Below are 42481 nucleotides of genomic sequence, written 5' to 3' on the forward strand. Positions count from 1 at the left end.
TGGTAGAAACCTTCAAGGGTAATGTTGTCAGTAATGCCAAGCGATGCCCAAAGCATGCCTACAGGTATGAATGCTTCTTTAAGCTCAGCACCTGGCGCTTTCAATCGGTCAATATCAACTGGGTTTACGTTAATACCATGAGATAAAAGTGTACTCTCACCCCAGTTAACTACTTGTTGACCTAAACGGACAGATAAAGGGTTATTACCATCATTTAAATCAAAATCAGCCCACACAAACGCATCTAATAAACGAATATCTGCACAGCTTTGCGCTTTAGTGTCTTTATCATCACACGGATCAACCCCCTGCCCTGATGTAGGATTTGAATATGCATGATAGCCATCCATCAACGCAAAGTCATAAAAATACATGAAGCGAGTGAACAAACCGTAGTTATCTTTATTTATTGAAAGGTCGTGTGTTCCCTTCAAAAGTTTTGAAAATGAGTCACCACTGTCAAAATTTAAATTACCAGCATCACCATTATTTGAATAAGAGCCAGGTTGAGCCCATACATCTTGAGATGAGTAAATAGTGTTGTTTAGCGCAGGGTTGTAACCTGTCCAATCAAATGCCGGATTGTTACTTTTACCAATTAGGCTAAAGTCTCTGTCTTCTACGCGAACACTTTGCCCATATGAAAAGGTTGAATCGAAGGTAATGTCAAAACCTCCAGCTTCAAATGTTACAGCTTGTGTACTTGCTGCAGATAAACCTAAGCTAGCGGCTGCTATACCTATAGCGATTCTATTTTTAACAAAAAGCGATCTTCTTATCATTTTGGTTCCCCCCTGTCGCGGGTCATTTTGTGTGATCAAGTTATTGTTTTTAGTGTAATCATAACGATAGAAGCGAATCAGTGAAATTACAAATACTCGCTCTAATCTTCCGTATACTTTATATTTTGGTTGACGCTTACGTATTGGTAAGACGTCGTACCAGATAATTTATACACGTAATTTAACAATAGGACAAATTGAAATTAACAAAAATACAATATTTTTATGTATATATAACATAAAAACCGAGTGTCAGGCCACTCGCTCTAGGCGGATAAACTTGTTTTCGGGGGTTAATAAGAGTCTAAAACGGCCACGTACACCTAAACTTGAAATGAAGGGCCTCAAATGTGTAGCAGCAAAACGAATCGTTTTACCGCCATCTTCTACAACTTGTAAAGAGCTAAAACGGCCATGGTAGTAATCCATGCACTCGTTATAGCTCAATCTTAAGGTAAAATAATACTCAATCATTTATGCGAGCGCTTTTTCAACCTTTTCATACAAATCAGCACTTAGCCCATCTAGATTAGCTAAGCGTTGTAATTGCAGTTTCATTGCTTGAGAGCGAACATCATCGTAACGCTTCCATGACATGAACGGTGTTAGCATACGAGACGCATTTTGTGGATTAATTGCATTAAGTTTTATTAACAAGTCACCTAATAACGTATAGCCTTGGGCATCTGAGCGATGAAATTGTGCTGTATTAAAGTGACTAAAGCTTCCTACAAGTGCACGTACACGGTTCGGGTTTGAAAAATCAAAACACGGATGTTCGTAAAGTGCCTTAATATTATCTATAGCTTTATTGCCTGACTGCATAGCTTGCAGTGCAAACCACTTATCCATCACTAAAACATCATGGCGCCATTGACTATCAAAATGATTCAAAAGCTCTTCTTGTATAGGGTGGGATGCTTTTACCACTGCGCTTAGTGCACCAAGTACATTGGTCATATTAGTCGAACTTGCGGCTTCTTTAATAAAGCTTACAGCCTCTGGCTTTTGAGTTTTAGCCAAATAATGCAAGCATATTTGTTTTAAAGCGCGTTTAGCAACGGAGCTTGCACTTATACTGCCATCATCTTCAAGAGATTCGTAACAAGCAAGCAGTTCATCAGCAAGTTCGTCAGCAATTTGTTGCTCAAACTTTTCTGTTATTTCAATAATCTCATCAACAGGTATTACTTCAAATTCAGCGGCTAATGTATCAAAACTTGGCAGTTTAAACAGCTCTGCAATTAAGGCTAAATCACCCTCTTTGGTGTTTATAAGTACACGTAGCGCATTTATAGTTTCGCTGCTTAACATGCTATTAGTTGTGTCGGTAATCTGAGACTTAATCGCTTTAATAAATAGCTGCTGTTGTGCATCCCAACGTGAAAAATCACTGCGTGCAAAACGCATAATATGCAATAGTTCGGGCTCTGTTGTTTGCTGATTTAAAATACAAGGTGCAGAAAAATCTTCGAGTAAAACCGCAACAGGCTTTTCTAAGATATTATCAAAGCTAAATGTTTGAGTCGTACTTGTTACATCAAGCACATGATCTAGTTTTTTACCTTTACATTGCAGAGCAATACTTTCCCCATTCGCATCAAGTAGTTCAATAGCAAAAGGTATATGAAGTGGTTTATTGTCTGGCTGATTGTCCGGTGCTGCTTGTTCTATTGTTAATGTATACGTATTTGAACTGCTATCAAAATGTTGTATTGCATTTAAGCGCGGGGTACCCGATTGACTATACCACAGCTTAAATTGCTCTAAATTTACACCTGATGCATCGCTCATTGCACTGACAAAGTCATCACATGTTACTGCTTGTCCATCGTGGCGCTCAAAGTAAAGTGCCATCCCTTTTTGAAAATTAGTTTCACCTAGTAACGTGTGCATCATACGGATAACTTCAGCACCTTTATCGTATACTGTTACAGTATAAAAGTTATTCATTTCAATAACTTTTTCAGGACGAATTGGATGCGCCATAGGGCCTGCATCTTCGCTAAACTGATGCGTACGCATTACTTTAACTGCATCAATTCGGTTAAGTGCACGAGAGCCTAAATCACTACTAAACTCTTGGTCTCTAAATACGGTTAACCCTTCTTTTAGCGATAACTGAAACCAATCTCTACAAGTAACTCGGTTACCTGTCCAGTTATGAAAATATTCGTGCCCTACAATGGATTCAATCGTATGGTAGTCTTTGTCTGTCGCTGTTTCTTGATTGGCTAATACACATTTACTATTAAAAACGTTTAGCCCTTTATTTTCCATCGCGCCCATGTTGAAAAAATCGACGGCTACAATCATATAAATATCAAGGTCATACTCTAAATTAAAGCGTTCTTCATCCCATTGCATTGCTTTTTTAAGTGAAGCAATAGCATGAGGTGTTTTAGATAAATTACCCTTATCAACAAATAATGCTAACTCTACGTCTTTGCCGCTTTTAGTCGTGTACGTATCTTTCAAAACATCAAAATCGCCCGCTACAAGTGCAAATAAATAGCTCGGCTTTTTAAATGGGTCTTGCCATTTCACAAAATGACGACCATCTGATGTTTCACCGCTATCTACTTGATTACCATTAGAAAGAAGTTGTAGATACTTTTTATCCGCAATAATAGTTACATCAAACGTGGCAAGTACGTCAGGGCGATCCATGTAATAGGTGATTTTTCTAAACCCCTGCGCTTCGCACTGTGTGCAATACGCACCGCCCGATAAATATAAACCTTCTAAAGAAGTATTCGTCTCAGGTGATATCTCGGTCACAATACTTAATTGGCAACTATCCGGTAGGTTATTAATTATTAGCTGCTCACCAACAATTTCATAATCCGTTATATCAACTGTATCAACAGATAAAGACAATAAACGCAAATCAATACCATCAAGCACTAAAGGTGCTTTTTTATCACCAACTCGGGTAAGTGTTAGTAAAGAGCTTACTTTGGTTGATAAAGGCTGTAAGTCAAATGTTAGCTCTGTGTGGTCAATTAGAAAGTCAGGAGCTTTATAGTCTTTAAGATATTGTGCTTTAGGTTTACTTGATTCAGTCATAGATACTCCAAAGCAGCTCCTTTTAAGTTAAAAGGAGCTGCTTAAAATTAGGCAGATTGTTTTGGCTTAATACGTAAAATTTTAATGCCTAAGTAGGCATAAACAACCGCTAAAACAGGGTTAATTAAGTTAAAGAAAGCGTAGAGTGCATAATCAAAAGGGTTTATAAGTAAAACGCTTTGCATGTATGCGCCACACGTATTCCATGGAATTAGTGGGCTAGTAATTGTACCGCCATCTTCCAATGTACGAGATAAGTTAACAGGCTTCAAACCACGTTTTTCGTATTCATCTTTAAACATACGTCCCGGTACAACAATCGCTATATATTGATCGGCCGCTATTACGTTAGTTCCTATACACGTAGCTATTGTCGCCGCAATTAACGACCCCGTGCTTTTAGCTATTTTAAGTATACTTTTTACGAAAATATCCAAAAGACCTGTTTTTTCCATAATGGCACCAAACATCAGTGCAGTCATAATCAGCCATGTAGTTGTAAGCATACCAGCCATACCGCCACCGCTGAGTAAGGAATCCATCTTATCATCGCCGGTACTTATGCTAAAACCATCAAAGAAAGTAGTCCAAACAAGTTTGAAGTAGCCAACTAGCTGTCCTTGAGAAACATCAATTTGGCTAGCAATTAGATCAGACTGAAACAACATAGCCCAAACAGCGCCCACAACAGCACCAATTGAGATAGCAGGAAATGCTGGCATTTTTTTAATAGCTAAAACTAAAAGTACGATTAACGGGATCAGCATTTCAAAACCAATATTAAAGTTTTGCTGTAAAATAGCCGTTATTTCATCAATGCGCCCTGCTTCGCTTGAAGCTGTTGCATTAAAGCCCATGAATATAAATATAATCAGTGCAATTACAAAACTTGGTACTGTCGTCCACAGCATATGTTGAATATGCTCAAACAAATCAGCGCCAACAACTGCTGGTGCTAGATTGGTTGTTTCTGACAGCGGGCTTAGCTTATCACCAAAGTACGCGCCAGATATAACTGCACCTGCGGTTACTGTTTGCTCAAGTCCAAGACCCGTAGCAACACCCAATAAAGCAACACCTATCGTAGCAGCCGTGGTCCAAGAACTACCAATACTCATTGCTACAATGCCACAAATTAAACAACTCGCTGCATAAAACCAACTTGGATTTATAACTTGTAAGCCATAATAAATTAGAGTTGGTACAGTCCCAGAAAGTAGCCAAGTACCAATTAATGCACCTACCATAAGTAAAATTAAAATAGCACCAAGTGAAAGCGTTATGCCTTCTATCATAGCTTGTTCTAATTTTTTCCATGTGTAACCGTTTTTAAGACCAATTAAAGCCGCTGCAAAAGTGGCAAATAAAAGTGCTATTTGGTTAGGACCGGATGAAGAGTTGTCACCGAATAAGTATACAGCCGCGCCAAGTAAACAGATTAATACAGAGATAGGAATTAATGCATCAAAAAACGAGGCAGGCTTGATTGGTTTATCTTCCAATGGCTTCAAAATAGAGACTCCTACACACACTTGCTGTGTGTTTAATTATTATTTTTAGCACGTAAAGCGCATTAATTGAGCGTCATTAATCCAGCTCAACTTTATGTAATCGAAGATTATAACAATTTAGTAAATTTTAGGTAGTAAAAAAGGCGCCAATGCGCCTTTTTTACAGAGGTAAAACCAGTTATTACTTTTTAGCTATACGACCATAATTAATATAATCTTGAGTAATTAATGCAGCCTCTTCCAAAAATGGGTCAAGCTCTTCAATTACTTCTGGTATATCGTCTAAGTTTTCTACCGGATCTTTACCTAAACGCTTAAGACGTTCGTTAGTACGTACAAGTGCACGTGCTTCACCTTCGTCTTTTTCTTTAATACGGTCTGCTTCAACTAAAGAGATAGTTTTACGGTCTTTCTCTTCGTTGTATAAGGTAATGTCATTAAATACATAACCAAATTCTGGCTCTGATTTAATTCGTACTTCGTGTTGTTTTTCAAGGTACGTAATAATAGGGGTTAAATTACCTAGTTTTTTATATTTCGCTTTAACAATGCTGTCCCAAGGAAGTGCATTATCTTGCTTACTTTCGCCCCACTGTGCAGGATCAATTGCTGATGGAAACGAAATATCAGGGATAACACCTTTATGTTGCGTGCTACCACCGTTAATACGATAAAACTTAGCAATAGTATACTGTACACTACCTAACGCATTATCGTATAGGTCATAAGCACGGCCTAAGCCTTTGTGCTGCTGTACAGTACCCTTACCAAATGTTTGCTCACCAATAATTACAGCGCGACCGTAATCTTGCATTGCTGCTGCGAATATTTCAGAAGCAGATGCACTGTAACGATCAACTAACACAGTTAAAGGGCCGTCATAGTAAGTTATACCATCACGATCTTTTTGCTCTTCTATACGGTTATTTAAGGTATGAATTTGAACAACTGGGCCTTGGTCAAAAAATAAACCTGACAATTGTGTTGCTTCATATAATGAACCACCACCATTTTGGCGCAAGTCGATAATAATACCATCAACCTTTTCTTCTTTAAGCTTAGCAAGTTCTACTTTTACATCTTTCGAAAGATTATTGTAAAAGCCAGGAATTTCAATCACCCCAATTTTACTTGTTAAATCAGAATATTTTGCTTCAAATACTTCTGATTTAGCCGCTCTATCTTCAAGTCGAATTTTATCGCGAGTGATTTCTACAACTTTCGGAGCGCCATGAGCATCAACACCTTTTAAATACTGTAAACGTACTTTAGTCCCTTTAGGACCTTTAATTAAATCAACTACGTCATCTAAACGCCAGCCAATTACATCTACAAACTCTTCGCCATCTTGAGCAACACCAATAATGCGATCATCAGCTTTAATTTGATCTGTTTTATCTGCAGGGCCTCCCGGCACTAAGCTGCGAATAACGGTGTAATCTTCATCAGGGCTTAATACGGCACCAATGCCCTCAAGCTCTAAGTCCATATCCATTTTGAATTGCTCTGCACGACGTGGCGATAAATAAGACGTATGCGCCTCAATACTGCGTGCTAGCGAATTCATAACAATTTGAAAAGCATCTTCTGAATTTGATTGTACTAAACGTTTTTCTGCATTTTTGTAGCGTTTGGTCAGCACCTCTTTAATGCCTTCCCAATCTTTACCCGTCATTTTTAAACGCAGTGCGTCGTACTTTACACGCTCACGCCAAATTTCATCAAGCTCAGCTTGTGACGCAGGCCATGCTGAATCTTCACGGTCAAAAAAGTATTCATCTTCTTTATCAAACGTCATCTCTTTTTCAAGCAGAGTAAGTGAATACTCGTAACGTTCAAAACGGCGTTTAAGACTTAAGTTAAAAATATCAAACGTAAAGTCTAATTTACCGGTAGTAATAGCGTTATCAAAGTCATCACGATATTGCTCAAATGAGGCGATATCGCTGGCTAAGAAAACGCTTTTATTAAAATCAAGGGATTCGATATAACGATCGTACACTTTACTAGAAAGCTCATCGTTAAATCGAACCGGTGTATAGTGTGAACGAGCAAATAAGCTAGCCACTCGTTTGCTAGCAGTACCATGTTGACTCTCTTGCTTGAGCTGGGGTAAATCGTCAATAGTGACGGCTTCTACAGCAGCAAATAATGAACCTGAAAACAGGGCAGCAACTAACGGAATGAGCGTAAACTTTTTACTCATACACAACTCCTTAATTTATTTACAACTTAAACAATGTATAAGCTGTCAGCTTTGGTTTTAACTTGCATACCTGTTACTAACTCAACATGAACATCATCTTTGTTCACTTCAGTTATTACTGCATTTACAAGTGCTTGGCCAAGTTTAACCTTAACCTTATTATTAACCTTGACCTCAGTTGCTGGCAAAGGTTCAATTTTTCCTGAACGCTTAGCCGGCGCTGCTTTAGCAGGTTTGTTAGCTGCAGGAGCGTTTTTATCGCCTGGTTTGCTAGCATGAGCTGGTTTTTTCTTGAAAGATTTAGAATCAGAATCTTGGCGAGGACGCTGTTGTTTTTTGCGTTTAGCCATTTTAGCGCGGCTTTCTTCCAATGCTTTTTGTGCATGGTCGATATGCTCTTGCTCAACTTTTTCACCTTGATTACCATCAAGATCAATACGAAACTCTGACTTAGTCACAGCTTCTAAATAACGCCAGTTAGACGTGTATTTTCTAAGCGCTTGACGAACTTGAGTCTTACTTACTTTTTCAGACCCTTCAATACGCTCAGCAATATCTTTAAAAATACCTACTTTAAGCGGCTTGATGCCATCTTTTTGTTTAAAACATTGTGGGAATTCTTGATATAAAAATTCCAACACTTCATTAATATCTTTTAGCTTGTTTGTGGTTTCCATTTTAGAACCTATTTTTCACATCTTTTCATCAAGGGACGAATCGACGTAGTGTGTTACCCAGTCGACCAACTCTTCGAAATCGGCTTCTATAACAGCCATATCACCTCGAAGGTGTTCCCAAATACCATTAATTGTTTCATCAATAAATTCACATTCTGAATCATCTGGAAGACGATCCCATGCAATATGAATCAAATCATTGAGCGTTTCCGCTACATGTTCTTCTTCGCCTTCCCAATCGCCGACATCTTGTACAGCAAATAGGTAGTCTTGAACATTTAGCAAATCTTTCATTACAAGCTCGCCTCTAAGCATTTTACTAATGCTTCTAGACCGGCTTTATCGTCAGCATCAAATCGACCAATACTCGGACTATCAATGTCTAGTACAGCAAATACTTTACCATGTTTCATGATAGGTACAACTACTTCAGAATTAGACGCTGCATCACAGGCTATGTGGCCGTCAAAAGCGTGAACATCTTCAATTAATTGTGTTTCTACGGTTGCCGCAGCAGTTCCGCATACACCTTTTCCTACTGGAATACGAATGCATGCAGGGTTACCTTGAAACGGACCAAGTACTAATTCAGTAGGAGAATCCATAAAGTAAAAGCCCGCCCAATTTACATCCTCTAAAGAGGTAAATAACAGCGCGCTTATGTTTGCCATATTGGCAATTACATTGGATTCACCAGCTATCAGCGATTCAGTTTGCTTAACTAATGACTGGTAAAAATCGTGCTTTTGCATACCAAACTACTTCTTATTAAACATACAGTAGCTAAAGGTACTCTTTGTCGTGAAAAATTGGAACCTTTTGGAGGTAAAAAAAAGGAAATCACACCGTTTATCAGTGCGCTTGGTTAATAATGCTGCGATTATTTTTTTGCCGTTTTACGAAGACCAAACAAAAACAGCCCAGCAGCGAATGCTGACATTACACTATTGATCAAAAATATCTCCCCTGTTGTGGCACTTAATAAGTAACTAAATATCGCTCCGCCTAGTAGTCCAAGAGTTAATACCCCTGAATAATTAACTTTAGAATACTTAAACATGAGTAAATACCCAGGCACAACAAAAGCAGCCATTGTTAAGCCTACTATGTGTGCATTTGATATAGCAGTCATTAATAAGGTAAGAAATATTGATACAAACTCGCCTTCAAGCGTAAGTGAGTAATAAACACCAAGTAAACTGCCTACAATAACAGGCGATAATAACGAAAGCCCTACGCTTTTTGCTAGCTGATGTTTCATTTAAAATCCTTAATACACAAATCTAAATTCTATGTATAAAGCATGCACCAAGATCTAAAGGTTAGAAACAGAGACTATGGTCGTAATTTATGATTAAAAATAAACCTTATTGCAGTATGAGCCTATTACTTTATTAATAGGCTCATAAGTTTGGGTCACACTTATCAAAATGCTTATAACTTAGCTATTTTATTTGATAACTCAAAGTGGCGAGATGTTACTATTTCCTCAAGCACTGCCACCCTTTTGCTCAACATCGCTGTTTGTTCCTCTAATTTTGTTATCTTGTTATTATTATTTAGTCCTTTAAATTTTGCGTGCGCTGCCATTATTGTAGTTTTATAGGTGAAATAACGTTTAGTAATAGTAAGAATCAAAAAGGGTGAGCTAAATATAATTATTACAATAAATAATTCTAGCATGGTCGTTTCCCACTCAGTTTAAGTTAGCTTGTTGCGTGTAAAGGCCATTTTTAGTGCATTGAAATAATTTTGATAATGTAACTTCGCGCTGCTTTCCTCGTCGAATTAGCATCTCAACATACACAATACTTAACACAATGGCTGTTGCTTTAAATAAGTTACCTTGTAGATCACCTACTGCGCCACCCGACATACCAAATATTCCGTAAGCTGCATTCATAAAAATATGCATCCACATAGGAAACCAAATACGATAACCACATTCACAATATAGCCACGCAAACCATGTACCTGCTACAGTAGTGATTGCAACCGCCATCAAAGCAGAAATCGCATCATTGCCTTGATAAATATGGCCCAGACCAAATATTACTGAACTAATTAATGCCGCAGGCACAAAGCCCCATCTACAATATTTAAATAAAACACCAAACAATGCAGCCCTAAAAATTAGCTCTTCAAAAAAACCCGCATAAACTGAGCCAGTTATTATTGCTGGTATTGATAGGTTAAGTTCATCACTCAAAAATCCATAACCTATTGCCATAGGAGTACAACAAATAATTGCTGCAAGTGCATAGTTAATAAAACCAGAGGAATTGAGCCCTATAGTTTCAAAAGGCTCACTTTGTTTAAACAAAATAATAGCCGCAATAACTAACGGTCCATATAAAAAAGTATATTTAGCGGGGGTAAATAAAATGCCAGTCAGATTATCAAGTTCAGACAACCAGCTAGACCAACCTTCTCCCCAAAACTGCCTCATTACATAGTGGCAAAATACAAATATAGAAATTATTACAAATGCCTTGATAGCGTATTTCATATCTACTTTTCTCGTTAAGTTGTAAATTTCAACTTAATCTTGGCAATAGTAAAAATACAAAGCGACCTATTAGGTCTCAATTACAAGACGAGGTATAAAGCCCATGTTTTAGGGGGGATTAACATGTTTTTGGGATTAATGACAAAGCATCTTTTATTACTTTTACATAAGAACGAGACACAGGAATTTTAATATCAATTGTATGTAGCGATAATTGCAACCCTCCAGCATTACCACTGTAGTGTTGAATGTTTTGCAGGTTGACCGCATAAGAACGGTGGCATCGTAATATAATTGTTTTTTCTGGAAGCTGCTTTAATAAACCGCTAAGAGATACACGTATTAGTTTACGTGAAGTTGAAGCTCCTTCTTGTATTGTTATTTCACAATAATTGTCTGAAGATTTAATAAATAAAATATGGTGAGGAGCCGTATTAATTTCGTCGTTTTTGTTATCGCCTTTGAGAGTAATTGTCTTTAACTCAACTTCTCTCAACTGCTCTTGAGCAACGCTAACTGTACTTGGCTTAGTTAAATCTATTACATGCCTATTTACCACAAGTAAAAAAATAAGAGGAAATACACCAATACAAAAAATATACCCTACAAAAAGTAATTGATTCTGCCAATGCCAAGATCCAAGTACAGCAACCACAAAATACCCATGATTGAATATCGCAGTAATTAAAATATATATGATAGGAATAATAATTAAACGGTTTAATTTACTTAGCTTAAACTTAAGTAACACTATTTCTATGAAACCTGACAATAGCAAAGCACAAAAGGTTACTAACCCATAGCCAAAAAGCCGCAGAAACTTGTAAGACTCGGTATCGCTTGAAGTGCCAAAAGGTTGAAATACAAAAAGTACAAAAAGCGTTATAAACGAAAACATGACGGCACGATATACAACTAACTTTCTCGAATCTAGATCATCTTTGAGCCACAACATCCTATTTTGCATACCTTTAATCCACCAATATTTAAAAATAACACACATTAATATGTGCATTCCAACTCATTTAAAGTTTTTTGTGATGGTCGTTTTATTAAAAACAAAAATAGGAAGAGAACATCAACGTTTTTTAACATCAGAAGATGATGTGTGAGCAACTCTATCTGCTTTTAAGGTTTTACTAATAAGAGATAAGAGATGTAATACCAATTCGCTTAATTAAGTGATCTATTTAGAGGGCGGAAAAACGTGTTTACAGCTAGGCAATAAATTCGCTATTTAGTTGTTCAAAATGAGAATTTTTTAACGCAGGGAGCGACACGTTTAGCCCCGCAAAATGATTAAGTATTATTGCGGGTTGGTATAAGTGTACTGATTTTGTTCCAAACACAAAAAAGCCCGCTAAATTAGCGGGCTATTCTGTTATATGGTGGAGAGATAGGGATTTGAACCCTAGATGGGCTATAAACCCATGCCGGTTTTCAAGACCGGTGCATTCGACCACTCTGCCATCTCTCCGATACTGCTAAGTTAAAAGTAAGAGTGTACTAATAACTATTTAAATGAATGATATTTTAATTACCACACACTTATTAAATAAGTGGTGGAGAGATAGGGATTTGAACCCTAGATGGGCTATAAACCCATGCCGGTTTTCAAGACCGGTGCATTCGACCACTCTGCCATCTCTCCGCACGGCCTGCATAATAGGGAAACCCATCCCTTTTGTGAAGCTTTTTTTTAAATTAATTGTTTAAGTGCCTAAAAAACAATTAATTTGTTTAAAGTTAAAACAAAATGTTTTTAATTTAGCCGTCAATATACTTTTATTTAAATATTTAACTCTATTGATCTACAAAGGTTTGCCCAAACATATAAGAGTTGGTAATCTAATTTTAGTTAAATTATCGAAACACACACGTTTCACTTAAAGGAGCTCTACAATGGCGTTTAATCAATCGTACAATACCGCGAAACCGGTAATGTCTACCATTGAAACAAACAAGGTACTTAAAAACACCTACTTTTTACTAGCTATGACACTTGCATTTAGTGCAGTTACAGCCGGTATTTCAATGGCACTACAATTACCTTACTTTATGGGAATTGTGTTTACACTCGTTTCGTTCGGTTTATTATTTGTTGTAAATAAAAAAGCAGATACAGCATCTGGTGTATTTTGGGTGTTTGCTTTCACAGGTTTAATGGGGGCAGGCTTAGGTCCATTGCTTAACCATTATGCTGCATTACCTAATGGCCCAATGCTTATTATGCAAGCCTTAGGTTCTACAGCGCTTATCTTTTTTGGTTTATCTGCTTATGCACTAAATACTAAAAAAGATTTCTCATTCATGGGTGGCTTTTTAACTGTTGGCTTAATCGTTGTGATTGTAGCAAGCATCGTTAATATTTTTATTGGCAGTTCATTGATGTTTATGGTGCTTAATGCAGCAGTTGTACTGATTATGTCTGGTTTGATTTTATTTGATACAAGCCGAATCATAAACGGTGGTGAAACTAACTACATTCGCGCAACTGTGTCTTTATACCTAAGCGTATATAACTTATTTACTTCTTTGCTTGCTCTACTTGGCGCAAGTGATGACTAATTAAATAGTTCTGTTAAAATAGCCCCTTTATTGGGGCTTTTTTATTGGAATTGTTTTGGCACGCTTTGTTCTTTCATTACATACACCACCATCCGATCACGATACCACGCAACGCATAGTTAAATTTGCGAATGCATGTTTAGCCCAAGGGCACACCATTGATGCTATTTTTTTATACCAGCAAGGTATTTATCATGCATCTACCCACTTTGATTTATCCTCAGACGAACTTCAAATTTCAGCACTTTGGCAGCAACTCGCTGATCAAAATTTAATGCTGTGTGTTACCGCCGCGCAAAAGCGCGGGTTAGATATTAAAAACACAGGTGTATTTAAAGTCGCAGGGTTAGCTGAATTTGCAATGCTTGCAAGCGACGCAGATAAATGGGTGCAATTTAAATGATAAACGTATTAGTAATGAGTCAGTGCAGCCCATTTGACGATTTAAATATTCGTGATGCACTAGATATGACATTGATATTTGCTGCTGTTGATCAAAATGTAAGTTGGTTGTTTAGCGGCCCCGCCGTTTTAGCTTTAAAAAAGCATCAGCAACCAAACAATATTGGCTTAAAAGACCTTTTTAAAAATATTAAAACACTCGAAATTTATGATGTTGAAAACATTTTCGTGTGTGAAAAATCATTGCTTGATTATGGTTTAAATAAACATGATTTACTCATAGAGGCAAAAGCTCTTAACTTTAGTCAACAACAAACACTAATTAAAGCGCAGCAACATGTGGTGAACCTATGAGTACGTTACATATTTTTTCAAAGCCGCTTAACTATTACTCGGCAAATCAGCTTGAGAATTTAATTTTATCAGGCGATAAGGTACTACTTGTTGGTGATGCCTGCTTTGCAAAAAAACAATTTAGGCAATTTGCAGATACACTGTTAATACTTGAACAAGACGCGCAAGTACGTGCAATAAAATTAGCAGATAACGATAAAGCAATTAGCTATGAAGACTTTGTGGCACTCACTTTATCAACTAATCAATCAATTACGTGGTAACTCATGCTTGAATTTAACAACCAACAGATTGAAACCGACAAACAAGGCTACTTGCTCGACCATACTTTATGGTCAAAGGAGCTGGCGCCTGTAATTGCTACTCAAGAAAACATCATACTTAGTGAGCAACACTGGGAAGTCATTAATTTTGTTCGTGATTTTTACATTGAATATAACACCAGCCCAGCAATTAGAATGCTTGTAAAAGCAATGGCTAAAGCACTCGGTGAAGATAAAGGAAATAGCCTTTATTTATATAAATTATTTCCTAAAGGCCCAGCCAAGCAAGCAACAAAAATTGCCGGATTACCAAAACCAGCTAGGTGCATATAATGAGAGCTAAATCAGGCAATAATCAAGCAACACAAGCCAAGCCAAAAAGAAGTACTGGGCGTACTTATTCACGCAGTGCACTTAACAAAACGCCATCTGGTAAAAGAGAAATAAAGCCGCAGATAGCATCTAAAGACAGAAAAATTGTGTTATTCAACAAGCCGTTTGATGTGCTATGTCAATTTACGGATGACGCAGACAGAAAAACGCTTGCAGAGTTTATACCTATTAAAGAAGTTTACGCAGCAGGAAGGTTAGACAGAGACAGTGAGGGTTTATTGCTTTTAACAAACTGTGGGAAACTACAAAACACCTTAACTGCTCCTGATAAAAAAACGAATAAAACCTACTGGGCACAAGTTGAGGGTGAACCAACGAGTGAATCAATTAATGATTTATGTAATGGCGTAGAACTTAAAGACGGGCTTACACTCCCCGCTAACGTTAAAATAATTGATGAGCCAACAATTTGGGCGCGTAATCCCCCTGTACGCGAGCGAAAAGCAATCCCTACCACTTGGCTAAGTATTACCATTAATGAAGGTAGAAACAGACAAGTTCGTCGAATGACCGCGCATATTGGACACCCTACACTTCGCCTCATCCGCTATAGCATTGGCAACTATACGTTGGATGATATTAATTGTGGTGAATACAAAGTAATTAAGGGCGTAGTTGATGCATAAACCGCATGTCACGGTTGCAGCAATAGTAAAAAAGCAAAATGAGTTTTTACTTGTAAAAGAGCGCGATAAATTTACAAAGCAAATTTGTTACAATCAACCTGCGGGTCATTTAGAGCAAAATGAGACACTTGCACAAGCTGCAAGCAGAGAGCTACTAGAAGAAACAGGCTTAGCGCTTGCGCCTATTGGTTTTTTAGGTGTTTATAATTTGCATGCCGATAACGCAGTGCACTATTTGCGATTCTGCTTTTTATTTGAAGCACCTAATAATATAAAAGCACCAACACCAATAGATTCTGACATTATCAGCGCTAACTGGCATACATTAGAGCAAATAAAATCATTACCGCTTAGGAGCCCTTTAGTGCTCAAGTGTGTTGAAGATAGCTTAAGCAAAAAGGCTTTGAGATTAGATACAATTTACGACGACTAAATTATAGTTTCCTCCACTAATCCCTAGTTTATGTTTTTGAGGAATTTGAAAGTATCGATTTTTCATCAAAAAATCGATAAATAAATTTATATAATACTTCGTAAGGTTACTTTGCTATTTGTTATACAAATAAAATAGTGACAAATTATGTCCTTTGCCGCCCTACGCTCTTTAAGCACAAACAAAATACATGCTATAATCGCGGCCTTTCCAAGTTAACAGCAATCTGTATAAGCGAAATTATTCATGAGCGAAAATAGTCACATTAAAGTCATTGTTGGCATGTCCGGCGGTGTTGATTCTTCTGTATCTGCATATTTATTACAACAACAGGGCTACCAAGTAGAAGGCCTGTTTATGAAGAACTGGGAAGAAGACGACAATGATGAATACTGTGCCGCCGCTGATGACTTAAAAGATGCACAAGCCGTGTGCGACAAATTAGGCATTGAGCTTCACACAGTAAACTTTGCTGCTGAATACTGGGATAATGTATTTGAGTACTTTTTAGCAGAGTACAAAGCGGGTCGTACGCCAAACCCAGATATAATGTGTAATAAAGAAATTAAATTTAAAGCCTTTTTAGAATTTGCGGCTCAAGCACTCGGTGCTGACTTTATTGCAACCGGACACTACGTTCGCCGTGAACTTCGCGATGACAAATACGTAATGTGTCGCGGACTTGATAACAATAAAGATCAAAGCTACTTCTTATATACCCTAAGCCATGAACATATTGGCCAAACGTTATTCCCTGTAGGCGATATCGAAAAACCAGAAGTGCGCCGCATAGCAGAAGAACAAGACCTAATCACTCACGATAAAAAAGACAGCACCGGAATTTGCTTTATCGGTGAGCGTAAATTTAAAGACTTTTTACAAAAGTTCTTACCAGCGCAACCTGGCGTTATCGAAGACACTGACGGTAATAACGTAGGCGAGCACGAAGGCTTAATGTACCACACACTTGGACAACGCAAAGGCTTGTTAATTGGTGGTATGAAGGAAGGTTCTGGCGAACCATGGTACGTAGTTGATAAAGATTTAGAACGTAACGTACTTGTTGTTGGCCAAGGCAAAGATCACCCTCGCCTATACAGTAATGGTCTTAATGCAAACCAATTACATTGGGTAGACCGCGTTGGCCCTAAAGGTACCACTCGCTGCACAGTTAAAACACGTTACCGCCAAGAAGACTTAAGCTGTACCCTACTTGTAGGTGAAGACGGCATGGCTCGTGTATTATTTGATGAACCACAAAAAGCAGTTACGCCAGGTCAATCTGCTGTATTTTATGCAGAAGATGTGTGTTTAGGTGGTGGTATTATTGACTCGGTGATTAAGTAATGAATGAACACCAAGTCATGGCGCTTGCCGCCATGTGCCAGGTTGCTAAGCAAGTTCAAAAAATTGCCCAGTACGGCAGTAATAATGAGCACGACTTAGAAGTATTACTTTCAAGCATTATTCAAACATCACCGGCATCGCCAGAAGATGTTTACCAAGGTACTGACAACTTACGTGATGGCTATAAAACATTAATGGCGCAGCTAACTGCTGGCGCTCAAAAAGATGTTGAAATAGTAAAATACGTAGGTGGTTTGATGCAGCTTGAGCGAGCACTAAGTGCAAACGACAAAAGCTTAAACGAATTAGGCAAACGAATTGATGATATTCATCGTCGTTTAGATCATTTTGCTATTACCGACGAGAGCGTTGTTGCCGGTTTAGCAGATATATACTCGTCGGTGCTGAGCCCCCTTGGGCACCGAATACAGGTTTATGGTAAACCCGAGTTATTAAAACAGCAGCTCACTCAAAATAAACTCCGTGCGTTATTATTAGCCGGCATTAGAAGTGCAGTATTATGGCGACAAATGGGCGGTAAACGCCGTCACTTTTTCTTTGCAAAAAGAAAAATACTCGCCATTGCTAAAACAAAAATTTAACTATCGTTCAAACTAAAATTTAGGAGTTATTATGGAGCTTTCAGCGTTAACGGCTATCTCTCCAGTGGATGGTCGCTACGGCAGCAAAACCACTGAACTACGCAGTATTTTCAGCGAATTTGGCTTAATTAAATACCGCGTAATTGTTGAAGTGCGTTGGTTGCAAGCGTTAGCTGCAGCAAGCGATATAAAAGAAGTACCTGCATTTAGCGAAGAAGCTAATGCACTTCTAAACGCCATTGTAGATAACTTCAGCGAAGCTGATGCACAGCGCGTTAAAGATATTGAACGCACTACAAACCACGATGTTAAAGCGGTTGAATACTTATTAAAAGAAAAAGTAGCCGATAACAGTGAGCTTCATGCAATCAATGAATTTATTCACTTCGCTTGTACTTCAGAAGATATTAACAATCTATCTCATGGTTTAATGCTTAGCGAAGCACGTAACAAGGTTTTGCTTCCTTATTGCGATGAGCTTTTAAGCGCAATTAAAGAAAAAGCGATTGAGTACAAAGCAATCCCAATGATGACTCGTACGCACGGGCAACCAGCTACACCATCAACGATGGGTAAAGAGTTTGCTAACGTATACATGCGTTTAAAGCGTCAACGAGACCAAATTGCTCAAGTAGAAATGCTAGGTAAAGTTAACGGTGCTGTTGGTAACTACAACGCTCACCTTAGTGCATACCCAGATTACGACTGGCATACTCACGCAGATAAATTTGTATCAAGCTTAGGTTTAACACTTAACCCATTTACTACACAAATTGAACCGCATGACTATATTGCAGAGTTGTTTGACGCAATTGCACGTTTTAATACTATTTTGCTCGATTTTGACCGTGACATGTGGGGTTACATCGCACTTAATCACTTTAAGCAAAAAACAATTGCGGGCGAAATTGGCTCATCTACAATGCCGCATAAAGTTAACCCAATTGATTTTGAAAACTCAGAAGGTAACTTAGGTTTAGCAAACGCTATTTTTGCTCATCTTGCACAAAAATTACCAGTTTCTCGCTGGCAGCGTGACCTTACCGATTCAACGGTATTACGTAACTTAGGTGTAGGTATGGGTTATGCGATCATTGCATACCAATCAACACTTAAAGGTGTAAGCAAGCTTGAAGTAAACGAGCAACGTTTAGCTGACGAGCTTGATCAAAACTGGGAATTGCTAGCCGAGCCGATTCAAACAGTTATGCGTAAATATGGTATTGAAAAGCCATACGAAAAACTTAAAGATTTAACACGCGGCAAACGTGTAAATCAAGAAATAATGGCTGACTTTATCGATGGTCTTGACCTTCCAGAGCACGCTAAAGTAGAAATGAAAAAACTAACACCTGCTAATTACATTGGTCGTGCTGTTGAGTTTATTGATGATTTAGTTTAAAAACTAAATTGCTCTTTTAAAAAGCGAAAGGATCATCCTTTCGCTTTTTTTGTTTTAACCCCATTGCACTAACTAGTAGGCATAATGTATGTATCATTTAAAAATAAATAATTTGTCTGAGCAAGAGTTTTTAAGCCATTTTTGGCAAAAAAAGCCGCTTTTAATCAAACAAGGTTTTGCTGATTTTCAAGACCCACTTGATGCTAATGAACTTGCCGGTCTCGCAATGGAAGAAAGCATAGAGTCACGTATTATCACCAATCATAAAAATGATTGGCAAACGCACCAAGGTCCATTTGAAGACTTTGAAAAGTTAACAGACGTAAATGCCACCTTATTAGTGCAAGCTGTTGATCATTGGCATCCTGAAGCTGCACAACTACTAGAGCCATTTAGGTTTATTCCAAACTGGCGCATAGATGATTTAATGATTAGCTATTCAACGCCTAATGGTGGTGTTGGCCCACATTTAGACCAATATGACGTATTTATTATTCAAGGCGAAGGTAAACGTCATTGGCGCGTAGGCCTGCCCGATCCAACACTTAAGCAGTTTGCTCAAAACAAAAAATTACTGCAAGTAGAAGCATTTGAAGCCGTAATCGATTGCATATTAGAGCCTGGCGATATTTTATATATTCCACCAGGGTGCCCTCACGAAGGTTACGCTGTAGAAAATGCACTAAATTATTCAGTTGGTTTTAGAGCGCCAAACCAACAAGATTTATTGTCGAGCTTTGCCGATCATATTATTGATACCGAAAGCGGACAAAAACGTTATACCGATCACAACATCACATTAAGAAAATCAAAGGGTGAACTTACAAACCTTGAAGTTGATAAAGTTAAAACATTGATGGCGGCACTTTTAGAAAATGACGATTTATTTAAACAATGGCTAGGCTCAACGCTTAGTCAGCCCAAACATGAAATGGATTTAGCGCCAGTAGAGCCTCCATTTACGTCAGAGCAAATAAGCGATGATTTAAGTAATGAAGAAGCAGTGTTTGAACGCTTAGGTGGCACACGCGCTATTTATCAGCAACTCGATACAGAAGTTTTACTAAGTGTAAATGGCGAAAATTACGCTATGCCGTTAACCGACTTAGCGGCGGTAAAACTACTTACCGATAATACTGAGTTTGAAAGTTCAGCATTAAATTTAACAAAGCCAAGTTTAGTTTTTACTCAAACTTTTACTACACTTGTTAATGAGGGGATCTGGTTTAATATAAACCACGAGTAATAATACCAATTATATTAATAATGATGAGCATTTTACAGCGTAAGATATTATGTATACAGGTCAGTTAAAATTTTTAATTTTCATCTAATATTGGCTTAAATAATTTTGCTGTGATTGCTTACTCATTCTAATTTGGTATCAATAGGAGTTTGCAATGGGCTATCTGGTTGATAAGGTTGAATGGGATATAAAAAAAGATATGCTACAAAAAATTCGAGAGCGGGTTTTTGTTTACGAGTTACATATCCCCAAGCATATCGAATTTGATAGCCTAGATAAAATTGCATTACATGTACTTGTTACAGACGATGCAAACTGCCCAATAGCAACAGGTAGATTATGTAAAGATGGCTTAATCGGCAGAATAGCTGTATTACCTGAGCACCGTAATCGCAAAGTATATAAATCGCTTCTCAACTTTATTGTAGAATTAGCGTCAAACCAAGGTATTGAAGAAGTAAGCATTAATTGTATTTTAAATGAAGTAGAGCGTTTTAAGCGCAATGGCTTTATTCAGCAAGGGAATGTATTTATGGAGGCGGGAATTCCTAGGCAACGTATGCAATGCCCTGTTTCGGCGTTTAATACTACTCCCTTCACACTTGTCCATTAGATAAAGAAAAGGGCGATAAATAAGCTATCACCCTCTCTTTTTTACTTAACCCAAACCGTCGTTACTTTGCCTCATTTGCCCACAGCGGCTCATTATCATACATTTCGTACAAGCCATGTGCTCTATTGATAAGTAAGTTAGCAAAGTCTACCTGTGTTTTATCACGCGCGCCTGTACTCATAATCTGATCCGCTTTTAATTGCCACTGCAAAGAAAAGTAACGCATTGCATCACGAGCATCTGTAGCTGCACTTACTTCAGCATGATCTGTAGGTAACCGCCCTGTTACTACCCAATATGTTTTACCGTTCTGTGCTTTAAATTTCCACATTGCACAAAGTGGTGCTAAAAATCGACTGTCTTTATCAACTACTGATTTTGGCATAATGCCCTTTTCGGCTAAATGCTTTTGCGCTGTTTGAAAACATTCGCGTTGCCACTGCATTCTTTGCTCATCAGTTATAACTTGTTCTTTTGCTGTTAACGGCTTTTTTTCTTGTTGCTGCATTTTTATTAACCTTTTACTTCTTTTTTAACACTCTAAGGGCTTAGTAAATAAGGTGCAAGTATAAAACGGTCATTTGCACCTTAAAGCGCTCTGTTTGCTGTGTTTTTAGCCAAACTATTATTTTATATTGTGATCAAACGAACCCACATCACCCGGAAATACTACTGGCGACTCAACACCGTCTTTACTGACAGAGGCTACACCAAAGTAATAATTATCAATCACTACGTTTTTAAGTGTGTACTGTGAAACCTTACCAACGTATTTACTAAACTGCCATTGCGGCTCGCTCGTGTAACGCCAATAAATTTTATAGCCAGCAATATTTTCATCACTGCTTTGTTGCCATGAAAACGACGTATCAGCTGTAACAGCTCCCTTTATTTTAACTTCTTTTGGTGGTGCGGGCGCCCACGCCATAGATGCCATCGTTACCGCATTAAGTGAAGTTAACTTAGCTGTATAATCAAAATCAACGCCTTCAATAGTATCGCCATACTCAACGCCATTTTCAGTGCGTAAATCTTGATGCTGACGATCGTAGTGCTCGTTAGTTTCCATAATACGCACTGCTGCAAAACCTGCATCATTAAATGGACGATGATGCCCACCACGGCCAAATCTATCTAATCGATATACAAGCATTGTATCTAGGTTAGGAATGTATCTGTCAGCAATAGTATCTATGTAGCGCGCTAAATTTCGACTCGCCGAATCAACTTCACCACCCGTAAAGCGGCGAGTATGAGCTTGCTCTTTTGTTTCTACAACACGGGTACCTTCTGAAAATATACGCGCAGTTGTATTATCAGTTACCCCATTAATACCGGTAATATTGCCAATCATATCGTTGTTTAAAACGCCATGAACTTGCCAGTCATGCTTTTGCGCATAAGCCGTTAATATTTTTCCACCAAACAAACCCTGCTCTTCGCCCGAAAGCGCCGCGTAAACTACCGAACCATTAAATTTGTATTTACTTAAAACACGAGCAGCTTCAATTACTCCCGCTACACCTGATGCGTTATCATTTGCCCCAGGTGAATCACTCGTAAAGTCCATAACATCACTTACACGAGAATCTATATCACCCGACATAATCACCATGCGATTAGGTTCGCTTGACCCTCGTTGAATAGCCACAATGTTAACCACTTCAACAGGATTAGGAATGCGTTTTTCGCCCGATATAGTGTCCTTTACTTCAATGATTTCCAAACAACCGCCACACTGCGCGGATATTTTTTCAAATTCATTTTTTATCCAGCGCCTAGCCGCACCAATGCCTCGAGTATCCGATTTAGTTTCTGAAAGCGTATGGCGAGTACCGAAATCCACCAGCGTTTGAATGTCACTACCAATACGTTCGGCTGATACTTGAGCTGCTATATCATGTAATTTTTGCTGTTCTGTGTATTGAAGTTGTGTTTTCCCATGTGCTGATAATGCAAGTGTGCAGGCGCCTGCAATTGCAGTAAATTTAAGTAACGTTGTTGTGATTTTCAAAGGTGTTTTAAGCATCTATTAGCTCCTAATTATTATAGTGTAACCATTACTTAACTAAGATTTTATGGCAATACATTTGAGGTAGATGCAGAAAGGATCACGCTAAAGCGCATTTACAAGAGGTTATTAGGATAGTAAAAAGCCCACTACCTTTTATAGGTACTGGGCCAAAATTTATTATGCATACTTTTAATGAGTGGTTTTAATATCAAATTCTTTCAAAAAGGCCTCATGTCCTCCTAAGCTTGCAAGCACACCAGCAGAAAACATAAATATTAATACAAATGCTAAACAGCTCAAAAACTCCGAACTATTTTCAGGCTTAATATAGTAGTTAAGTAAAAAACCACTCAACACACCTATAAAAGCTATTTTGCTAAATAAAAAGTAACTTGGGATCTCAAATGCCCAAACTGAGGTATTGTTTACAAACTGCCTATATCCATACGTCATAAAAGCCAACATACCAACAATACTAATTGCAAAAGTAGACACTGTGGTTAATACGCTCATATTTTTATAAATAAGCACATACCCTAATCGTAAAGAATAGATAAATACCGCAAACCACGCTAAAACAGCAGGCCCTAAAATTAATCCCATTTCCAATCCTTGAATAACGTCTAAGTGGTTAATTGCAAATACAATATTATATTTAGAGGTTAAATTACAAACCTTGTTACACAATAATCTACAAAAAAATGTGATTTTCGTGGCACACTGTAATTGTGTATACATTAATAGTTTAAGTTATGCGTCAGCTAAAAGAAGATACAATTAAAAGTAACCTTATTGAGTCGCAGCAAAGTGCATACGGCCCCGTATGCGTGTATCAAAATAAAGAATACCGTTGGTTAACGCTTGCACAAAAAACCAATGAAGACATAACAATTCAAGGCGTTATGAACCTTACGCACCCAGAGCAAGTAATAGTACCTGTAAACCAATGTATGATGTTATTTTTACTTAAACCGGTAGATACACCAAATATATTAAATTTAGGTTTAGGCACTGCAGGGTTTGAGCGAATTATGTATCACTTGCAAAGTAGTACGCCTTACATAAACACCATCAATACATTTAACACGGTAGAAATAAACCCAAACATTGCCTTAATTGCTGCACAGCACTTTAAGTTACCAATTAAGCACAGCAGCTATTTACAATGCGCCGAACAATATATTAGCCAATGCCCTGATCACTTTAACGTAATCACTATCGATATTTTTAGTGGTGAATATCATCAGCCTTTTTTAACCAGCGATAGCTTTTGGCAAAATATAAATCGCTGCAGTGAGCAAAATACGCAAGTAATCATTAATTTAAACCCACAAACTGGCCAAGAGCTGCAAATGCTTTTAGTACTTTTAAGGCAACATTTTAAGTGCTTAGCGATAATAGAGTTTAACGAATACAAAAATATAGTAATCATACTAAGCCAGCAAACATTAATGCACATAAACGTTGATGAAATACAAAACTCACCTGTGTTTATAAATTTTGCGCCAAACCTTTATAAAAGTATTAACAGCATTTACCACATTGAATAAAATGCGTTACCGCCCAGGTTCATGTTTTTCATAGCACGGTAAGCTTGTTTCTAGCTGCTCCCAGTTAGCTTTAGACGTAACAAAATTATGCGATAATACCAGCTCAGTAATATCGTTATCGAATATTCCTAAACGAATTCGTATTCTGCTTTTGTCATCATTGTTGCTACTGTAAACCGGCGAGCCGCAACACTTACAAAAGTAACGAGTGCGCCCTGGTTTAAAACTAAATTCACTCAGCTGCTCTTGTCCTTTAGTTATTATAAAGTCCTCAGTATTTACAAAGCCATTGGTTGCAAATGCAGTCCCGCTGTTTTTTCTGCACAGTGAACAATGACAATGGATTATGCTGGTTATACAACCCGACACTTCAACGCTTACCTCACCGCACAAACACGAACCCGTATACATATAACATCCTAACTATTAAATTATTTTAAACTCAGCTGAAATTTGCTGAGTTGATTTAATGGATAAGTTTACTGGTTAATTTTTTGAATGGAATAATAATTTTTATATCTTCGCAGTTCCCACGCCATTACGTATTGCTTTAATGATTGACATAAAAACATTAAATTGGTTACATAACATTTACTTTAAAGTTATAGCCAAAACGATAATTGGTTAACCAAAAACACCTAAACTTACTGAGATCCGATTATGCATTTTAAACACACGTTACTTTTATGTTTGTTAAGCACGCTAGCGGCGTGTTCAACCATTTCTGAAAACACGTCGAGCGATTGGCTACTTATTGATGATTTTGAAAATTCACTTAGCAAGTGGCAGAGTGTCGATACGCAAAATGAAACTAAACCACAGGTTAAAAACCCACAAATAACGGTTATACAATCAGAACAAGCAACTGTATCTGCAACTACATCCACAAATCATTATTTACTAAAAAAGCCTGCACGCGATGGTATTATCGGCAATCGCAAAGCGCTTTCTTATACAAAGCTTCCACAAGCGGTTGAAGTTGGTCAAACCTACACATTTTATATACGTATAAACGTGGCTGCTTTCCCTAATAACCATGCTTTTGGATTAAGCAACCTCACGCCAGAGCTAATAAATAAACATGCGTACGATGCGTTTGAGCCAACACTTCGCGTAACCGATAAAACAGAATCAAACGGGTTTGTAAACGATGGCGCTTTAATGGTTAAAACCGACAGCGGATATAGCAACATTCAAAACTACACTACAAAACAGTCAGCTAAACCTCTGCAAACAAATACTTGGTACGACGTATGGTACGTTGTTAATAACGCAGCAGCCACAGAGCAAGGTCAGCAATATGATGTTTACGTAAAAGGTGGTGAGTTTAACAGTCAAACGCTGGTATATAAAAATGCACAATTTAGAATGAAGCGCGAACAACCTCTTATATACTTTTTAGCAAACTGTAATACAGGCCCAATTAAAAAGCCTTACGGAAATGGTGGTCTCAGATATGACGATTTATACATGAGCGAAGGAATAAACCTAAGTAACCCAACGCAATAAATAAGAATAATAGTCATAATTAGTGCCCTACAAACCTGCATTTAAAAATACTTAAATGGTATGATACTCGTCATTATTTGCCATTTAAGTTTTTAAAATGTATCGATTATTTGAAAAAATGACAAAAGCATTTCCTGAGGACCAACCCACTCAGCCGCCTTCTACTTTATTTGCTTTTTGTCGCCACTACACCAAAGGAATGGAACTGTCGTTGCTGCTTATGTCAATCAGTGCCGCCATGCTCGCTATTTTAGAGGTTTCTTTATTTAGCTACATGGGCCAACTTGTCGATTGGTTAACCGCCTACACGCCCGAAACTTTGTTTATAGAGCAAAAGTCTGAACTTATTAAAATGGCTGTCATGCTGTTATTAGTATTGCCCATTGTTGTCTTTTTCCATTCTGCTATTTTGCACCAAGCATTGCTTGGCAATTATCCTATGTCAATTCGTTGGTTAGCACATCGTTATTTACTGCGCCAAAGTGTTAGCTTTTATCAAAATGAATTTGCAGGAAGAATAGCCACTAAAGTACTGCAAACTTCTTTAGCCGTTCGCGAAACAGTGACCAAACTACTCGATGTATTAATGTATATCGTGGTTTATTTTGGCTCAATGGTATTTTTAGTTGCCGAAGCTGATTGGCGCTTAATGATCCCTTTATTAGTTTGGTTGGTTTTATACATTTGCGTGCAACTTTACTTTGTACCGCGCCTTAAAAAAATTGCCAGCTCACAAGCCGATGCGCGCTCAGAAATGACTGGTCGTATTGTTGATAGTTACACTAACATTTCAACTATTAAATTGTTTTCGTATACCCAGCGTGAAGAGCAATACGCAAAACAAAGCATGGATGTATTTTTACAGCCTGTGTACAAGCAAATGCGCTTAGTAACCAGTTTAAACTTTGTTATTCAAAGCTTAAATTACCTATTAGTATTTTCGGTTGCCGCTGTATCACTTTATTTATGGTCGCTTAGCGTAATTAGCGCCGGAGCTATTGCTGTTGCTGTTAGCTTAGCGCTTAGATTAAACGGTATGGCGCAGTGGATCATGTGGGAAATAAGCAGCTTGTTCGAAAACATTGGCACCGTAGCCGATGGTATGAAAACACTGTCGAACCCTATCGAAGTTGCCGATAAACCAAATGCTGATACGCTTAACGTAAGCCAAGGTGCTATTGAGTTTAACAACGTACACTTTAACTACGGCAAAGCTGCAAAAGAGACTAATCGCAGCCCTGTAATGAACGGTTTAAACTTAAATATTAAACCTGGCGAAAAAATTGGTTTAGTCGGTCGCTCTGGCGCGGGTAAATCAACACTTGTTAACTTATTACTGCGCTTTTACGATACCGACTCTGGAACAATAAAAATTGATGGGCAAAACATCACAGACGTTAGCCAAGAAAGCCTACGCCGCTACATAGCAATGGTAACGCAAGATACCTCCTTGCTTCATCGCTCAGTAAAAGACAATATTTTGTACGGTCGCCCCGATGCAACCCACGATGAGATGATCAACGCGACCAAACAAGCTAAGGCGCTTGAGTTTATAAACGACTTGGTCGACAGCAAAGGCAATAAAGGCTTTGATGCACAAGTGGGCGAACGCGGTGTTACGCTTTCAGGCGGTCAACGCCAACGTATTGCTATTGCACGTGTACTACTTAAAAATGCACCCATACTTATACTCGACGAAGCCACCAGCGCACTCGACTCAGAAGTAGAAGCCGCAATTCAGGCAAGTCTTGATGATTTAATGACAGGTAAAACAGTTATTGCCATAGCGCACAGGCTATCAACCATTGCACAAATGGATAGATTAATTGTACTTGATGACGGCGGCGTAGTTGAGCAAGGCACTCATGAACAATTAATCGCTAAGGGTGGAATATACGCAGCCCTATGGACACACCAAACAGGCGGGTTTATAGGCGTCGATTAGCCATTAATATTACATTACGGTAGAGGTAGTTTTATTCTGCTTCTACTTTAAACAAAAAAGCGAAGATGCCTTAAAGGCTCTTCGCTTTTTTTATCGTTATAAATAAATTTTATAACTTTTTTATAAATTAAGAGATTAGCCTTAACCCTATCATTATCAGCATAACCACATTAGCAAGTACGCCGATTAAAAAAAAGTAACTACGTGGGCTTGGGTTTTTCTCCGTTGCTATAGCGTAGTACAGCGCCATGTGAATTAAACGCGCAATTAAATATACCCAAATACACATTGCAAAAATCGGGCTTTGATAATTAATTACAAACGCAAATAACACCGTACCTATAAATAATGCACTGTTTTCAAGCGTATTATGAAACGTACGATGTGCTCTAAATATAAAGCTGTCGTGCGATAAATCCTCGTCAATTTTACCTGGTACAGCATTTGGTTCTTTAGCTTTGCTAAAAGTAGCCACAGCCCACTGTACAAGCAACATAATTAAATAGAGGTAAAATGCCAAATAGGCCGAAAGTGCAACTTCAGTCATTATTAAATCCCTTGTTTTGTTTTTAACTTAGTATTGATTGCAATTTTGAAGCCTAAGCTAACACACTGATATTCAAAGGGTTAATCTAATAAACCTAATTACATATGTAAGTAACGCACAGCATTGTATAAAATTTACTTGTTATAATTTTAAAAAATAACATCAAAACTAAACTGTATACTGCTGTATTTACTCCGATCTATAAAGTTTAAACTCTTCAAGCGAAGCATCCCATAACGCTACCTGATTACGCCCCAAGGACTTAGCCTCATAAAGAGCTAAATCAGCCTGTTCAATCAACTCAGAAGGTGTTCTGGCTTTAAATTTAATAGACGTAACCCCAAAGCTACACGTAACAGGAATATCATCAAATGTCGCTTTTTCAACTTTAATACGAATAGCCTCAGCTATACGTATTGCTTGCTCTTGAGTTGTGTTGGGCAAAATAATACAAAATTCTTCGCCACCAAAACGGGCCACGCTATCACTTTTACGTATATTAGCTTGTAAAAGTTCGGCTACGCCACAAAGTACTGTGTCACCAATGCTATGCCCATAGGTGTCGTTAACGCTTTTAAAATGATCAATATCGACCATTAAAATACAGTACTCTTCAATCTGAGGTAAATCCAAAAAGTCGCGATTCATAACCTCAAATAAAATACGACGGTTATAACAATTGGTTAAAGGGTCTCTTGCTGCCAAATAGTCTAACTCTTCATTACGTTTTTTAGAGGCAATAAAACTTCTATAAACCAGTAATACAATAGCTAAACAAGCGGCTAATAAAAATGCTAGCGCAATACTGGCGTATTTATTCTTTGAAAGCTCTAGCTCTGATATAACTCTAGCTTGGGCGGCGATTTCAATTTGATTATTTTTCTTTTCAAGCTCAAGCTGATGGCGTTTTTCTTTTTCTCTTAACGTCTCAAGCTCTATTTCCATTTTGTACGAATGCAAATGTGCTTTTTCAAGCGCCAATTTATCTTCATTTCTTTCATTTTGAATAATATCGGTTAGGGCTATTTCTTCTTCTGCATAACGAAGTGACTCTTCTATACGACCACGCAATTTTTCTGCTATTCGAATTTCACGATAGGCATATAGCATATGTAATTTATCATCTATTTCGGTTGATAAAGCGAGTGACCTTTTCAGTAAAGAAATCGCCTCATTTGTATCAATACCAATTAAAATGCCCGCAAGCGCAGTAAGCGACTTTATCTCATAAAGTTTACCACCTGCTTCTCTGGCAAACGACAATGACTCTTTGTAATACTCTATAGCCTTGTTGTTATTTCCTTGGGCACGATAAATATTACCAATAATACGTGCTGTTGTAGAAATGTACGATGTAAGGTTTTTGTTTTTATAAGTGATATAAGCTTTTTTAGCATATTGCATTGCTGATGCTAAGTCGCCAGATTCGAGGTTAATAACAGCCATTTCTCTTAAAGCTGAAGCGAGCGTTTTTTCCTCGACCATACCTTTTGGCAAATCGATAGTTATTTGATAGAAAAATTCGGCCTGATCAAACTGCCTTAATCGTGTATATACCAGTCCCATTTGATTTGATGTTTTAGCAATCCCAAGCATGTTATTTACTTTTTTATAATATAAATATGCCTCATTTATATGTTCAAGTGATTTTTCATAAAGGTTAATATGACGATAAATAATACCCGCCCCTAGTAATGCCTTAGCAAAGCCAACAGGATCGTCAATGTCTTTATATATTTCTAATGCGCGAGTGGAGTAATCAAGGGCTAAAACTAAGTTATCTAAATAACGGTGTGCTTCTGCTAGTGTATTTAAAGTACGCGCCATTAGCTTTAAATCACCTAAACTTGTGTATATTTCTAAAGTTTTTGTATAAAAGTGAGCCGTTTGCTCTCTATTTTTGAGGCGTTTATATGACTGAGCTAATTTTTTATACGTTTCACCTAACTGTCTTTGTATTAATTCGTCTTCGTCAACAAGGTATTTTAAAGCAGATGTGTATTGCGCGTTCGCGTTATTGTACTTTTTTTGTTCATAAAACGAATCCCCCTTAGTAAGGAGCACTTGCGCTATAAAAAAGTCATCGCCATACACAAGGGTTGTTGGTAATAAAGTTTCAATGCGGGTAGTAAGTTCGTCATAACGTTTTTCTTCTAATAATATATTTATATAATTAATAGATGCCTTTATTTGGTTTCGTGAATCATTTAATTTGCTGTAGTAAACAGAGGATTGTAAAAAGTGCTCGAGTGATTCATTAATATTGTTATTTTTTTTATTCGCCCTACCTAGCAAGTTATGTAGCTTTGCGCTGAGTAACGTGTCATCAGCACTTTGCGCTTGTGACAACAACGACTTACTTAGTTCAATACTTGTTATAACGTCAGTATCTATAAGTAATTCAGCTCTTTTTAGCAGCCCTGCATTAGATTCATTAGTTAAATTGTATGAGGTGGTTTCTTGTGCGTAAGCGCTGTTTAAGCTAACAAACAAAGCAAAAAGCAAAGCTTTCACTAAAAATGTAAAATTATAAATTCGCTTTACAATGAAACTATGTATTTGCGAAGGTAAATCCATATTTCGCTTATGATTCAAGTAGGTATAAAATTCCATATTTACCATTTTAGTAATTTATTATTAATACAATTCAAAAGGCTGATGATAAAATATACAAACCGGCGCAATACATCAAGTATTGCTGCTATATGAATACTTTTAATTTATAATTTTAGCATAATTATGCATAGAGCAAGCCTAGCTTCTTAGTTTTAGTGTAACTAACACAATACCATGATCGGTACTTAAATCATCACGCTCAAATTCGGGGCTTATTAAGTGACGATCATAAGTATTATACTCAATCACCTCAAAAAAACTGCCAAGGTAGCTGGCATCAAACTCACATGATAATAAAATATAATCAAGCACGGAGCTGCTCGCGCCATAATAATGTGTTGGCGCTCTTAAGGGCATAAGCTTAGTTGCATTAACATTTTTTGCTTCGTTTTCATCAGCTAAATCAAAAATGCTATTGCTTTCACTATCGCTTATTTCATCGCTAGTCATTGCCTCACCATTAGACAGTTCATCTTCGCTTAGCTGCGACTTAACAAACAAATCCCATGAATCATTTAAACAATATTTAGCGAGGTAGGTTTTAGCATCAAATGCAGGCGCAAAGCGTAGCGTACTTGTCAGTAAATGGCTTAATACGCCATCCGCAAGTTCATTATTAAAGTCCCCCATTAATAGCATGGGTTGTTGCGTAGCTTCGCGACGAGCAATCATTTGTATCATTAGTAATGTAGCTTCACTGCCACGCTGAATAGTTGAGCCCCACCCACCCGCTACATTCGCTTTTAAAATTTCAATTATGTTTTGCTCGGGTGTAAGCTCTTTGTTGTGTTCATCAACTTCAATCATTGGGCGCTTAGATTTAAAGTGCACCACATAACAATCAGTATTACCTATATGCGGCAGCGTTATAGTTGCTCTTAGTACTTTACGACTAAAAGTAAACTCACTATTAAGGCCAAGCGCATTTGCAAGCTCACTATCGTGCTCAACCGCTGCTACTTCAACTATGGGGTATTTAGAGGCGATTGCCACTACAGGGCGTTTATAAATAAAGTCATCAATCACCTCTGGCGTATCAACTACAGCAAAGTAATTATAACCTTGCTCGCCTACTAGCTCTTTTAACGAGTCAATACTAAACACTTCCTGAAAACCAATCACATCAGGGGCATGTTCTGTTAAATAATCAACAATCCAACGCTGCTTTTTAGCCCACTGCTGCGCGGTATAAATTTTCTCAAACTCATAGTATGCATTGGGCGGCTCAAGATAGTTAAACAGGTTAAATGTGGCTATTTTTAGTTGGGTGTTAATAATTCCAGATTCATCACTTTTTAAATCTGTATCTAACTGTTTAAGATATTGATTGCTGATGGGGTTCGCCTAAGTAAAGTTGAAAGTGTTGCCTGCTTATAAACTATCATTTTATTACATGTTTACGTAATAAATCAGCCACCTTAATTGTAATTTTATGCACTCTTTTATTTTAGTCTTTATTATATCCCTCAATAAATAGCATTAACGTGCTTAACCATATAAAATTCGCGGCAATTAAATATGAGCGAAGCGACATTGTAATGAGTAGAAAGATTGAACTATTAGCCCCAGGCGGTGATGTTAACGCGGTAAAAGCCGCCATTGTAGCCGGTGCTAATGCGGTTTATTGTGGATTAGATACCTTTAATGCACGTAACCGAGCGTCTAATCTTTCGTTTGATGAGCTTAACGGCGCACTTCGCCTAGCCCATGAATACGGCTGTGAAATATTTTTAACGCTAAACGTAGTTATATTAGAGCACGAAATGGGCGCGCTATTTAAGCTACTTAACCAACTCGTAAATACCACGCTCGATGGCATTATTGTGCAAGATTTAGGGTTATTCAATATAGTTAAAAAGCACTTTCCTACTTTGCATATTCACGCATCAACTCAGTTAACCACCCATAACGAATCACAGGTTGAGTTTTTAGCGCGCATTGGCGCTACACGTGTAAATTTATCGCGCGAGCTTAACCTAACTGAAATTAAAATATTGACCGACGTAGCGCACAAATGCGATGTATTAACCGAGGTGTTTGTACATGGTGCATTGTGTATTGCGTTTTCGGGGCAATGTTATTCAAGCTCAGTAAGTGTGGGTAACTCAGGTAACCGTGGTCGTTGCTCACAAGCATGTCGTGATGAATACGAGCCAACCGCCATGGGTAACAAACATCCGTTAAACTTAAAAGATAATTCAGCCTATTTTGATTTACCGGAGTTGGTAGCCGCTGGTGTTGACTCGTTAAAAGTAGAAGGCCGCATTAAAGGTGCTAACTACGTACATACCGTTATTGATAGCTGGCGCAAACAAATAGATACCTTTGTACAAACAGGTAATTTAATTGAAGATGATTCAAGCTTATACAAAGTATTTAACCGTAATTTTACTAATAAGTTTTTGCAAGGTGACATGACAAAAAACATGTTTACCGACAACCCGCGCGACCATAGCTTTGATCACGCTAACGAAAAGAGTAACGCGATTTCGGTTGTGCAAATTTACGATGCACAACAAGAACTCGCCGCAGAAAAAAATGACATTGATACGTTAGTTAAAAAGAAAATTGAGTTTTTAGATATTTCAAAGCGAGAACTACGCTTTGAGTTTAGCGGCCAATTAAACCAGCCATTTACAGTAACACTGACAATAAACGATAAACACGACAACACCCTAGCAGAGCAAAGCGCCCTTCAACCTCTACGCTTTGAAGTTCAATCGCAAATGCCTATGCAAACCGCCGATAAATCGGTTGTTGATATTGCAGCTATTGATAAACGCTTTAAAACCTTTAGTAATGCCAATTTTGAAATTAAAAATATGGATTACTCAAACTTAGGCAACAACTTAAGCATTCCCTTTAAAGAGCTTGCCCGTATTAAGAAGCAAGTCGCGTTTTTATTAAACGAAGGAAAAGACGTACTCGCCCCTGTTGAACTGCCAAAACTAGTAAACCACCCTAAAGCCGATAACAAAACAACACTCTCTATTTTAATATCGGACATAAAAGATGTTCATCTATGTGATTTAACAGGTGGCGATGTTTACTTTAAATTACCAGAGAGCTTTAGAACCGATAACGATAAATACATTAATGTATTTTTAGAGCACCCACAGTTAATTCCGTGGTTTCCGGCGGTGTTAATTGGTAAAGATTTTGAAGAAGCGGTACGTTTACTCGAGGTTGTAAAACCTAAGCTTATTATTAGTAACAACACTGGCGTTGCATTTAAAGCAGTACAAATGGGTATTGACTGGATTGCAGGCCCGTTGTTAAACACCACAAACTCTTATGCGTTACTAACACTACAAGAAGATTTAAACGCAAAAGGCGCGTTTATTTCAAACGAAATAAACAAACCACAAATGCGTAATATTAAACGCCCTAACAATTTTAAAATGATGTACAGCATTTATCATCCAATACTAATGATGACTAGCCGACAATGTTTTTTCCAGCAAACAGTAGGATGTAAAAAACCACGCATTGACGCAAGCTGTATGCTGAGCTGTAAAAAAGAAACCACCGTTACCAATGTTAAAGGTATTAGTTTTGCTATTGATAAACAAAAAGGCGGCTACCCAAGTATTTACAACCATGAGCAATTTTTAAACATGAATATTGTGAGTGACTTTGCCGACAAATTTGACGAGTTTATGATTGATTTAACCGACATTGGTTCAGGCGATAAAGAAAAGCTGGATAAAGCTGTGTTACTTGCGCATTTTCAAGATTTAATTAACGGGAAAACACAAGCGGTTGAACACTTAAATAGCTTGGTTAAAGTACAAACCCGCCAGCAGTATGTTGAAGGCCTAAACAGCTAAGGTAACTAACATGACATTGCCATTATTATATTCATTACAACACTGCCCATACGCAATGCGTGCACGAATGGGTATTTTAATGGCAGAGCAACACGTGTTACTACGCGCTATAAAAACTAAAAATAAACCGCCGCATCTTTTACAAATATCACCAAAAGGCACGGTGCCAGTTTTATTATTACCTAATGGCCAAGTAATAGATGAAAGCCTTGATATTATGCTATGGGCATTAGAGCAAAATGACCCGCATAATTTACTGCATACTCAAAACCCATTAGCACTTGAGCGCATGCTTGAATTAATTAAGTTAAACGACACACAATTTAAACCAGTGCTCGAAAAGTACAAGTTTTACGCTCGCACAAAAGACATGGCACAAATTTACTACCAAAAAGCCTGCGAAGAGTTTATTAAGCAATTCGAAGCAAAACTAACCACGCATAAATACTTAATGGGCAATGAAAAAAGTCTAGCCGATTATGCCCTGCTGCCATTTATTAGACAGTTTGCCCGTGTAGATAAACACTGGTACTTACAAAGTGAATACACGCATGTACGCGCATGGTTAAACGAGTTTTTACACGCCCCTATGTTCACCAAAGTCATGGCCAAATTTGATTTGTATATGGACTGCGGCGAAGAGTTTTTGTACGGCGTTAAAAAGCCTTAACTTAGCCTTTGTTTTATAAGGAATTACATTACTATAACTAGCTGTAAATCTTAGCATTGAATTATTCTCATCATCGGATTTAAGCCCTATATTTACGCTATACTGCCTCCCCATTATTAACAAACGCTATGCATTATGAACTACTCAAACTTTGGCACTAAATTTACACAACCCAACGGCATTACCCAATTAATGGAAGACTTAGGCGGGGCTAAAAACAGTAACAATCCTAATATTGTTATGCTGGGTGGCGGTAACCCCGCATTAGTACCACAAGTAAATGAGGTTTTTTTAAGTGAATTACAAAAACTTGTTGCCAGCAATAAAGTATCGCAAGTATTTGGGCTTTACGATGGCCCAACCGGTAACGACGAGTTTAGAGCAGCATTAGCTGGCCAGCTAAGTAAAGAGTACGCATGGGATATTAGTGCCGATAACGTAGCACTCGGTAATGGCAGTCAAGCTAACTTTTTTGTGCTGTTTAATATGTTGGCAGGCGAAATGCCGGATGGCAGCCATAAAAAGATTTTATTCCCCCTCGCGCCAGAGTATATAGGTTATGCCGATCAAGGTTTATCGGCTGATATGTTTGTTGCCATAAAGCCTGATATCGAAATTTTGAATACAGGCAGCACATCAAAACAGTTTAAATACGTCATTGATTTTAAAGCAGTTGAAAAAACACTAGCAAACGACCGCAGTATAAGCGCGCTGTGCGTATCACGCCCTACTAACCCAACAGGTAATGTAATTACTGACGATGAAGTAAAACACCTTGATTTGCTTGCTAAGCAATATGGTATTCCACTCATTATTGATAACGCATATGGCGATCCGTTCCCAGGTTGTATTTACACCGATGCAAACCTAACGTGGAACTCAAATATTATTTTATGTATGTCACTTTCAAAACTGGGCCTACCGGGTTTACGCAGCGGTATTGTGGTTGCCAATAATGAGATTATTAAAGCAATTGGCCGCGTAAACGGCAGCATGGTTTTATCGCCAAACAGTATTGGCCCAAGCTTAGTGACACGCTTAATTAACGACGACGAACTACTGCCACTGTGCCGTAATGTTGTACTGCCTTTTTATCGTAATAAAGCACACATAGCAATTGAGTTGTTTGACGAAGTATTTGCCGAACTGCCTGTTTATTTGCACAAAGTTGAAGGTGCATTTTTTATGTGGCTGTGGTTTAAAGATGCAAAAATAACAAGCGAGGTGTTGTATCAACAACTTAAAGAGCAAGACGTGTATGTGATCCCAGGTCATAACTTTTTTATCGGCATTGACGATGATTGGGCGCACAAGCACGAGTGTATCCGTATTAACTATGCTACCGATGCAAGTACACTAAAAAAAGGCTTAGAAGCAATCAAAGCACTAATAAAGTAAATGCATTGATATTGTTATTAATAGCAATATCGGCATTCGTCATTTAACTTGCGTCGCTTATACATTCTCTTGTAATTTACTGCATAAAATATTGTGCTTTTTTATGCGGTAAACATTAACTAAATTTTGAGACTTCGCGTGTAACCTCTACTCGCACCACTTATTCGTTTAAAGTTTATGCAAACGCATTGTATCCCCTTTAAATTTATATACAAGTTGGTATCCTACGCGACCTTTTTTAATAGCAATTCGCTTAATTGAGTGATCTATTCTGAGGTGAGAAAATCGTGTCGATAACCAGGCAAAAATTTCGTTATTTAGTTGTTCTCGGCAATTGCTCCTGCATTGCTCTACCTCCTGCATCCATGCAGTCGTATATCAGAAATTTTTAACGCAGTTAGCGTCAGATTTAATCCCTCAAATTGATTAAGTATTATTGCGGAATGGTATAACATATACTGGTAAAAAAGAACCAGCCAAGAGGCGATATCGCTGCAGGGCACTTACTCTAAGTGGCAGCAATAACACAACAGGCATCGCGTATAAATATCGGTTTTAAGCGTTAGATGTAACTTTAAATAGCAACATGCAATAGCACTATTAAGGTCAATTATGCGATTAGGACCAGGACTACTCGTCACCGCTGCCTTCATTGGACCAGGGACCATTACTACCGCCAGCGTGGCAGGTGCAAACTTTGGTTTTGCACTTATATGGACGTTACTGTTTTCAGTAATTGCCACTATATTATTACAATCCATGGCGGCGCGCCTTGGCGTTACTACCGGGCAAGATTTAGCACAAGCTCTTAGAGCTAATATTCAAACGCCTTTATTTAAATCTTTAGCTATATTTTTAGTTATTAGCGCCATTGGCGTAGGCAGTGCAGCTTATGAAGCGGGTAACTTAAGTGGCGCTAGCATGGGATTAATTGAAATATTCCCTCAAATTAACTCCCAACTATGGACACCACTTATTGCTTTGTTAAGTGCTGCTTTACTGTATAGCGGCAAACATAAAGTGGTTGAAAACGCGCTAATTTTACTCGTTATTTTAATGAGTTTAGTGTTTATCTCAACACTTGTAATGGCTGCCCCTTCGCTCGCTGATGTATTTGCTGGTTTTATCCCTAGTATGCCTGAAGGTTCTATTACAACTATATTGGCATTAGTCGGTACGACCATTGTGCCGTACAACTTATTTTTACACTCCGGCGTACTCGCTGCCAGACACGACAGTAGCAGCGATATGCAAAAAATGATTAAAGAAACAAATGTTGATACAGGCCTATCAATCACTTTAGGCGGTGTCATCACGTTAGCTATTTTATCTACTGCTTCCGTTGCATTTTATGGTACCGATGCGGGGCAAATTAGTGCGGCTAACATGGCCGTGCAACTAGAGCCATTACTTGGCGACGCCGCTCATTACTTTTTTGCTATTGGCTTGTTTGCAGCAGGTTTAACAAGCGCTATTACAGCGCCACTTGCCGGTGCTTACGCCGTATGTGGCATGTTAGGTTGGTCAAACGATATGGGTAACTTACGCTTTAAAGGCGTTGCTATTATTATTTTATTGTTTGGTACTGCGGTGGCCTCATTAGGTTTAGACCCAGTAGCGGTGATTATATTCGCACAAGCGGCTAACGGGTTATTACTCCCTATTGTTAGCACCTACCTTGTATGGCTGGTTAATCAAAAAGGGGTTATGGGAAACTACACAAATTCTTTGCTGTTAAACCTGGTAACCCTACCCGTTTTAATCCTAATTTTTGGGTTAAGTAGCTACAAATTGATTAGTTTAATTTTTTAATTAATTTCTAAAGGCCATATTTAAAGCCCGCTGTTTATAATAAACAGCGGGCTTTATTTATTAATCACTATATAACGTATAAACCGTACTTATATTCACACATCTAACACGCTTTTTGGTTTTTAGTTACTTTAAATAATTGCGAAAATGTAAAACCACCTACCGCGCCTGCAAGCAGTTGAGCATAAAAACCCCAGCCTCTTGCGCCCGCTATAATATGAATATTCATAATTGATTCAATGGCAATTAACACAATAGCAAATGCCACAATGCCAGCAATAACAAATAACTGAGTAGTGTATTTTTGAACCTTTTTATTAAGCTTTGCGGTAACAAAAAAAGCGATGGCAAGTGCTAGGGCAATAATAGCGCCGTAGGTAGGTAATAGGCCTAACCAATCATCAAGCGTTAAACTAGCCCGATCACTCAAGAGCACCACTACACCTACATTAACTAATTGATTGACAACGTATTGGCTATGAAACAAGCTAGCTAGTGTGAATGTAAGTAACCAAGAAACTAAAAATGAAGGCAATACACGTGTTAAAAACGACATTGTTATCTCAACTTAAAATAAAGCTTTTTTCTTATACTGGCCATGCTAGCAAAGGCTTGCCCGGTAAACAATGTATCTCTTTTTTTACTCTGCTTTCGCTTTGTGCGTTTTCTGTTAATGCAAGCGCTGCGCTACCAAAGGAGCAATACAGTACACAAACACTGGCTACGCAATTACAGTCTCCGTGGAGCATGGTTGAACTACCAAACGGCACATGGTTAATTACAGAGCGTGATGGTCATGTAGTTATAGTTAAGAACAACGTGCAATCAAGAGTAAAATTAAACCTTGAGGGCTTATACGTTGCGGGCCAAGGTGGTTTACTCGACATTGTTTTATCACCAGATTATAACGACTCAAAAGAAGTTATTTTTACTTATGCCCAAGGTGATGCAAGCGCAAACAGGCTGGTTGTTGCCAAAGCCACGTTTAATGGCACTGACTTTTCAAAGCCCAACGTTATTTATAAAGTAGCGACTGATAAAAACACACCGCAACATTACGCAGGACGCGCCCTTGTCTTACCCGACAATACATTATTAGTTTCAACGGGCGATGGGTATGACTTTAGAGAGCAAGCACAAGTTATCACCAGCCAACTTGGTAAAATATTACGTATAAACCTAGATGGCACCATTCCAACAGATAACCCATTTATTTATCATAAAAACCTAAATGCACATGCTGTCTACTCACTTGGTCATCGTAACCCTCAAGGCTTAGTTTATGATTACGATACGCAGCAAATTGTTAGCCACGAGCACGGCCCTGCAGGCGGTGACGAGCTAAATTACTTAACCGCTAGCACTAATTACGGCTGGCCGGTAATCACCTATGGCAAAGATTACTCGCAAGCGCGTATTTCACCCTTTACCGAATATAAAGGCATGCAAAAACCAAGTGTTAATTGGACTCCATCAATAGCGCCATCAGGCATGGCGTATTACGGCTCTAAACATGCAGCTTTTCCTTCGTTACAGCAACATGTGCTTATCACTACCCTTGTTGATAAAAAGCTCTACAGCGTTAATCTGCTAAGTGGTGAATTTACACAGTCTCACGTATTTCCTAATGCCGCAGGCAGGTTAAGAGATGTGTTTATAACTGATAAGGGTAACGTCGCGGTATTAATGGATGGAAAAAATGCAGAGCTGATGTTAGTGAAGCCAAATTAGTTCACAAAGAGAGTTAAGGCGCTTCGCTTTTAGAGGATAATAGCGGCTTTAGGGAACCGCTTTAATCACTCACAATCAGACAATGGCTCACTAATTGTGAGTGTATGAGTACCAAAATTTAATATAGCTTGGTATTTTCTAAAAAATGGAGAGCCTAATAATCCATATATTGTATTGCCACCACCAGCAGCCTGTACATGGTCTCGGTTTAGTGATAAAAACTGTGTACTTTCATACAACTGGCATGCCAATTCAAATTTTAAAACGTCTAGTGAAAGCTAGGAAGTCCAACGAAAGCTGGTAGTGATCATAAATTCAATGGTGCGAGATAGTGTCATGCGGGATCCTAAAATCGTTTGAAATTAGGAATTGACACCATAGTCACTTGTTATGTGTATATTGCACTCAAGGCCAAGTTCTACAACTTAAAGAGTTACCACCTTTATCAAAACCCCAAGCAATTATGATTTCCGTTTTAGGATCAACATCGTAATAAATAAGACATTTACCGACAAAGTCTTTAATACTGTAATTCGGTAATACTTCTTGCCTGCTAAAATGGTATCTCAAAAAACCAGTATCTAATGTTGTAATATTGGTTAACCCTTCGCCTGCGATTAAATAATCCGATCTTATCAACTCACCAGCATCGGGTGATTTAGAAAGCTTTTGATTATTTATATTCTCACCAATATTCATATTCAGATATCTCTGATAGTCCTTATGACCGACAGTGCAACCCGAAAGGAAAAATAAAAGGAAAATACTAGCAATTATTTTCTTAAATTGTTCAAACACTGGAATATTGCACCATATAGATTTATACACATTACGCCCGCCTAAGCGGCAATTTAATAATGGGCTAAAATATTGAGCGCAGCGACAATAGCCCATTGTTAATTGTCCGAGCGAACTTAAGAGCGAATTGAGGCGCTTGTTATGTGTATTTTAAACTGAACCAAATATTTCTAGTTTATTGGTATCAAGAACAAAAATTGATAAAATCTCAGATTTAACTGAATAAATAAGTTTGCCCCCCTCTTTGAGCACGACTTTACCCAGTAACTGATTGAACAACCACTCCCTAGGCATAGATTCAGCAATAATTGAGGAATGAACCAATGCGTCACATTTATAAAGTTTTTGAACTAGTTGGAAAGTATTCAATTTATGATGACACTCAATTATGCAAGTGACTCCTTTTCGCTTCCAAGTTTTTTCAATATGAACCCATTCGTTTTTGAAGCCAGTGGATTTAAACTGTTCTATGGCATCAAACACTTCTGATTTCGGCAACTCAGCATATTTTTCAGCAACCTCAAAACCATGTTTTAGAATTTTCTCGAAAGCTAAATACTTTTCATCATCTGAGTGAATGAAACACCCTAAATCTTGTGAGATATTAACATGGGCAATTGCAGGATCTTTTCCCAGGCTAAACTCAGTTTCTACTGGTAACTTAGAGCAACTTATAACTAGTCTTGAAAATTTGCTACGAAAGTTAAGTGGGTATAAATGCCTTTCAATGAAATGAACCATAGATCTAGAATTCACAATCACAGTTTTTTGTTCTTCTTCGGTGTACGTGCTATCTAATACTAATTGAATATCCCAAAATCGAGTCATACTCACAACTTTCCCAATACACATACGCCGCATTAAGCGGAAAATTATAGTTGGCTAAAATGTTTGAGGAACGAAAAACAGCCAACTGTAAATTTTCCGTTTAAATGCCTTGTATGGATAATAAACCCATAAATTAATTAATACTTTAACCAAGTTCGGGTAATGTGAGGCCCAAGCTTTGGCTGCAACCAAAGCCTTTTATACAGTAGTTCGATTGATTGAAGGCTCCT

Annotated in this window: 42 protein-coding genes and 2 tRNA genes (1 of these 44 only partly in view); 20 read left to right on the top strand and 24 right to left on the bottom strand. The window is 38.0% G+C overall.

The genetic code is table 11. From position 1 onward, the window contains the following. From H5161_RS10960 to H5161_RS11025, 14 genes are all read right to left on the bottom strand, one after another. Positions 1-782, bottom strand: the 5' portion of a protein-coding gene (locus H5161_RS10960; protein WP_182769274.1) for a DUF1302 domain-containing protein. Its footprint begins 1318 nt before the window's first position; the window shows 782 of its 2100 coding nt (coding positions 1-782); the start codon lies at positions 780-782; the stop codon falls past the left edge of the window. Positions 783-1034: 252 nt separating this feature from the next. Continuing rightward, positions 1035-1256, bottom strand: a complete 222-nt coding sequence (locus tag H5161_RS10965) for a DUF2835 family protein (RefSeq protein ID WP_010552655.1) — start codon at positions 1254-1256, stop codon at positions 1035-1037. Further along, entirely contained in the window at positions 1257-3851 is a 2595-nt protein-coding gene (gene pepN / locus H5161_RS10970; RefSeq protein ID WP_182769275.1) for an aminopeptidase N, read from the bottom strand. A 47-nt stretch (positions 3852-3898) separates the two neighbouring features. Further along, positions 3899-5362, bottom strand: a complete 1464-nt coding sequence (nhaC, locus tag H5161_RS10975; protein ID WP_002961908.1) for a Na+/H+ antiporter NhaC — start codon at positions 5360-5362, stop codon at positions 3899-3901. Positions 5363-5543: 181 nt separating this feature from the next. Then, entirely contained in the window at positions 5544-7568 is a 2025-nt protein-coding gene (gene prc / locus H5161_RS10980; RefSeq protein WP_154903037.1) for a carboxy terminal-processing peptidase, read from the bottom strand. Positions 7569-7594: 26 nt separating this feature from the next. After that, positions 7595-8245 (bottom strand): RNA chaperone ProQ, encoded by a 651-nt coding sequence (gene proQ / locus H5161_RS10985; protein ID WP_002961909.1) that lies wholly within the window; start codon positions 8243-8245, stop codon positions 7595-7597. 15 nt (positions 8246-8260) lie between these two features. Beyond that, complete coding sequence (locus H5161_RS10990) at positions 8261-8539, bottom strand: hypothetical protein (RefSeq protein WP_002961910.1); 279 nt, start codon at positions 8537-8539, stop codon at positions 8261-8263. Continuing rightward, positions 8539-8997 carry a GAF domain-containing protein gene (locus H5161_RS10995; protein WP_002961911.1) on the bottom strand — a complete coding sequence of 153 codons (459 nt, stop codon included), beginning with the start codon at positions 8995-8997 and terminating at the stop codon, positions 8539-8541. The genes H5161_RS10990 and H5161_RS10995 overlap by 1 nt, the downstream gene beginning before the upstream one ends. Before the next feature lie 128 nt (positions 8998-9125). Beyond that, positions 9126-9506, bottom strand: coding sequence for a hypothetical protein (locus H5161_RS11000; RefSeq protein ID WP_002961912.1), 381 nt, complete (start codon positions 9504-9506; stop codon positions 9126-9128). A gap of 173 nt (positions 9507-9679) precedes the next feature. Continuing rightward, positions 9680-9928: a hypothetical protein gene (locus H5161_RS11005; RefSeq protein ID WP_182769276.1), complete on the bottom strand. Its 249-nt coding sequence runs from the start codon at positions 9926-9928 to the stop codon at positions 9680-9682. A 13-nt stretch (positions 9929-9941) separates the two neighbouring features. Then, a complete protein-coding gene (locus H5161_RS11010) occupies positions 9942-10754 on the bottom strand; it encodes a CPBP family intramembrane glutamic endopeptidase (protein WP_154903035.1) in 813 nt (270 codons plus the stop codon). A 118-nt stretch (positions 10755-10872) separates the two neighbouring features. Then, positions 10873-11769: a LytTR family DNA-binding domain-containing protein gene (locus tag H5161_RS11015; protein WP_259398691.1), complete on the bottom strand. Its 897-nt coding sequence runs from the start codon at positions 11767-11769 to the stop codon at positions 10873-10875. Positions 11770-12140: 371 nt separating this feature from the next. Then, a tRNA-Ser gene (locus tag H5161_RS11020) sits at positions 12141-12231 on the bottom strand. 83 nt (positions 12232-12314) lie between these two features. Beyond that, a tRNA-Ser gene (locus H5161_RS11025) sits at positions 12315-12405 on the bottom strand. 251 nt (positions 12406-12656) lie between these two features. On the opposite strand from H5161_RS11025, the gene H5161_RS11030 reads away from it, so the two are divergent. The 12 genes from H5161_RS11030 (at position 12657) to H5161_RS11085 (ending at position 21003) form a co-directional block, all read left to right on the top strand. Continuing rightward, entirely contained in the window at positions 12657-13322 is a 666-nt protein-coding gene (locus H5161_RS11030) for a Bax inhibitor-1/YccA family protein (RefSeq protein ID WP_008133668.1), read from the top strand. A gap of 55 nt (positions 13323-13377) precedes the next feature. After that, complete coding sequence (gene tusD, locus H5161_RS11035) at positions 13378-13725, top strand: sulfurtransferase complex subunit TusD (protein WP_182692960.1); 348 nt, start codon at positions 13378-13380, stop codon at positions 13723-13725. Next, the gene (tusC, locus tag H5161_RS11040; protein ID WP_182696472.1) at positions 13722-14078 is read left to right on the top strand and encodes a sulfurtransferase complex subunit TusC; all 357 of its coding nucleotides are present in this window, start codon (positions 13722-13724) and stop codon (positions 14076-14078) included. The genes tusD and tusC overlap by 4 nt, the downstream gene beginning before the upstream one ends. Next, entirely contained in the window at positions 14075-14341 is a 267-nt protein-coding gene (locus tag H5161_RS11045; RefSeq protein ID WP_008133664.1) for a DsrH/TusB family sulfur metabolism protein, read from the top strand. Before tusC ends, H5161_RS11045 begins: the two co-directional genes overlap by 4 nt. 3 nt (positions 14342-14344) lie before the next feature. After that, positions 14345-14674 (top strand): TusE/DsrC/DsvC family sulfur relay protein, encoded by a 330-nt coding sequence (locus H5161_RS11050; RefSeq protein ID WP_182736315.1) that lies wholly within the window; start codon positions 14345-14347, stop codon positions 14672-14674. Further along, a complete protein-coding gene (locus H5161_RS11055; RefSeq protein ID WP_138489139.1) occupies positions 14674-15360 on the top strand; it encodes a pseudouridine synthase in 687 nt (228 codons plus the stop codon). The genes H5161_RS11050 and H5161_RS11055 overlap by 1 nt, the downstream gene beginning before the upstream one ends. Next, positions 15353-15793 carry an NUDIX hydrolase gene (locus tag H5161_RS11060; protein WP_182752049.1) on the top strand — a complete coding sequence of 147 codons (441 nt, stop codon included), beginning with the start codon at positions 15353-15355 and terminating at the stop codon, positions 15791-15793. Before H5161_RS11055 ends, H5161_RS11060 begins: the two co-directional genes overlap by 8 nt. Before the next feature lie 246 nt (positions 15794-16039). Further along, positions 16040-17140, top strand: a complete 1101-nt coding sequence (gene mnmA, locus H5161_RS11065; protein ID WP_002962705.1) for a tRNA 2-thiouridine(34) synthase MnmA — start codon at positions 16040-16042, stop codon at positions 17138-17140. Then, positions 17140-17742 (top strand): high frequency lysogenization protein HflD, encoded by a 603-nt coding sequence (hflD, locus tag H5161_RS11070; RefSeq protein WP_182769277.1) that lies wholly within the window; start codon positions 17140-17142, stop codon positions 17740-17742. The genes mnmA and hflD overlap by 1 nt, the downstream gene beginning before the upstream one ends. Before the next feature lie 31 nt (positions 17743-17773). Beyond that, the gene (purB, locus tag H5161_RS11075; RefSeq protein ID WP_149602566.1) at positions 17774-19144 is read left to right on the top strand and encodes an adenylosuccinate lyase; all 1371 of its coding nucleotides are present in this window, start codon (positions 17774-17776) and stop codon (positions 19142-19144) included. A gap of 88 nt (positions 19145-19232) precedes the next feature. After that, on the top strand, positions 19233-20390 hold the full coding sequence (locus H5161_RS11080) for a cupin domain-containing protein (protein WP_182769278.1): 1158 nt from the start codon (positions 19233-19235) through the stop codon (positions 20388-20390). A 154-nt stretch (positions 20391-20544) separates the two neighbouring features. After that, positions 20545-21003: a GNAT family N-acetyltransferase gene (locus H5161_RS11085; protein ID WP_024594684.1), complete on the top strand. Its 459-nt coding sequence runs from the start codon at positions 20545-20547 to the stop codon at positions 21001-21003. A 61-nt stretch (positions 21004-21064) separates the two neighbouring features. Here the strand turns inward: H5161_RS11085 and H5161_RS11090 are convergent, their stop codons facing one another. The 3 genes from H5161_RS11090 to H5161_RS11100 form a co-directional block, all read right to left on the bottom strand. Next, positions 21065-21511: a DUF4826 family protein gene (locus tag H5161_RS11090; RefSeq protein ID WP_024594685.1), complete on the bottom strand. Its 447-nt coding sequence runs from the start codon at positions 21509-21511 to the stop codon at positions 21065-21067. A gap of 117 nt (positions 21512-21628) precedes the next feature. Continuing rightward, positions 21629-23032: a M28 family peptidase gene (locus H5161_RS11095; RefSeq protein ID WP_182769279.1), complete on the bottom strand. Its 1404-nt coding sequence runs from the start codon at positions 23030-23032 to the stop codon at positions 21629-21631. Positions 23033-23206: 174 nt separating this feature from the next. After that, a complete protein-coding gene (locus H5161_RS11100; protein WP_002962719.1) occupies positions 23207-23620 on the bottom strand; it encodes a hypothetical protein in 414 nt (137 codons plus the stop codon). Positions 23621-23769: 149 nt separating this feature from the next. On the opposite strand from H5161_RS11100, the gene H5161_RS11105 reads away from it, so the two are divergent. After that, on the top strand, positions 23770-24567 hold the full coding sequence (locus tag H5161_RS11105; RefSeq protein WP_182769280.1) for a hypothetical protein: 798 nt from the start codon (positions 23770-23772) through the stop codon (positions 24565-24567). 6 nt (positions 24568-24573) lie between these two features. On the opposite strand, the gene H5161_RS11110 is transcribed toward H5161_RS11105, so the two are convergent. Then, a complete protein-coding gene (locus H5161_RS11110) occupies positions 24574-24978 on the bottom strand; it encodes a GFA family protein (RefSeq protein WP_182769281.1) in 405 nt (134 codons plus the stop codon). A gap of 249 nt (positions 24979-25227) precedes the next feature. Between H5161_RS11110 and H5161_RS11115 the strand changes: the two genes are divergently transcribed. Beyond that, positions 25228-26076, top strand: a complete 849-nt coding sequence (locus H5161_RS11115; protein ID WP_182769282.1) for a hypothetical protein — start codon at positions 25228-25230, stop codon at positions 26074-26076. Positions 26077-26173: 97 nt separating this feature from the next. After that, positions 26174-28021, top strand: coding sequence for an ABC transporter ATP-binding protein (locus tag H5161_RS11120; protein ID WP_154903025.1), 1848 nt, complete (start codon positions 26174-26176; stop codon positions 28019-28021). A 127-nt stretch (positions 28022-28148) separates the two neighbouring features. Here the strand turns inward: H5161_RS11120 and H5161_RS11125 are convergent, their stop codons facing one another. The 3 genes from H5161_RS11125 to H5161_RS11135 form a co-directional block, all read right to left on the bottom strand. Continuing rightward, positions 28149-28568, bottom strand: coding sequence for an MAPEG family protein (locus H5161_RS11125; protein ID WP_002963227.1), 420 nt, complete (start codon positions 28566-28568; stop codon positions 28149-28151). A gap of 189 nt (positions 28569-28757) precedes the next feature. After that, positions 28758-31082, bottom strand: a complete 2325-nt coding sequence (locus H5161_RS11130; RefSeq protein ID WP_310737009.1) for a diguanylate cyclase — start codon at positions 31080-31082, stop codon at positions 28758-28760. Positions 31083-31322: 240 nt separating this feature from the next. Further along, positions 31323-32426, bottom strand: coding sequence for an endonuclease/exonuclease/phosphatase family protein (locus tag H5161_RS11135; RefSeq protein ID WP_182769287.1), 1104 nt, complete (start codon positions 32424-32426; stop codon positions 31323-31325). Between the two features lie 296 nt (positions 32427-32722). On the opposite strand from H5161_RS11135, the gene H5161_RS11140 reads away from it, so the two are divergent. The 4 genes from H5161_RS11140 to H5161_RS11155 all read left to right on the top strand — a co-directional run bounded on the left by H5161_RS11140 (position 32723) and on the right by H5161_RS11155 (position 38894). Then, positions 32723-35014, top strand: a complete 2292-nt coding sequence (locus H5161_RS11140; protein ID WP_182715551.1) for a peptidase U32 family protein — start codon at positions 32723-32725, stop codon at positions 35012-35014. Positions 35015-35024: 10 nt separating this feature from the next. Further along, positions 35025-35684, top strand: a complete 660-nt coding sequence (locus tag H5161_RS11145) for a glutathione S-transferase (RefSeq protein ID WP_182715552.1) — start codon at positions 35025-35027, stop codon at positions 35682-35684. 135 nt (positions 35685-35819) lie between these two features. Beyond that, positions 35820-37082: a valine--pyruvate transaminase gene (locus H5161_RS11150; RefSeq protein ID WP_182715553.1), complete on the top strand. Its 1263-nt coding sequence runs from the start codon at positions 35820-35822 to the stop codon at positions 37080-37082. Positions 37083-37694: 612 nt separating this feature from the next. Beyond that, positions 37695-38894 (top strand): Nramp family divalent metal transporter, encoded by a 1200-nt coding sequence (locus H5161_RS11155; protein WP_182715554.1) that lies wholly within the window; start codon positions 37695-37697, stop codon positions 38892-38894. Positions 38895-38997: 103 nt separating this feature from the next. Here H5161_RS11155 and H5161_RS11160 read toward each other — a convergent pair whose 3' ends face one another. Continuing rightward, on the bottom strand, positions 38998-39450 hold the full coding sequence (locus tag H5161_RS11160) for a hypothetical protein (RefSeq protein ID WP_182715555.1): 453 nt from the start codon (positions 39448-39450) through the stop codon (positions 38998-39000). On the opposite strand from H5161_RS11160, the gene H5161_RS11165 reads away from it, so the two are divergent. After that, positions 39435-40625, top strand: a complete 1191-nt coding sequence (locus H5161_RS11165) for a PQQ-dependent sugar dehydrogenase (RefSeq protein ID WP_182769284.1) — start codon at positions 39435-39437, stop codon at positions 40623-40625. The genes H5161_RS11160 and H5161_RS11165 overlap by 16 nt on opposite strands. Before the next feature lie 405 nt (positions 40626-41030). Here the strand turns inward: H5161_RS11165 and H5161_RS11170 are convergent, their stop codons facing one another. Continuing rightward, positions 41031-41423: a hypothetical protein gene (locus H5161_RS11170; RefSeq protein ID WP_154903017.1), complete on the bottom strand. Its 393-nt coding sequence runs from the start codon at positions 41421-41423 to the stop codon at positions 41031-41033. A 150-nt stretch (positions 41424-41573) separates the two neighbouring features. Further along, positions 41574-42257, bottom strand: a complete 684-nt coding sequence (locus H5161_RS11175) for a hypothetical protein (RefSeq protein ID WP_182769285.1) — start codon at positions 42255-42257, stop codon at positions 41574-41576. Positions 42258-42481 lie beyond the last annotated feature (224 nt).

Source organism: Pseudoalteromonas sp. SG43-5 (assembly GCF_014164345.1).
GTDB classification, from domain to species: domain Bacteria; phylum Pseudomonadota; class Gammaproteobacteria; order Enterobacterales; family Alteromonadaceae; genus Pseudoalteromonas; species Pseudoalteromonas distincta.

Excerpts from the sequence above, each read along its gene's own strand:
- H5161_RS11085 (WP_024594684.1), top strand. The coding sequence starts at position 20,545 with ATGGGCTATCTGGTTGATAAGGTTGAATGGGATATAAAAAAAGATATG.
- H5161_RS11090 (WP_024594685.1), bottom strand. The coding sequence starts at position 21,511 with ATGCAGCAACAAGAAAAAAAGCCGTTAACAGCAAAAGAACAAGTTATA.
- H5161_RS11120 (WP_154903025.1), top strand. The coding sequence starts at position 26,174 with ATGTATCGATTATTTGAAAAAATGACAAAAGCATTTCCTGAGGACCAA.
- H5161_RS11160 (WP_182715555.1), bottom strand. The coding sequence starts at position 39,450 with ATGTCGTTTTTAACACGTGTATTGCCTTCATTTTTAGTTTCTTGGTTA.
- H5161_RS11010 (WP_154903035.1), bottom strand. The coding sequence starts at position 10,754 with ATGAAATACGCTATCAAGGCATTTGTAATAATTTCTATATTTGTATTT.
- hflD (WP_182769277.1), top strand. The coding sequence starts at position 17,140 with ATGAATGAACACCAAGTCATGGCGCTTGCCGCCATGTGCCAGGTTGCT.
- H5161_RS11115 (WP_182769282.1), top strand. The coding sequence starts at position 25,228 with ATGCATTTTAAACACACGTTACTTTTATGTTTGTTAAGCACGCTAGCG.
- H5161_RS11005 (WP_182769276.1), bottom strand. The coding sequence starts at position 9,928 with ATGCTAGAATTATTTATTGTAATAATTATATTTAGCTCACCCTTTTTG.
- H5161_RS11080 (WP_182769278.1), top strand. The coding sequence starts at position 19,233 with ATGTATCATTTAAAAATAAATAATTTGTCTGAGCAAGAGTTTTTAAGC.
- H5161_RS11055 (WP_138489139.1), top strand. The coding sequence starts at position 14,674 with ATGAGAGCTAAATCAGGCAATAATCAAGCAACACAAGCCAAGCCAAAA.
- H5161_RS10965 (WP_010552655.1), bottom strand. The coding sequence starts at position 1,256 with ATGATTGAGTATTATTTTACCTTAAGATTGAGCTATAACGAGTGCATG.
- H5161_RS11125 (WP_002963227.1), bottom strand. The coding sequence starts at position 28,568 with ATGACTGAAGTTGCACTTTCGGCCTATTTGGCATTTTACCTCTATTTA.
- pepN (WP_182769275.1), bottom strand. The coding sequence starts at position 3,851 with ATGACTGAATCAAGTAAACCTAAAGCACAATATCTTAAAGACTATAAA.
- H5161_RS11155 (WP_182715554.1), top strand. The coding sequence starts at position 37,695 with ATGCGATTAGGACCAGGACTACTCGTCACCGCTGCCTTCATTGGACCA.
- H5161_RS11100 (WP_002962719.1), bottom strand. The coding sequence starts at position 23,620 with ATGGGATTAATTTTAGGGCCTGCTGTTTTAGCGTGGTTTGCGGTATTT.
- H5161_RS11110 (WP_182769281.1), bottom strand. The coding sequence starts at position 24,978 with ATGTATACGGGTTCGTGTTTGTGCGGTGAGGTAAGCGTTGAAGTGTCG.
- H5161_RS11015 (WP_259398691.1), bottom strand. The coding sequence starts at position 11,769 with ATGCACATATTAATGTGTGTTATTTTTAAATATTGGTGGATTAAAGGT.
- H5161_RS11060 (WP_182752049.1), top strand. The coding sequence starts at position 15,353 with ATGCATAAACCGCATGTCACGGTTGCAGCAATAGTAAAAAAGCAAAAT.
- tusC (WP_182696472.1), top strand. The coding sequence starts at position 13,722 with ATGATAAACGTATTAGTAATGAGTCAGTGCAGCCCATTTGACGATTTA.
- H5161_RS10995 (WP_002961911.1), bottom strand. The coding sequence starts at position 8,997 with ATGCAAAAGCACGATTTTTACCAGTCATTAGTTAAGCAAACTGAATCG.
- H5161_RS11150 (WP_182715553.1), top strand. The coding sequence starts at position 35,820 with ATGAACTACTCAAACTTTGGCACTAAATTTACACAACCCAACGGCATT.
- H5161_RS11140 (WP_182715551.1), top strand. The coding sequence starts at position 32,723 with ATGAGTAGAAAGATTGAACTATTAGCCCCAGGCGGTGATGTTAACGCG.
- H5161_RS11105 (WP_182769280.1), top strand. The coding sequence starts at position 23,770 with ATGCGTCAGCTAAAAGAAGATACAATTAAAAGTAACCTTATTGAGTCG.
- H5161_RS11030 (WP_008133668.1), top strand. The coding sequence starts at position 12,657 with ATGGCGTTTAATCAATCGTACAATACCGCGAAACCGGTAATGTCTACC.
- mnmA (WP_002962705.1), top strand. The coding sequence starts at position 16,040 with ATGAGCGAAAATAGTCACATTAAAGTCATTGTTGGCATGTCCGGCGGT.
- proQ (WP_002961909.1), bottom strand. The coding sequence starts at position 8,245 with ATGGAAACCACAAACAAGCTAAAAGATATTAATGAAGTGTTGGAATTT.
- H5161_RS11095 (WP_182769279.1), bottom strand. The coding sequence starts at position 23,032 with ATGCTTAAAACACCTTTGAAAATCACAACAACGTTACTTAAATTTACT.
- H5161_RS11000 (WP_002961912.1), bottom strand. The coding sequence starts at position 9,506 with ATGAAACATCAGCTAGCAAAAAGCGTAGGGCTTTCGTTATTATCGCCT.
- H5161_RS11050 (WP_182736315.1), top strand. The coding sequence starts at position 14,345 with ATGCTTGAATTTAACAACCAACAGATTGAAACCGACAAACAAGGCTAC.
- H5161_RS11045 (WP_008133664.1), top strand. The coding sequence starts at position 14,075 with ATGAGTACGTTACATATTTTTTCAAAGCCGCTTAACTATTACTCGGCA.
- purB (WP_149602566.1), top strand. The coding sequence starts at position 17,774 with ATGGAGCTTTCAGCGTTAACGGCTATCTCTCCAGTGGATGGTCGCTAC.
- H5161_RS11145 (WP_182715552.1), top strand. The coding sequence starts at position 35,025 with ATGACATTGCCATTATTATATTCATTACAACACTGCCCATACGCAATG.
- H5161_RS10990 (WP_002961910.1), bottom strand. The coding sequence starts at position 8,539 with ATGAAAGATTTGCTAAATGTTCAAGACTACCTATTTGCTGTACAAGAT.
- prc (WP_154903037.1), bottom strand. The coding sequence starts at position 7,568 with ATGAGTAAAAAGTTTACGCTCATTCCGTTAGTTGCTGCCCTGTTTTCA.